The organism is Streptomyces mashuensis (assembly GCF_014654785.1).
GTDB classification, from domain to species: Bacteria; Actinomycetota; Actinomycetes; order Streptomycetales; family Streptomycetaceae; genus Streptomyces; species Streptomyces mashuensis.
In genome coordinates this window covers 342803-398281 of the sequence record NZ_BNBD01000006.1, presented here as the reverse complement: position 1 = coordinate 398281, position 55479 = coordinate 342803, and the positions used below count along the sequence as shown (strand labels likewise).

General features: G+C 71.1%; 55 protein-coding genes (2 of these 55 only partly in view). 25 read left to right on the top strand and 30 right to left on the bottom strand.

What is annotated here, in order from left to right; genetic code table 11:
• Positions 1 to 67, bottom strand: the start of a protein-coding gene (locus IE305_RS18240; RefSeq protein ID WP_190130668.1) for a GntR family transcriptional regulator. 740 nt of this gene lie to the left of the window's left edge; only the first 67 of its 807 coding nucleotides appear in the window; its start codon is at positions 65 to 67; its stop codon lies off the left edge, out of view.
• 239 nt (positions 68 to 306) lie between these two features.
• Here IE305_RS18240 and IE305_RS18235 point away from each other — a divergent pair, with 239 nt between their 5' ends.
• The 7 genes from IE305_RS18235 (at position 307) to IE305_RS18205 (ending at position 7392) form a co-directional block, all read left to right on the top strand.
• On the top strand, positions 307 to 1578 hold the full coding sequence (locus tag IE305_RS18235; RefSeq protein WP_190130667.1) for an extracellular solute-binding protein: 1272 nt from the start codon (positions 307 to 309) through the stop codon (positions 1576 to 1578).
• 116 nt (positions 1579 to 1694) lie between these two features.
• Positions 1695 to 2675 carry a carbohydrate ABC transporter permease gene (locus IE305_RS18230; protein WP_190130666.1) on the top strand — a complete coding sequence of 327 codons (981 nt, stop codon included), beginning with the start codon at positions 1695 to 1697 and terminating at the stop codon, positions 2673 to 2675.
• Entirely contained in the window at positions 2672 to 3502 is an 831-nt protein-coding gene (locus IE305_RS18225) for a carbohydrate ABC transporter permease (protein WP_190130665.1), read from the top strand. The genes IE305_RS18230 and IE305_RS18225 overlap by 4 nt, the downstream gene beginning before the upstream one ends.
• Positions 3503 to 3512: 10 nt before the next feature.
• Positions 3513 to 5033, top strand: a complete 1521-nt coding sequence (locus IE305_RS18220) for a glycoside hydrolase family 3 protein (protein ID WP_190130664.1) — start codon at positions 3513 to 3515, stop codon at positions 5031 to 5033.
• A 112-nt stretch (positions 5034 to 5145) separates the two neighbouring features.
• Positions 5146 to 5703 (top strand): hypothetical protein, encoded by a 558-nt coding sequence (locus tag IE305_RS18215; RefSeq protein ID WP_190130663.1) that lies wholly within the window; start codon positions 5146 to 5148, stop codon positions 5701 to 5703.
• A gap of 383 nt (positions 5704 to 6086) precedes the next feature.
• Entirely contained in the window at positions 6087 to 6503 is a 417-nt protein-coding gene (locus IE305_RS18210) for an ATP-binding protein (RefSeq protein ID WP_190130662.1), read from the top strand.
• Between the two features lie 16 nt (positions 6504 to 6519).
• Complete coding sequence (locus IE305_RS18205) at positions 6520 to 7392, top strand: RNA polymerase sigma factor SigF (RefSeq protein WP_229891126.1); 873 nt, start codon at positions 6520 to 6522, stop codon at positions 7390 to 7392.
• Positions 7393 to 7428: 36 nt separating this feature from the next.
• Here the strand turns inward: IE305_RS18205 and IE305_RS18200 are convergent, their stop codons facing one another.
• The gene (locus IE305_RS18200; RefSeq protein WP_190130661.1) at positions 7429 to 7881 is read right to left on the bottom strand and encodes a hypothetical protein; all 453 of its coding nucleotides are present in this window, start codon (positions 7879 to 7881) and stop codon (positions 7429 to 7431) included.
• A gap of 128 nt (positions 7882 to 8009) precedes the next feature.
• On the opposite strand from IE305_RS18200, the gene IE305_RS18195 reads away from it, so the two are divergent.
• Positions 8010 to 8978, top strand: coding sequence for a diacylglycerol/lipid kinase family protein (locus IE305_RS18195; protein ID WP_190130660.1), 969 nt, complete (start codon positions 8010 to 8012; stop codon positions 8976 to 8978).
• 323 nt (positions 8979 to 9301) lie between these two features.
• Positions 9302 to 9559, top strand: coding sequence for a WhiB family transcriptional regulator (locus tag IE305_RS18190; RefSeq protein WP_004937597.1), 258 nt, complete (start codon positions 9302 to 9304; stop codon positions 9557 to 9559).
• Between the two features lie 164 nt (positions 9560 to 9723).
• Here IE305_RS18190 and IE305_RS18185 read toward each other — a convergent pair whose 3' ends face one another.
• Positions 9724 to 11193 carry a sensor histidine kinase gene (locus IE305_RS18185; protein ID WP_190130718.1) on the bottom strand — a complete coding sequence of 490 codons (1470 nt, stop codon included), beginning with the start codon at positions 11191 to 11193 and terminating at the stop codon, positions 9724 to 9726.
• Positions 11194 to 11555: 362 nt separating this feature from the next.
• Here IE305_RS18185 and nagB point away from each other — a divergent pair, with 362 nt between their 5' ends.
• Positions 11556 to 12341, top strand: a complete 786-nt coding sequence (gene nagB / locus IE305_RS18180) for a glucosamine-6-phosphate deaminase (protein WP_190130659.1) — start codon at positions 11556 to 11558, stop codon at positions 12339 to 12341.
• 59 nt (positions 12342 to 12400) lie between these two features.
• Here nagB and IE305_RS18175 read toward each other — a convergent pair whose 3' ends face one another.
• From IE305_RS18175 to IE305_RS18165, 3 genes are all read right to left on the bottom strand, one after another.
• Complete coding sequence (locus tag IE305_RS18175; RefSeq protein ID WP_229891124.1) at positions 12401 to 13234, bottom strand: hypothetical protein; 834 nt, start codon at positions 13232 to 13234, stop codon at positions 12401 to 12403.
• A gap of 4 nt (positions 13235 to 13238) precedes the next feature.
• Positions 13239 to 13745: a papain-like cysteine protease family protein gene (locus tag IE305_RS18170; RefSeq protein ID WP_229891122.1), complete on the bottom strand. Its 507-nt coding sequence runs from the start codon at positions 13743 to 13745 to the stop codon at positions 13239 to 13241.
• Between the two features lie 223 nt (positions 13746 to 13968).
• Positions 13969 to 15075, bottom strand: a complete 1107-nt coding sequence (locus tag IE305_RS18165; RefSeq protein ID WP_190130656.1) for a helix-turn-helix domain-containing protein — start codon at positions 15073 to 15075, stop codon at positions 13969 to 13971.
• A 153-nt stretch (positions 15076 to 15228) separates the two neighbouring features.
• Between IE305_RS18165 and IE305_RS18160 the strand changes: the two genes are divergently transcribed.
• The 3 genes from IE305_RS18160 to IE305_RS18150 are packed head-to-tail and all read left to right on the top strand — an operon-like array spanning position 15229 to position 15881.
• Positions 15229 to 15474: a hypothetical protein gene (locus tag IE305_RS18160; protein WP_190130655.1), complete on the top strand. Its 246-nt coding sequence runs from the start codon at positions 15229 to 15231 to the stop codon at positions 15472 to 15474.
• Positions 15471 to 15689, top strand: coding sequence for a hypothetical protein (locus IE305_RS18155; RefSeq protein ID WP_190130654.1), 219 nt, complete (start codon positions 15471 to 15473; stop codon positions 15687 to 15689). The genes IE305_RS18160 and IE305_RS18155 overlap by 4 nt, the downstream gene beginning before the upstream one ends.
• Positions 15690 to 15692: 3 nt before the next feature.
• Positions 15693 to 15881: a hypothetical protein gene (locus IE305_RS18150; protein ID WP_190130653.1), complete on the top strand. Its 189-nt coding sequence runs from the start codon at positions 15693 to 15695 to the stop codon at positions 15879 to 15881.
• Positions 15882 to 15931: 50 nt separating this feature from the next.
• Here the strand turns inward: IE305_RS18150 and IE305_RS18145 are convergent, their stop codons facing one another.
• The gene (locus IE305_RS18145; protein ID WP_190130652.1) at positions 15932 to 16426 is read right to left on the bottom strand and encodes a GNAT family N-acetyltransferase; all 495 of its coding nucleotides are present in this window, start codon (positions 16424 to 16426) and stop codon (positions 15932 to 15934) included.
• A 66-nt stretch (positions 16427 to 16492) separates the two neighbouring features.
• Between IE305_RS18145 and IE305_RS18140 the strand changes: the two genes are divergently transcribed.
• Positions 16493 to 18085, top strand: coding sequence for a Na+/H+ antiporter (locus IE305_RS18140; protein WP_190130651.1), 1593 nt, complete (start codon positions 16493 to 16495; stop codon positions 18083 to 18085).
• Between the two features lie 17 nt (positions 18086 to 18102).
• Here IE305_RS18140 and IE305_RS18135 read toward each other — a convergent pair whose 3' ends face one another.
• Positions 18103 to 19023: a 1-aminocyclopropane-1-carboxylate deaminase/D-cysteine desulfhydrase gene (locus IE305_RS18135; RefSeq protein WP_190130650.1), complete on the bottom strand. Its 921-nt coding sequence runs from the start codon at positions 19021 to 19023 to the stop codon at positions 18103 to 18105.
• A gap of 68 nt (positions 19024 to 19091) precedes the next feature.
• Here IE305_RS18135 and IE305_RS18130 point away from each other — a divergent pair, with 68 nt between their 5' ends.
• Complete coding sequence (locus IE305_RS18130; RefSeq protein ID WP_190130717.1) at positions 19092 to 20003, top strand: glutaminase; 912 nt, start codon at positions 19092 to 19094, stop codon at positions 20001 to 20003.
• 38 nt (positions 20004 to 20041) lie between these two features.
• Here IE305_RS18130 and IE305_RS18125 read toward each other — a convergent pair whose 3' ends face one another.
• Together IE305_RS18125 and IE305_RS18120 are read right to left on the bottom strand one after the other, a co-directional pair.
• Positions 20042 to 20980: a beta-ketoacyl-ACP synthase III gene (locus IE305_RS18125; RefSeq protein WP_190130649.1), complete on the bottom strand. Its 939-nt coding sequence runs from the start codon at positions 20978 to 20980 to the stop codon at positions 20042 to 20044.
• Positions 20981 to 21182: 202 nt separating this feature from the next.
• Complete coding sequence (locus tag IE305_RS18120) at positions 21183 to 22553, bottom strand: alkaline phosphatase (protein ID WP_190130648.1); 1371 nt, start codon at positions 22551 to 22553, stop codon at positions 21183 to 21185.
• A 237-nt stretch (positions 22554 to 22790) separates the two neighbouring features.
• Between IE305_RS18120 and IE305_RS18115 the strand changes: the two genes are divergently transcribed.
• Both IE305_RS18115 and IE305_RS18110 read left to right on the top strand, forming a co-directional pair.
• The gene (locus IE305_RS18115) at positions 22791 to 24254 is read left to right on the top strand and encodes an LCP family protein (RefSeq protein WP_190130647.1); all 1464 of its coding nucleotides are present in this window, start codon (positions 22791 to 22793) and stop codon (positions 24252 to 24254) included.
• A 104-nt stretch (positions 24255 to 24358) separates the two neighbouring features.
• Positions 24359 to 25762, top strand: coding sequence for a hypothetical protein (locus tag IE305_RS18110; protein WP_190130646.1), 1404 nt, complete (start codon positions 24359 to 24361; stop codon positions 25760 to 25762).
• A gap of 6 nt (positions 25763 to 25768) precedes the next feature.
• On the opposite strand, the gene IE305_RS18105 is transcribed toward IE305_RS18110, so the two are convergent.
• Entirely contained in the window at positions 25769 to 26113 is a 345-nt protein-coding gene (locus IE305_RS18105) for an ArsR/SmtB family transcription factor (RefSeq protein WP_229891150.1), read from the bottom strand.
• Positions 26114 to 26329: 216 nt separating this feature from the next.
• Here IE305_RS18105 and IE305_RS18100 point away from each other — a divergent pair, with 216 nt between their 5' ends.
• Positions 26330 to 26593 (top strand): GlsB/YeaQ/YmgE family stress response membrane protein, encoded by a 264-nt coding sequence (locus IE305_RS18100; protein ID WP_190130644.1) that lies wholly within the window; start codon positions 26330 to 26332, stop codon positions 26591 to 26593.
• A gap of 10 nt (positions 26594 to 26603) precedes the next feature.
• Here the strand turns inward: IE305_RS18100 and IE305_RS18095 are convergent, their stop codons facing one another.
• The 9 genes from IE305_RS18095 to IE305_RS18055 all read right to left on the bottom strand — a co-directional run bounded on the left by IE305_RS18095 (position 26604) and on the right by IE305_RS18055 (position 37275).
• On the bottom strand, positions 26604 to 27260 hold the full coding sequence (locus IE305_RS18095) for an HAD family acid phosphatase (protein ID WP_190130643.1): 657 nt from the start codon (positions 27258 to 27260) through the stop codon (positions 26604 to 26606).
• Between the two features lie 46 nt (positions 27261 to 27306).
• Complete coding sequence (locus tag IE305_RS18090) at positions 27307 to 27999, bottom strand: VC0807 family protein (RefSeq protein ID WP_190130642.1); 693 nt, start codon at positions 27997 to 27999, stop codon at positions 27307 to 27309.
• Positions 28000 to 28523: 524 nt separating this feature from the next.
• Entirely contained in the window at positions 28524 to 32720 is a 4197-nt protein-coding gene (locus IE305_RS18085; RefSeq protein ID WP_190130641.1) for a tetratricopeptide repeat protein, read from the bottom strand.
• Positions 32721 to 33125 (bottom strand): hypothetical protein, encoded by a 405-nt coding sequence (locus IE305_RS18080; RefSeq protein ID WP_086567940.1) that lies wholly within the window; start codon positions 33123 to 33125, stop codon positions 32721 to 32723.
• 272 nt (positions 33126 to 33397) lie between these two features.
• Entirely contained in the window at positions 33398 to 34432 is a 1035-nt protein-coding gene (locus IE305_RS18075) for a protein-L-isoaspartate O-methyltransferase family protein (protein WP_190130640.1), read from the bottom strand.
• 102 nt (positions 34433 to 34534) lie between these two features.
• Positions 34535 to 34948, bottom strand: a complete 414-nt coding sequence (locus IE305_RS18070; protein WP_228774541.1) for a lasso peptide biosynthesis B2 protein — start codon at positions 34946 to 34948, stop codon at positions 34535 to 34537.
• A 5-nt stretch (positions 34949 to 34953) separates the two neighbouring features.
• A complete protein-coding gene (locus IE305_RS18065; protein ID WP_190130639.1) occupies positions 34954 to 35241 on the bottom strand; it encodes a PqqD family peptide modification chaperone in 288 nt (95 codons plus the stop codon).
• The gene (locus IE305_RS18060; RefSeq protein ID WP_190130638.1) at positions 35225 to 37051 is read right to left on the bottom strand and encodes an albusnodin/ikarugamycin family macrolactam cyclase; all 1827 of its coding nucleotides are present in this window, start codon (positions 37049 to 37051) and stop codon (positions 35225 to 35227) included. The genes IE305_RS18065 and IE305_RS18060 overlap by 17 nt, the downstream gene beginning before the upstream one ends.
• 83 nt (positions 37052 to 37134) lie before the next feature.
• On the bottom strand, positions 37135 to 37275 hold the full coding sequence (locus tag IE305_RS18055; protein ID WP_107431004.1) for a lasso RiPP family leader peptide-containing protein: 141 nt from the start codon (positions 37273 to 37275) through the stop codon (positions 37135 to 37137).
• A gap of 164 nt (positions 37276 to 37439) precedes the next feature.
• On the opposite strand from IE305_RS18055, the gene IE305_RS18050 reads away from it, so the two are divergent.
• Positions 37440 to 38846: a tetratricopeptide repeat protein gene (locus IE305_RS18050; RefSeq protein ID WP_190130637.1), complete on the top strand. Its 1407-nt coding sequence runs from the start codon at positions 37440 to 37442 to the stop codon at positions 38844 to 38846.
• Here the strand turns inward: IE305_RS18050 and IE305_RS18045 are convergent.
• From IE305_RS18045 to IE305_RS18030, 4 genes are all read right to left on the bottom strand, one after another.
• Positions 38833 to 40542, bottom strand: coding sequence for a relaxase/mobilization nuclease domain-containing protein (locus IE305_RS18045; protein ID WP_190130636.1), 1710 nt, complete (start codon positions 40540 to 40542; stop codon positions 38833 to 38835). The genes IE305_RS18050 and IE305_RS18045 overlap by 14 nt on opposite strands.
• Positions 40532 to 41119, bottom strand: coding sequence for a hypothetical protein (locus tag IE305_RS18040; RefSeq protein WP_086567949.1), 588 nt, complete (start codon positions 41117 to 41119; stop codon positions 40532 to 40534). Before IE305_RS18040 ends, IE305_RS18045 begins: the two co-directional genes overlap by 11 nt.
• A gap of 314 nt (positions 41120 to 41433) precedes the next feature.
• On the bottom strand, positions 41434 to 42690 hold the full coding sequence (locus IE305_RS18035) for a DUF3631 domain-containing protein (protein ID WP_190130715.1): 1257 nt from the start codon (positions 42688 to 42690) through the stop codon (positions 41434 to 41436).
• Between the two features lie 583 nt (positions 42691 to 43273).
• Positions 43274 to 43471: a helix-turn-helix transcriptional regulator gene (locus IE305_RS18030; protein WP_190130635.1), complete on the bottom strand. Its 198-nt coding sequence runs from the start codon at positions 43469 to 43471 to the stop codon at positions 43274 to 43276.
• A 125-nt stretch (positions 43472 to 43596) separates the two neighbouring features.
• Between IE305_RS18030 and IE305_RS18025 the strand changes: the two genes are divergently transcribed.
• Entirely contained in the window at positions 43597 to 44100 is a 504-nt protein-coding gene (locus tag IE305_RS18025; RefSeq protein ID WP_190130634.1) for a helix-turn-helix transcriptional regulator, read from the top strand.
• A 21-nt stretch (positions 44101 to 44121) separates the two neighbouring features.
• A complete protein-coding gene (locus IE305_RS18020; protein ID WP_190130633.1) occupies positions 44122 to 45276 on the top strand; it encodes a tyrosine-type recombinase/integrase in 1155 nt (384 codons plus the stop codon).
• 7 nt (positions 45277 to 45283) lie between these two features.
• On the opposite strand, the gene sodN is transcribed toward IE305_RS18020, so the two are convergent.
• Positions 45284 to 45679 (bottom strand): superoxide dismutase, Ni, encoded by a 396-nt coding sequence (gene sodN, locus IE305_RS18015; RefSeq protein WP_190130632.1) that lies wholly within the window; start codon positions 45677 to 45679, stop codon positions 45284 to 45286.
• Between the two features lie 157 nt (positions 45680 to 45836).
• Here sodN and sodX point away from each other — a divergent pair, with 157 nt between their 5' ends.
• Positions 45837 to 46289 carry a nickel-type superoxide dismutase maturation protease gene (sodX, locus tag IE305_RS18010; RefSeq protein WP_190130631.1) on the top strand — a complete coding sequence of 151 codons (453 nt, stop codon included), beginning with the start codon at positions 45837 to 45839 and terminating at the stop codon, positions 46287 to 46289.
• Here the strand turns inward: sodX and IE305_RS18005 are convergent.
• From IE305_RS18005 to IE305_RS17990, 4 genes are all read right to left on the bottom strand, one after another.
• Entirely contained in the window at positions 46193 to 46822 is a 630-nt protein-coding gene (locus IE305_RS18005) for a CGNR zinc finger domain-containing protein (RefSeq protein ID WP_190130630.1), read from the bottom strand. The two genes, sodX and IE305_RS18005, sit on opposite strands and share 97 nt — an antisense overlap.
• Positions 46823 to 46979: 157 nt before the next feature.
• Complete coding sequence (locus IE305_RS18000; protein WP_308440250.1) at positions 46980 to 47741, bottom strand: amino acid ABC transporter ATP-binding protein; 762 nt, start codon at positions 47739 to 47741, stop codon at positions 46980 to 46982.
• The gene (locus IE305_RS17995) at positions 47738 to 48622 is read right to left on the bottom strand and encodes an amino acid ABC transporter permease (RefSeq protein WP_190130713.1); all 885 of its coding nucleotides are present in this window, start codon (positions 48620 to 48622) and stop codon (positions 47738 to 47740) included. Before IE305_RS17995 ends, IE305_RS18000 begins: the two co-directional genes overlap by 4 nt.
• 324 nt (positions 48623 to 48946) lie before the next feature.
• Complete coding sequence (locus IE305_RS17990) at positions 48947 to 49909, bottom strand: ABC transporter substrate-binding protein (RefSeq protein WP_190130629.1); 963 nt, start codon at positions 49907 to 49909, stop codon at positions 48947 to 48949.
• Positions 49910 to 50450: 541 nt separating this feature from the next.
• Here IE305_RS17990 and IE305_RS17985 point away from each other — a divergent pair.
• The gene (locus IE305_RS17985; protein WP_190130628.1) at positions 50451 to 51671 is read left to right on the top strand and encodes an NAD(P)-dependent malic enzyme; all 1221 of its coding nucleotides are present in this window, start codon (positions 50451 to 50453) and stop codon (positions 51669 to 51671) included.
• A gap of 81 nt (positions 51672 to 51752) precedes the next feature.
• Here IE305_RS17985 and IE305_RS17980 read toward each other — a convergent pair whose 3' ends face one another.
• Positions 51753 to 53117, bottom strand: a complete 1365-nt coding sequence (locus IE305_RS17980) for a TolB family protein (protein WP_190130627.1) — start codon at positions 53115 to 53117, stop codon at positions 51753 to 51755.
• Between the two features lie 208 nt (positions 53118 to 53325).
• Between IE305_RS17980 and IE305_RS17975 the strand changes: the two genes are divergently transcribed.
• Together IE305_RS17975 and IE305_RS17970 are read left to right on the top strand one after the other, a co-directional pair.
• A complete protein-coding gene (locus tag IE305_RS17975) occupies positions 53326 to 54288 on the top strand; it encodes a zinc-binding dehydrogenase (protein WP_190130626.1) in 963 nt (320 codons plus the stop codon).
• Between the two features lie 7 nt (positions 54289 to 54295).
• On the top strand, positions 54296 to 55479 hold the 5' portion of the coding sequence (locus IE305_RS17970; RefSeq protein ID WP_190130625.1) for a glycoside hydrolase family 5 protein. It continues 235 nt past the right edge of the window; 1184 of the gene's 1419 nt are visible here — the first part of the coding sequence; its start codon is at positions 54296 to 54298; its stop codon lies beyond the right edge, outside the window.

Below are 55479 nucleotides of genomic sequence, written 5' to 3'. Positions count from 1 at the left end.
GAACGCGGGCCGTCCGGGCACCGCTCGCGGCGCCCGCGCCCTCCGCCGTGCCCTCGTCGGCCGCCATGGCGTGCCTTCCCGACTCCGATCCTGCTGCCGTCACCCGGCACCTCCGTCCATCGCGGTCACATGGTGGCACGGGCTGAGCCCGAGGAGCCCGGAGACGCCCAGGTCGACCCCGAGGTGTCGGTCCGGTAACGGAGCCGACAGCGACTCTTATACACCCTTGACACCCCAAAAGGTCTAGGCCAAGCTGCGGGCACTGGTCTAAACCATTAAAGACCATTGGTCCTTGAGGAGAGTGCTGTGAAGCGAGGGCTCATAGCGGCGACGGGTGTCGCGGCCATGCTGGTGAGTGTTGCTGCCTGTGGGTCCAGCGGTGGCGACGGGGAGTCCGGGGCGGACGGCGGCAAGGCCAAGTCCCTCACCGTCTGGTTCATGGATGGCTCGAATCCGTCGGGCTGGACCGACTCCGTGAAGAAGGAGTTCGAACAGAAGACCGGCGCCAAGCTCGATGTCCAGATCCAGAAGTGGGACGGCATCCAGCAGAAGGTGACCACCGCCCTCTCGGAGTCGAACCCCCCGGACGTCCTGGAGATCGGCAACACCCAGACGCCCTCCTACGCCGAGACCGGCGGCCTGGCCGAGCTGGGCGACCTGAAGAAGGAGATCGGCGGCGACTGGACGGAGTCCCTCAACAAGCCGTCCGTCTTCGAGGGCAAGCAGTACGCCGCCCCCTGGTACGCGGCCAGCCGGGTGGTCATCTACAACAAGCGGATCTGGGCCGACGCCGGCATCACCGACGTGCCGAAGACCCGCGACGAGTTCTTCAAGGACCTCGAGGCCATCCAGAAGAAGGGCGACGCCGAGCCCCTCTACCTGCCCGGCCAGAACTGGTACTTCTTCGACGGCCTGACCATCGGCGCCGGCGCCGACCTGGTGAAGAAGGACGGCAAGAAGTGGGTCTCCAACCTCGCCGACCCCAAGGTCGGCCAGGCCATGGAGCTCTACAAGAAGTACCAGTCGTTCAGCAAGGCCCCCAAGGACAAGGACGAGGCCACGCCGCAGCAGGCGGACGTCTTCGCCAAGGGGAAGACCGGCGCCTTCATCGGCATGGGCTGGGAGGCCCAGACCGCGATCAAGGCGAACCCGCAGATCGAGAAGGAGATCGGCTACTTCACCATCCCCGGTGAGACCGCCGACAAGCCCGAGGGTGTCTTCCTCGGTGGCTCCAACCTCGCCATCGCCGAGAACAGCAAGAAGAAGGACCTCGCCAAGGAGTTCCTCAAGATCGCGCTGTCGGACCGGCACGAGGGTGCGCTGGCCAAGGAGGTCGGCTCGCTCCCGAACAAGACCTCCCTGCTGCCGCAGCTGAAGGGCCAGCCGGCCGCCGAGGCCGCGGCCCCCGCCGCCAAGGGCGGCGGCACCACGCCGCTCATCCCCGAATGGGCCAACGTCGAGAACGCCCCGAACCCGGTCAAGGCGTACATGACGGCCGTCCTCAACGGAAAGTCGCCCGAGGAGGCCGCCAAGCAGGTCGAGGGCGAGATGAACAAGAGGCTGGCCCAGAAGCAGTAGAGCAGTGACCCGGTCGTCCGCGTACGGGCCCGGACAGTGACAGGAGTCCGGCCCGTGCGCGGACGCGCGCACGTACCACCGTTGGACAGGGCAGGCAGGGAAGTAGGCGGACGACGATGTCAGCGCAGACCGAAGAGACGACGGCCGCCCGGCCGGCGTCCCCGAGCAGCAGGGGCGGCGCGGCACCGCCCGGCCGTCCGCGGGAGGGGAAGGCCCAGCCCCTGCCCTACCTCCTCGTCCTCCCCGCCGCCGCCCTCACCGTCCTCCTCCTCGGCTGGACGCTGCTGAAGAACGGCCTGCTGTCGTTCCAGAACCTCGGCAAGCGGCAGCTGATCCGGCATGTCACCGAGTGGACGGGCCTCGACAACTACACGAACACGCTGTCGAACAGCGAGTTCTGGCACGTCACCGGCCGGTCCATGGCGTTCACGGCCGTCAACGTCGCCCTGATCATGGTCGTCGGCTGCCTGACCGGCCTGCTGCTGGCCCGCCTCGGCAAGGGCATGCGGCTGCTGCTGTCCACCGCGCTGGTGCTGGCCTGGGCCATGCCCGTGGTCGCCGCCACCACCGTCTTCCAGTGGCTGTTCGACCAGCGCTTCGGCGTCGTCAACCACCTCCTCGACGCCCTCGGCTTCCACTCCATGGCCGGCTACAACTGGACCGGCGACCAGCTCTCCACGTTCTTCGTGATCACCGTGCTGCTCGTGTGGCAGTCGGTGCCGTTCGTCGCCGTCAACCTCTACGCGGCCACGACCACCATCCCCAAGGAGCTGTACGAGGCGGCGGCACTGGACGGGGCGGGCGCCTGGAAGCGGTTCACGTCCGTCACCCTCCCCTTCCTCAAGCCCTTCTTCCTCGCGACGACCTTCCTGGAGGTCATCTGGGTCTTCAAGTGCTTCACCCAGGTCTTCGCGATCAACGAGGGCGGCCCCGACCGGCTCACCGAGACCCTGCCCGTCTACGCCTTCGCCGAGGGCATCGGCAGCCAGCACTTCGGCATGGGCGCGGCCATCTCCATCCTGACCATCGTGATCCTGCTGGCCCTGACCGCGTACTACCTGCGGCTGGTGCTCAAGCAAGAGGAGGACGACCTGTGAGGCGCTCGCTGCTCGGCCGCGTCTGGCCGGGGGCGACGGCGGTCGCCCTCTCCCTCGCCTTCGCGTTCCCCGTCTACTGGATGTTCGCCACGGCCTTCAAGGCCAACAAGGACATCGTCGCCGACACCCCCGTCTGGTTCCCCACCAGCCCCACCCTGGACCACTTCCGCAAGGCGGTCGCCGCCGACGGCTTCTGGACGCTCGTCGGCAACTCCTTCCTCGTCACCCTGGTGGCCGTGGGCCTCTCGCTCGTCATCGCGCTGCTGGCCTCGTTCGCCGTCGCCCGTATGCGGTTCCGCGGCCGCCGCGGCTTCGTGCTCGTCATGATGATGGCCCAGATGGCGCCCTGGGAGGTCATGACCATCGCGTACTACATGATCGTGCGCGACGCGGAGATGCTGAACAGCCTCGTCCCGCTCATCGCCATCTACACCGTGATGGTGCTGCCCTTCACCGTCCTCACCCTCCGCGGGTACGTCGCCGCGGTGCCCAAGGAGCTGGAGGAGTCGGCGATGGTCGACGGGTGCACCCGCGCCCAGGCGTTCGTCCGGGTGATCTTCCCGCTGCTGGCGCCCGGCCTCATGGCGACCTCGCTCTTCGGCTTCATCACCGTGTGGAACGAATTCCCCATGGTGCTGGTACTGAACAAGGAGCCGGGGGCCCAGACGCTGCCCCTGTGGCTCACGAGCTTCCGGACCACCTTCGGCGACGACTGGGGCGCCACCATGGCCGCCTCGTCCCTGTTCGCCGTGCCCATCCTCATCCTCTTCCTCATCCTCCAGCGCAGGGCCGTCGGGGGGCTGACCTCCGGCGCAGTGAAGGGCTGACAGCAGCGACATGACCACGCTCACCCCCCGGGACACCCCGGGCACCAGGGACACCCTCACCCGCGACGCCCTCACCGTCCTCCAGCCCGGCTTCACCGGGACCACCGCGCCCGACTGGCTGCGGCGCCGGCTCGGCGAAGGGCTCGCCTCGGTCGGCCTGTTCGGCCGCAACATCGCCTCGCCCGAGCAGCTCGCCGCGCTCACCGCGCAGCTGCGCGCCGAGCGCGAGGACGTGCTCGTCGCCGTCGACGAGGAGGGCGGCGACGTCACCCGCCTGGAAGTGCGCACCGGCTCCTCCTTCCCCGGCAACCTCGCCCTCGGCACCGTCGACGACACCGCCCTGACCCGGGCCGTCGCCCACGAACTGGGCCGCCGGCTCGCGGAGTGCGGCGTCAACCTCAACTGGGCGCCGTCCGCCGACGTCAACTCCGACCCCGGCAACCCCGTCATCGGCGTACGGTCCTTCGGCGCCGACCCGCGACTCGTGGCCCGGCACACCGCCGCGTACATCGAGGGCCTCCAGGCCGCCGGGGTCGCCGCCTGCACCAAGCACTTCCCCGGGCACGGCGACACGGCCGTCGACTCCCACCACGCCCTGCCCCGCATCACCGCGGACCTGGCCACGCTGCGCGAGCGCGAACTCGTGCCGTTCCGGGTGGCCGTGGCCGCCGGCACCAAGGCCGTGATGAGCGCCCACATCCTGCTGCCGGCGCTCGACCCCGACCTGCCGGCCACGCTCAGCCCCGCCGCCCTGCACGGGCTGCTGCGCGCACCCGTCGCCGAGGGCGGCCTCGGCTTCGACGGCCTGATCGTCACCGACGGCATGGAGATGCAGGCGATCGCCGGCACGTACGGCATCGAGCGCGGCAGCGTCCTGGCCGTCGCGGCCGGCGCGGACGCCATCTGCGTGGGCGGCGGCCTGGCGGACGAGGACACCGTGCTGCGGCTGCGCGACGCCCTGGTGGCGGCGGTCCGGTCCGGCGCACTGCCCGAGGAACGGCTCGCGGACGCCGCGCGCCGCGTCCGGGCCCTCGGCGCGTGGACCCGCGCCACGGCCACCGGCCGCGACGGCGGCACGCCCACCCCCGACGTCGGCCTGGAGGCCGCGCGCCGGGCGCTGCGGGTCACCACGACCGGGACGTACGAGCCGCTGGCCGCGCCCGCGCACGTCGCGGCGTTCACGCCGGCCGCCAACATCGCCGTCGGCGACGAGACGCCCTGGGGCGTGGGCGCGGAACTGGCCCGCCTCGTGCCGGGCACGACCACCCTGACGTACGGCCCGGAGGACGCGCGCGCCGAGCAGGTGCTGGCGGACGCGGGGGAGCGGCGCATCGTGGCGGTGGTGCGGGACGAGCACCGGCACGGCTGGATGGCCTCGGCCCTCGACGCCCTGCTGGCGGCCCGCCCGGACACGGTGGTCGTCGAGATGGGCCTGCCCCAGGCCGCGCCGCGCGGCGCGGTGCACGTGGCCACGCACGGCGCGGCCCGCGTCTGCGGGCGTGCGGCGGCGGAGGCGCTGGTGGCGCGGTAGCCACCCGCCGTACGGGGGAGCCGGGGGCCGTACGTGATCATCCTGCGGGCGGACGGGAAAGCCGCCCGCGGGGCGACGCGGCGCCCGGCCCCCGGCCCGGACGATGGCTGTCATGCCGAGATCCGCAGCACTCCCGAACGTCCCCCGCTGGGCCCGCCTCGCCGCGACGGGCGCCGCCCTGAGCAACGTCCCCTCCGCCCTGTGGCGCGTGGCCGTCGCCGCGGGCGTGCCCGTGGGCCTGGCCCGGTCCGAGTACGCCACGATGCACGTCCCGGGCTGGGGCACCCTCTTCCTCATCCTCCTGAGCCTGGTCTCCGAGCTGTTCGCACTGCTCGCCCTGGGCCTCGTCCGCCCCTGGGGGGAAACGTGGCCGCGCCGCCTGCCGTTCCTCGGCGGCCGCCGCGTCCCGGTCGCCCTCGCGACGACCCTGGCCACGGCCGGCACGGTGGCGACGACGGTGTACGGCGTGCTGTTCGTGTACACGGCCTTCCACGCGGAGATGGACGCCACGTGGTGGGGCACGCTGCTCATCGACGTCACGTACGCCCCCCTCATCCTTTGGGGGCCCTTGCTGGGCGTGGCCACGTACCACTACCACCGTCGGCGGACGGCGGGATCTCCCCGTCCGGGCTCCAACTCGCGGGCGCGACGGATACAGTCTGTTTCCTGACCCTTCAGAGAATGAGGGGCGTGCGTCTCCTGTGCGAGCCTTCAGGCCGACATGCAAGTGACGGTCTCGCTACTGTGCGTCAACGCCGACCGTCGGGTGACGCGCACAGGAGCCTTGCGGCCCTCGCGCAGAGTGACGAGAATCCGGGTGGGGCGCCCAACCGGCCGATTTCTCTTTCGAATTGAGACCGCAGACCCCTACCCACTGTCTGTACTCATAGCCTTACCATGAGTGACAGTCGCGGGGCTGCGGCGCAGAACCGCAGATCGCGATAGCGTCTCAGCCGGACCATGTGCCGTACGCCGGCGCGTCCGTCGGCCCCCGGGCCGCGGCACCCGGCGTGCGGGACAGCTCAAGAAGCTTGCGCCACCTTGGAGGTGAGGGTGTCCCCAATCGCTGCCGAGCCTGGGACGACCCAGGACTTCGTGGAAGTCCGGCTGCCCGCTGCGGGTGCCTACCTGTCGGTGCTGCGGACGGCGACAGCCGGTCTCGCGGCCCGTCTGGACTTCACCCTGGACGAGATCGAGGACCTGCGCATCGCCGTCGACGAGGCGTGCGCGATCCTGCTGCAACAGGCCGTCCCCGGCTCCGTGCTCAGCTGTGTGTTCCGCCTGGTGGGCGACGCCCTGCGGGTGACCGTCTCGGCCCCCACCACGGACGGCCGGGCCCCCGAGCGGGACACCTTCGCCTGGACGGTGCTCTCCGCCCTCGCCGGCGAGGTCGACTCCACCGTCGCGGACGACCGTACGGTCAGCATCAGCCTGCACAAGAAGCGCGGCGCCGGCCCCGGACAGCCGTGACGAAAGAGGGGGCTCCGTGAGTACTGCGTCATCGCGGGGAGTGCGTACCCCGGCCATCCCGCAGCAGCCTGCCCGGCCGCACCCGGAGGGCCGCGACATGGATCAGCAAGAGCGCCGGCACCAGCACCCCGATCCCCAGGACCGCAGCGGTGCCCGGGCCCTGTTCGTGGAGCTGCGGCGGCTGCCCGACGGCTCGCCGGAGAAGGCCGAGCTGCGCAACCACCTCGTGCGGATGCACCTGCCCCTGGTGGAGCACCTCGCGCGCCGGTTCCGCAACCGCGGGGAACCGCTGGACGACCTGACCCAGGTGGCCACCATCGGCCTGATCAAGTCGGTCGACCGGTTCGACCCCGAGCGCGGCGTGGAGTTCTCCACGTACGCGACGCCCACGGTGGTCGGCGAGATCAAGCGGCACTTCCGGGACAAGGGCTGGGCGGTCCGCGTGCCGCGGCGGCTCCAGGAGCTGCGGCTGTCGCTGACCACGGCCACCGCCGAGCTGTCCCAGCGGCACGGCCGCGCCCCCACCGTGCACGAGCTGGCCGAGCAGCTGGGGATCTCGGAGGAGGAGGTGCTGGAGGGCCTGGAGTCCGCCAACGCCTACAGCACGCTCTCGCTGGACGTGCCCGACACGGACGACGAGTCGCCGGCCGTGGCCGACACCCTGGGCGCGGAGGACGAGGCGCTGGAGGGCGTGGAGTACCGGGAGTCCCTCAAGCCGCTGCTGGAGGACCTGCCGCCGCGCGAGAAGAAGATCCTGCTGCTGCGGTTCTTCGGCAACATGACCCAGTCGCAGATCGCCCAGGAGGTCGGGATCTCCCAGATGCACGTCTCGCGGCTGCTCGCACGGACCCTCGCCCAGCTCCGGGACCGGCTGCTGATCGAGGAGTGACGGCGCCCCGGAGGGCACCCCTCACGGCGCCGGGTCTCAGCCCTCGCGCGGGCCGGCGCCCAGGGCGCCGGTCGCCGTGGGGTTCACCAGCAGGACGAGGGTGGCCACGGCGGCCAGCGCGAGCGCCACGGCCCCGGCCACCATCAGCCCGCCGCCGTTGAACAGCGTCCAGGCCACCGGCAGCGCCATGATCTGCGTGATCACCGCGGGCCCGCGGCTCCAGCGGCGCAGCAGCCACAGGCCGCGCGCGGCCAGCAGCGGCAGCAGGGCCAGCACGAGCACGGTCAGCCCGCCCGTCTCGGCCTGCCGCGGGCTGTCGGGCGTACCGAGCAGCCCCATGACCAGCAGGAGGACGCCGGCGGCGGCCAGGACGAGGCCCTCCAGTCCGGTCAGCACCGCGGCCGCGGTCAGCCCGGCCGGGCGCGGTCGGGCCGGGCCCGGGGCGGCGGCCGTACGGGGGTTCTGCGGCGTCGGATGCTTGCTGCTCACCCCAGCAGGGTATCCGTAGCCAGGCGCCGGGCGGGGCCGCCGCCCGGTGGCCGGACCCGTACGGCGGCGGGTGCCGTACGGGAGCCCTGGGACGCCTCGTGTACCGACAGGTAGGTAGGCTGGCGCGCATGCGTGCGCTTCTCGTGGTCAACCCTTCGGCCACCACCACCAGTGCCCGTACCCGCGACGTCCTGGCGCACGCCCTGGCCAGCGACCTGAAGCTCGACGTCGCGACGACGGAGTACCGGGGCCATGCGCGCGACCTCGCCCGCCGGGCCGCGGAGAGCGGGAACATCGAGCTGGTGGTCGCCCTCGGCGGCGACGGCACGGTCAACGAGGTGGTGAACGGCCTGCTGCACGGCGGGCCGGACCCGGAGGGCCTGCCGCGCCTGGCGGTCGTGCCGGGCGGTTCCACCAACGTCTTCGCGCGCGCCCTGGGCCTGCCCAACGACGTGGTCGAGGCCACCGGCGCCCTGCTGGACGCGGTGCGCGACGGCTCGGAGCGCACGGTCGGCCTGGGCCTGGCCTCCGGCACGCCGGGGACGCCGGACGAGGGGGTGCCCGAGCGCTGGTTCACCTTCTGCGCGGGCTTCGGCTTCGACGCGGGCGTCGTGGGCCGGGTGGAGCAGCAGCGGGAGCGCGGCAAGCGTTCGACGCACTCCCTGTACGTGCGACAGGTGATGCGCCAGTTCTTCGGCGAGACGCACCGCCGGCACGGGACGATCACGGTCGAACGGCCCGGCGAGCCGCCACTCGAGAATCTCGTCATGTCGATAATCTGCAACACCGCGCCGTGGACCTACCTGGGCAACCGGCCGGTCTACGCCGCCCCCCGCGCGTCCTTCGACACCGCCCTTGACGTGCTGGGATTCACCAAGCTGTCGACGCTGACGGCGACCCGCTACGCGACCCAGCTGCTGACGTCCACGCCGGAGCGTGGGCCAAAGGGCAGACACGCTGTGTCACTGCACGACCAGACCTCCTTCACCTTGCATTCGCAGGTGCCGCTGCCCTTCCAGATGGACGGCGACCACCTCGGCGTGCGCAGTAGCGTGACGTTCACAGGCGTACGCCGTGCACTGCGTGTGATTGTGTGAGTGCGAGGGCCTAAAGTCCTTCCAGTCGAACGTTTAGGCTGGGTTCCACCCCCTGGAATGACGGCTGTGACCTAGCCGACACCGAGGAATCAAAAAAAACTTTCCGGAAGGGGTTGTATCCGTCGCCGAGGTTTGCGAGTCTCTTCATGGCGATCGGGACAGCCGCTCAGCTCGGCATCCCGGAGAGCCCGAATCCCCTCTCCTCAGACTTCTGGACCGCACCGGTTTCGGCTGGGCGACGTCCGGTCCCCTACGAGGGGATTCGTGAAAGCGTTCACATTCACAAGCCACGTAGCCGTAACACACGAGGAGATGGAGCAGCCATGGACTGGCGTCACAACGCCGTTTGCCGCGAGGAAGACCCCGAGCTGTTCTTCCCCATCGGCAACACCGGTCCTGCGCTGCTGCAGATCGAGGAAGCCAAGGCCGTCTGCCGCCGCTGCCCCGTGATGGAGCAGTGCCTGCAGTGGGCGCTCGAGTCCGGCCAGGACTCCGGCGTCTGGGGTGGCCTCAGCGAGGACGAGCGCCGCGCGATGAAGCGTCGTGCCGCTCGCAACCGGGCGCGCAACGCGACCGCCTGACGCCGCCCCCGGCCCCCGAGCCGCAGCGCGCAGTACCTCCCCGTGCTCGCAGCACACCAAAGCTTTGAGCCCCGGCCCGCTCGTAGGAGCAGGCCGGGGCTCAGTGCTGTGCGCAGCCGGGCGTACGGGGCGTAGGCCGGGCCCGGCGTTTGAGTGACGGGCCGTCAGTTCTTCTCCGGCCCCACCGGGATGTCGAGGACGACCCGCGTGCCCTGCCCGGAAGCGGGCAGCATGTCGAACTTTCCGCCCAACTCCCCCTCCACCAGGGTGCGTACGATCTGCAGGCCCAGGTTGCCGGCGCGCTGCGGGTCGAAGCCCTCCGGCAGGCCGCGGCCGTCGTCCTGGACGGAGATCAGCAGCCGGGCGTCCCGGCGCCCGCCGCCCCGCACCGCCGTCACCTCGACCAGGCCGCCCTGGCCGGGGCGGAAGCCGTGCTCCAGGGCGTTCTGCACCAGCTCGGTGAGGACCATCGACAGGGGCGTGGCGACCTCGGCGTCCAGGATCCCGAACCGGCCGGTCCGGCGGGTGGTCACGCCGCCCGGGGAGATCTCCGCGACCATGGCCAGCACCCGGTCGGCGATCTCGTCGAACTCCACCCGCTCGTCGAGGTTCTGCGAGAGCGTCTCGTGCACGATGGCGATCGAGCCGACCCGGCGCACCGCCTCCTCCAGCGCCTCGCGGCCCTCGGCGGAGCCGATCCGGCGGGCCTGGAGGCGGAGCAGGGCGGCCACGGTCTGGAGGTTGTTCTTCACCCGGTGGTGGATCTCCCGGATGGTGGCGTCCTTGGTGATCAACTCGCGCTCGCGCCGGCGCAGTTCGGTGACGTCCCGGAGCAGCACCAGCGAGCCGATGTGGCTGCCCTTGGGCTTGAGCGGGATGGCGCGCAGCTGGATCACGCCGCCGTTGGCCTCGACCTCGAACTCGCGCGGCGCCCAGCCGCTGGCGAGCTTGGCCAGGCCCTCGTCCACGGGCGCGCGGGAAGGGGCGAGCCGGGCGGTGGTCTCGCCCAGGTGGTGGCCGACCAGGTCGGCGGCGAGGCCGAGCCGGTGGTAGGCGGAGAGCGCGTTGGGGCTGGCGTACTGGACGATGCCGTCGGCGTCGAGCCGGATGAGCCCGTCGCCGGCGCGCGGCGAGGCGTCCATGTCGACCTGCTGCCCGGGGAAGGGGAAGCTGCCGGCGGCGATCATCTGGGCCAGGTCGGAGGCGCTCTGCAGGTAGGTGAGCTCCAGCCGGCTGGGGGTGCGGACAGTGAGCAGATTGGTGTTGCGGGCGATCACGCCCAGCACCCGGCCCTCGCGGCGGACGGGGATGGACTCGACCCGGACCGGGACCTCCTCGCGCCATTCGGGGTCGCCCTCGCGCACGATCCGGCCCTCGTCCAGCGCGGCGTCCAGCATCGGCCGGCGGCCGCGCGGCACGAGGTGGCCGACCATGTCGTCCTGGTAGGAGGTGGGCCCGGTGTTGGGCCGCATCTGGGCCACCGACACGTACCGGGTGCCGTCGCTGGTGGGGATCCACAGGACGAGGTCGGCGAAGGAGAGGTCGGAGAGCAGCTGCCACTCCGAGACCAGCAGGTGCAACCACTCCAGGTCGGAGTCTTCCAGGTCGGTGTGCTGGCGTACGAGGTCGTTCATGGAGGGCACGCCTGCGAGCCTACCGGCGGTCGGCCGCGCGTGGTTTTCCACCCGTACGGTGCACGGGCGTGGACAGCCACGAATGGTCTAGTCCACAATGGAAAGGTACGGCAAAGCCGCAGCGCCGTACGCGGACTTCCGCCCTCCCCGCACAGGGGGCGGAGCGGGCCGGCCGCCACACTGCCCTGACCGTGGCGGGCCGGCCGAGCGGCTCGGGCTGCGGTGCCCACCGGGTTGAGGGTCCCGGGGCGCCGCGGCCCGCAGTCATTCCGCCCGCGACCCGGTGCTAAATTGGTCTATACCACCCAGGAAAAGACCCTCATCGGATCTCACTCGGATCTCACCGGAACGGCAGGCCCAGCGTGGAAGTTGTCATCGTCAAGGACGCCCAGGCAGGCGGCGAGCTCATCGCGGAGGCCATGGCCGCCCTGCTGCGCCGCAAGCCCGACGCCCTGCTCGGCGTGGCCACCGGCTCCACGCCGCTCCCCGTCTACGAGGCCCTGTCCGCCAAGGTCCGCGCCGGCGCCGTGGACGCCTCCCGGGCCCGGATCTGCCAGCTGGACGAGTACGTCGGCCTGCCCGCCGACCACCCCGAGTCGTACCGCTCCACGGTGCTCCGCCAGGTCGTCGAGCCGCTCGGGCTGACCGAGGACGCCTTCATGGGCCCCGACGGCAACGCCGCGGACGTCCAGGCGGCGTGCGAGGCGTACGACCGCGCGCTGCGCGAAGCCGGCGGCGTCGATCTCCAGCTGCTCGGCATCGGCACCGACGGCCACATCGGCTTCAACGAGCCCTGCTCCTCGCTGGCCTCCCGCACCCGCATCAAGACGCTCACCCAGCAGACCCGGGTGGACAACGCGCGCTTCTTCGACAACGACATCGAGCAGGTGCCGCACCACGTCATCACCCAGGGCATCGGCACCATCCTGGAGGCCCGCCACCTGGTCCTCCTCGCCACCGGCGAGGGCAAGGCCGACGCCGTCGCCGCCTCGGTCGAGGGCCCGGTCGCGGCCCTGGTCCCGGCCTCGGCGCTCCAGCTCCACCCGCACGCCACGGTCGTCGTCGACGAGGCCGCGGCGTCGAAGCTGAAGCTGGCGGACTACTTCCGCCACACCTACGCCAACAAGCCGGTGTGGCAGGGGCTCTGAGGCCCGGAGGAACGGGCGGGACCCGGCCCCGGGAGGAGAGGCCGGGCCCCGCCGCTGCGCTACTCCGCGCGCCTGCGGCGCCGGAGGACGAGCGCGCCGCCGGTGAGGGCGAGCGCCGCGCCCGAGCCGCCGGCCACGAGCGGGACGGTGGAACCTCCGCCCGCGCCGGCGGCCGGGGCGGCCGCGTGGTAGCCGCTGGAGAACCCCTTGGTGTCGTAGTCGGAGCCCGGCAGCTTGTCGCCGTACCGGCCCTTGACCAGGTTCTGGTAGTCGGCGAGCGACAGCGAGTCCTTGTCGCCGAGCCCGGCCTTCGCCGCGGCGTTGAGGGCCTGGACCGTGTCGAGCTTCAGCTGGTACCAGGCGTGCAGCTGCGGCTCGTAGAACACGGGCGTCGCCAGTGTGCCCTTGGCGGGCGTGGTGGCGCCGGTGTCGCCCTCCCGGACGGCGGCCAGGTGCCATCCGCCGCCCTTGGTGATGCCGAGCGCGACGGTGGCCGTCCGCCCGTTGTTGCCGGTGCCGACCTGGGCGGCCAGGTGGGCGAGGCGGAGCGCCTCGGCGAGGACCGGTTTGGCCTTGCCCGCGATGAAGTCGGGGGTGAGCTCGTACACCGCCACGGGGTCCTTGAGCGTGATGGCCGGCAGGCCCTCGCACGGATCGGCCTTGTCGGGGATCGCCTGCGGCGTACGGGCGCCACCGCTCGGCACGGGGACGCTCAGGAACCGGCAGACCGCCTGGTGGGTGGCGTCCGCCTTCACCAGGTCGAGCGCCGCCTGGTAGTCGGGGATGTCGAGGGGTCCTCGGGCGGCGGCGTGCGCCGGCGCGGCCATGGCGACCCCCAGCAGGGCCGCAGCGGCCAGGCCGAGGCCCCGGCTTCTCCACGTGGTGCCGTTCATGACCTCACCCCTGGATCCGGTAGCGGCTGTGCGTCCACTTGAACGAGCCGTTGCTGACGTAGTCGTTGTAGTTCCACCACGTGTACGTCTGTGTGTCGGGCCAGGGGTCGCCCACACCGATGGTGTTGTTCCTCTCGTCGAACCCGTAGATGACGTTCATGTGGCCGCCGCCGGAATTCCACCCGATCCGTACGCCCATGGGCCGGCTGGCGTTCACCTCGGTGGAGATGTCATTGAACGACAGCGCACTGCTGACGCCCGTTCCGGTGTTGCTGAACCCCATCTTCTGCCAGGCGCCCGCCATGTCGCCCAGCGTGGCAGGCTGATTGGCGCAGCTCACGCCGGTCGCGGAGTGCGCGAGATCGCAGAACTGCGTCTGCGTGTAGCTGTACCCCCACCAGGCCGCGATGGTGTTCCCGGAGGCGTCCCAGCACCACTGGGTCTTCTCCTGCTTCTGCATGGTGATGTCGTCGTACGCCGCCGCCTGCGCCGTTCCGGTCGCGGCCGCCATCAGTCCACAGACCGAAAGTGCCAGTGCGGGCAGGGAAGTTGCCATTTTGTGTCTGCGCATTTCCCGTCCTTTCCACAGGGTCGTGGCCAGGACAGCGCGGTGCGTCAACGATGGCCAGGGCTCGCGCAGGAACTTCACCCGGAGAGGTGGGCTGTCGTCCTATAAGCGCTTCGGTGGGGGCGGTGGAAAGTGCCGGGGAAACGCCGGAAAGGGGCGTCTCGATTCAGGACCCTTGCACCTCTGCCATGAGGAGCCGCAGGGTGAGCGAGTGCTTCTCCGGCGGGAGCGCGTCGAGCGCGGCGCGGGCGTAATCGGTTCCGCCCTGCTTGTCGCCGGACCGCGACAGCATGAGGCCGCGGTGCATCTCAAGGTGTGTCGCGAAACGAGGGAGCGACGCGGGGAGATTTCGGTGGGCCGCCTCCTGCGCTTCCACAGCTGTCGTCTCGTCTCCGAGACGGGCGGCCAGAAGGGAGACGAAGACGTTCATGCGCCACCATGGGACGGCGTAGTCGGAGGTCTGTTCATACGACGCCGCCTTGTCGAACACGCGGCGCCCTCGGTCCGTGAGGCTTCGCGCCGTTGCGACATCGCCTCGGAGCGCGGCTGCATGGGCTTTGCCCATGATGGCGTTCAGGAGCCCCAGCGACGGCTTGTCGCTGATCGCCATGGCCTGGTCCGCCAGCACGTCGGCCACGCCCAGAGACGCCCCCTCGTAGCCCAGCGCAATCGCGGCCCGCCCCCGGACCCACACGCGGACCTGCTCGTCACCGGCCTCGTCGGCGGCCCTCGCCGCCATGCGGTACCAGCTCACGGCCTTGGAGCCGTCCGAACCCGGGAACGTCTTGGCGTACAGGGTCATGAGGCGTGAGGCCACCGACCACAAACGTGGGCTGTCGAGTTGCTGCTGCACGACAACGAGCTCCCCGGCCACGCGCCGCTGAATATCGGCGGCGCCCATCGACATGTAGTCGGTCCCGTAAGAGGCCAGTTTGGCTTCCCACTCATCGACGGACGGCCCGCCGGACAGACGGGCACCGAACCCCGATGCGAGCAGGTCGGAGGCCACCACAGGCGCTATCGCGACGGCTGCGACATCACTGATGAACGTACGACGCTTCACTTCACCCTCAAGGACAGCCAGAGGTACATCGAGGACCGCGGAAAGGCACCGGAGGTAGAAGTTTCCGGGCGTCACCTTCGCACGCTCCCAGCGACTGACGTACTCCCGGTTCAGGCCGGTTCTGAAAGCCGAGTTGATCTCGTGGGCCAGTCGCCCCTGCGACCAACCACGCGCCTCGCGCAGCTCCCTGATCAGTACGCCGATAGCCATGGGCCCATCTTGCCCCCAACTCTGCCCCCGCGGCGGAGAGTCACGTGTTCGATGCGTCCTTGCCCCTACCCGTGCCACTAGGGCGCCAGGCGCAGCGGCGGGAACATCGCCGCACCACATGATTTCGGCCTAGCTAGAGGGCGGTTCAGGCGTATGGCACGGACGACGGAGACGAGGGAGGACCCGGCGGCGCGGTGGGTCGGCTACCGGGCGGGTGTACTGGTGATGGACGAAAGCGTGAACCGGGTGGGCGTGTCGACGGCGTTCGACGGAATGACGTACACCCTCGTCGGGGTCGACGGCAGCGCCACGTGGCAGGCGGACGTCCGGAGCGTCCGGCTGGCCACCGACACCGAGCGCCAGGCGCTCAGGCTCGCCCCCCGGAGCGCGGCCCGGTGACCCTCGACAGCATCTCGCTGCCCCTGGCAGGCGGCCAGTGGATGGCCACGTCCGCACCACCCGAGCCGCCGCCCTGCCGTGGCTGCGTCGCGCTGAGCGCCGAGCTCAAGACGGTGCGGGCGTCGAACGACACGCTGGCGGGGATGGTGGTCCGCGCCCGCCTCTTGCGGCACTTCGCCAACTGGCACGGGTACGAGAACCGCGAAAGGAAGTGACCCGTGATCCACGGCGAACACCTGGCGAAGGACCTGCGGCGCGATCACGGGTTCGTCCACGTCGGGCGGACCAAGGACGGTCAGGCCGTGATCATGCGCAAGGGGACCCGGTGGACGGTCGTCCCCCTGCGGTTGCTCACTCAGGAAGCCGTGGACACGATCAAGGCTCAGGCCGGGATCAGCCTCGTCTGACCCGGCCCCGGCCCGCGCCCCCCGCCAGGGACGGCCTGGGCCGTCTTGTATCAGTGGGCGGCGGCCTCGTCCGCCATGGCGGCAAGCTTCTTGAGGGCGTCCCCCGTCATCCGCTGCACCGTCCACTCGTCCATGGCCGTCGCCCCCAGAGACTTGTAGAACGCGATCGAGGGGGCGTTCCAGTCCAGCACCGACCATTCGAAGCGCTCGTAGCCGCGCTCCACGCAGATCCGCGCCAGCGCCGCCAGGAGGTCGCGGCCGTGGCCGGCGCCGCGGGCGTGGGGGCGGACGTAGAGGTCTTCCAGGTATACGCCGTGCGTGCCCGTCCACGTCGAGAAGTTGCGGAACCACAGGGCGAAGCCCACCGGCTCGCCCTCGTCGTTGTCCGCCATGAGCGCGAAGACCGCCGGGGACTCTCCGAAGAGGGCCTCGTGCAGGTGTTCCTCGGTGGCCCGTACCTCGTCCAGGGAGCGTTCGTACTCCGCCAGTTCGCGGACCATCGCGTGGATGGCGGGGACATCGGCCGGCGTCGCGGGTCGGATCATGCGGGCATGGTAGCCCGGGCGCGGCGTACTCCCACGGGGGCGGGGCTTCGCCCATCATGGCTCCCGATGAACGTCATGCCGCTGCTGATGCTCGTCGCGGGCAGCGCCGCCGTCGCCGGGGCCGCCCGCCGTACGCCCGTGCCGGCGCCCCTGCTGCTCGTCGCCGCCGGGGTGGCCGTTTCCGCCGTGCCCGGTGTGCCGCGGTACGCCCTCGACCCCGGCATCGTGCTGCCCCTGCTGCTGCCGCCCCTGCTGCACACAGCCGCCCTCGACAGCTCCTACCTCGGCCTCCGCGCCAACCTGCGGCCGGTCGCGCTGCTGTCGATCGGGTACGTCCTGTTCGCCACCCTCGCCGTCGGGTACGCCGCCCACCTGCTGCTGCCGGGCCTGCCGCGGTCCGCCGCGCTCGTCCTCGGCGCCGTCGTCGCGCCGCCCGACGCCGTGGCCGCCACCGCCATCGCCCGCCGCCTGGGCCTCCCGCAGCGGATCACGACCATCCTCCAGGGCGAGTCCCTGGTGAACGACGCCACTGCCATCACCGCCTACCGCGTGGCCGTCGCGGCGGCCGTCGGCGAGGGCCTCGACTGGGCCGAGGGCGCCGAGGAGTTTCTGCTGGCCGCCGCAGGCGGCGTCGGCGTCGGCCTCGTCCTCATGGTGCCCCTCCACTGGCTCCGCACCCACCTGCGCGAGCCCCTGCTCCAGAACACCCTCTCCCTGCTCATCCCCTTCACCGCGTACGCCGCCGCCGAGAGCGTGCACGCCTCCGGCGTGCTGGCCGTCGTGGTCGTCGCCCTCTACCTCGGCCACCGCTTCTGGCAGGTCGACTTCGCCACCCGGCTCCAGGAACGCGCCGTGTGGCGCATGGCCGCCTTCCTCCTGGAGTCCTCCGTCTTCGCCCTCATCGGGCTCCAGGCCACCGTCGTCCTGCGCGGCGTGGCCCCCTACGGCGCCGGGCGGGCCACCGCCTACGCCGTCGCGGTGTTCCTCGCCGTCGTCGTCGCCCGCTTCGTATGGGTGTACCCCTCCGCCTACCTGCCGTTCGTCCTCTCCGCGCGCGTCCGGGCCCGCGAGACCCCGCCCACCTGGAAGGAGGCGATGGTCGTCGGCTGGGCCGGCATGCGCGGCGTGGTCTCGCTGGCCATCGCCTTCTCCCTGCCCGTCGTCGTGCACGACGGCGGGCCCTTCCCCGGCCGCGCCCTGATCCTCTTCCTCACCTTCACCACCGTCATCGGCACCCTGGCCGTCCAGGGCCTCACCCTGCCCCTGCTCATCCGCGTCCTGCGCCTCCCCACGGGGCACCCGCACGCCGTCACCCTCGCCGAGGCCCAGGCGCAGAGCGCGGCGTCCGCCGCCGCCGAGCAGCGCCTGGAGGAGCTGCTCGCCGACGAGCACAACGCCCTGCCCGCCCCGCTCGCCGACCGGCTGCGCGCCGTCCTCGACCGCCGCCGCAACGCCGTGTGGGAGCGGCTGGGGGCGGTCGGGGAGCGGACGGGGGAGTCGGTCGACGACACGTACCGCCGGCTGGACCGCGAGGTCATCGCCGCCGAACGGGAGGTCTTCGTGCGGCTCCGCGACGAGCAGCGCATCGACGACGAGCTGCTGCGGACGCTGATGCGGCGGCTGGATCTGGAGGAGGCGACGGCTTACCGCGAGGAGTAGACCCCCACGCCCGAGCCCTACGGCGTTCCCGTGATCACGGCCGCCACCGTCGTGCCCGGCGCGAACGCGCCCTCGCGCGCCAGCGTCGTCAGCCCGTGCAGCATCTTCGCGACGTACAGCCGTTCCAGCGCGATGCCGTGCCGTTCCTCGAAGCCGGCCGCGAACGCCTCCAGCTCCGGTGACGTCCGGGCGTAGCCGCCCGCGTGGAAGCGGTCGTCCAGGGCCCAGTGGCCGCGTGGCCCGCCGAACGCCTCCTGCTGGAGCCGTTCGACCTCCGCGCCCAGGAACCCGCCCTTCAGCACGGGGAAGCCGATCGCCCGCTGCCCGTCGTCGAGCCCCGCCGCGAGGCCCGCGAGGGTGCCGCCGGTGCCGCAGGCGACGCCCACCACGCCGGCGGCGCCGCGCAGCTCGCGGCCCAGCTCCGCGCAGCCGCGCGCCGCCTCGGCGTTGCTGCCGCCCTCGGGGACGACGTAGGCGTCGCCGTCCGGGTCCAGCCGGGCCAGTACGTCGGGGTCGGTCTTGCGCCGGTACGTGGCCCGGTCGACGAAGACGAGGCGCATGCCGTCGGCGGCGCAGCGGGCCAGGGAGGGGTTGAGCGGCTTGCCGGCCAGTTCGTCGCCCCGGACGACGCCCACCGTGGGCAGCCCGAGGAGGCGGCCGGCGGCGGCCGTGGCCCGCAGGTGGTTGGAGTAGGCGCCGCCGAAGGTGAGCAGCGTGCGGTGCCCGGCGGCGAGGGCGGCCCGCAGGTTGGGTTCCAGCTTGCGCCACTTGTTGCCCGGGATGTCGGGGTGTATCAGGTCGTCCCGTTTCAGCAGCAGCCGCAGCCCGCGCCGTGCGAAGTCCTCGTCCGCCACCTCGGTCAGCGGGGACGGCAGCTGCGGCCGCAGCTGCCGCCGCAGGGCCACGCCGGGGGGATTGTCGCTGGTCACGCCACCCATTTTGTACGCTGACCGGGCCGGTCAACGACGACGAGAGCAGAGCGGGCGCAGTGGACGTAGCGGACGTGGTGGACTACCAGGCGGTACTGGAAGAAGTGGCGGCCGCCGTGCAGCCGCTGGTCGGCCGGGGCCAGGTGGCCGATTACATTCCCGCCCTCGCCGAGGTGGACATCGCCCGCTTCGGGATGGCCGTCGCGGACATCGACGGCGGCGTGTACGGCGTGGGGGACTGGCAGCGGCCGTTCTCCGTGCAGTCGATCTCCAAGGCGTTCGGCCTGGCGCTGGTGCTGGCGGAGGGCGGCGACAAGATCTGGGATCGGGTGGGCACCGAGCCGTCCGGCAACCCGTTCAACTCGCTGGTGCAGCTGGAGTACGAGAACGGGATTCCCCGCAATCCGTTCATCAACGCCGGTGCGCTGGTCGTCACCGACCGGCTGCAGACGCTCACCGGCGACGCGAGCACCACGATGCTGGAGTTCCTGCGTGCCGAGAGCGGCAACCCGGACGTCTCCTTCGACGCGGCGGTGGCCAAGTCGGAGTCCGAGCACGGCGACCGCAATGCCGCCCTCGCCCACTTCATGGCCAGCTACGGCAACCTCGACAACCCGGTGCCGACGGTGCTGGAGCACTACTTCTGGCAGTGCGCCATCGAGATGAGCTGCCGCGACCTGGCTCTCGCCGCGGGCTTCCTGGCCCGGCACGGGCTGCGCGCCGACGGCAGCCGGCTGCTGCCGCGGCGCGAGGCCAAGCAGATCAACGCGGTAATGCTGACGTGCGGTACGTACGACGCGGCGGGCGACTTCGCGTACCGGGTGGGCCTGCCCGGCAAGTCGGGCGTGGGCGGCGGCATCGTCGCCGTGATACCGGGCCGCTGCACGCTGTGCGTGTGGAGCCCGGGCCTGGACGCGCGCGGCAACTCGGTGGCGGGCGTGGCCGCGCTGGACCACTTCACGACCCTGACGGGCTGGTCGGTGTTCTGACGGGTGGGGCGGGGGCGGCCCCGGTCACGTACCCGCCCCTACGGGCAGCGGATGACCTGCCCCGCGTACGACAGGTTGCCCCCGAAACCGAACAGCAGGATGGGCGCGCCCGAGGCCACCCGGCCGGAGGCCACCAGCTTCGACAGCGCCAGCGGGATGCTCGCCGCGGACGTGTTGCCCGACTCGGTCACGTCGTCCGCGACGATCGCGTTCACCGCGCCCAGCCGCCGCGCGACCGGCTCGATGATCCGCAGGTTGGCCTGGTGGAGCACCACCGCCGCCAGCTCCTCCGGCGCCACGCCCGCCCGCTCGCACACCCGCCGGGCGATCGGCGGCAGCTGCGTCGTGGCCCAGCGGTAGACCGTCTGGCCCTCCTGCGCGAACCGCGACGGCTCGCCCTCGATGCGGACCGCGTGCCCCATCTCGGGCACCGAGCCCCACAGCACGGGGCCGATGCCCGGCTCGTCCGAGGCGGTGACGACGGCGGCGCCCGCCCCGTCGCCGACGAGGACGCACGTCGTCCGGTCGGTCCAGTCCGCCACCGAGCTGAACTTCTCCACGCCGATCACCAGCGCGTGGCGGGCCGCGCCGGCCCGGATCGCGTGGTCGGCGGTGGCGAGGGCGTGGGTGAAGCCGGCGCACACCACGTTGACGTCCATGACGGCGGGCGAGCCGAGCCCCAGCTCGGCGGCGACCCGCGCGGCGGTGTTGGGGCTGCGGTCCACGGCGGTGCAGGTGGCCACCACCACGAGATCGATCTCGCCGGCGGCCAGGCCGCTGTCGGCCAGGGCCTTCGCCGCGGCCCGGGCGGCCATCGAGGCGACGGTCTCCTCCGGCCCGGCGATGCGGCGGGTACGGATGCCCACCCGGCTGCGGATCCACTCGTCGCTGGTGTCGACCATGGTCGCCAGCTCGTCGTTGGTGAGGACCCGGGAGGGCTGGTAGTGGCCGAGGGCCAGGACGCGGGACCCGGTCATCGGTGGTGCTACCTCCATGCGTGCGGTGCCGGTTCCTCAGTGTCGGCGGTGCACGGGCGGCAGGAGGTGCGGGTGGCGACAGTCTTCGGCCACGAATCCTGGCGCGACCTGACGATCAGCAGGTGGTACGGGGCCGGGGCCCGGCCGTCCCCCCTCTGGACGACCGGGCCCCGGGCCGGCCCAGGCCACGAACGGCCCAGCGTCAGCGCAGACCGAGCGCCGTACGGATCGTGGTGAACAGCTCCGTCTGGTCGGTGACGCCGAGCACCCGGTGCGCCAGGGGGCCCTGCGCGGCGATGCGCACCTCGGTGCCGGTGTGCTCCTGCGACTGGCCCGGCGTGTTGGTCGAGTAGTTGACCTTCAGCTGCTGCCCCTCGTTGGTGATCAGGGTCGAGGACAGGCCGGGCGGGTTGGCCTCCAGCGGCACGATCTGGCTGCTGTGGCCGTGGTCGGCGGTGGTGACGACCAGCGTGTCGGGGTGCTGGGCCGCGTACTGGCGGGCCACCTTCACGGCACGGTCGAACGCGGCGGTCTCGCCGATCTGGCCGCACGGGTCGGCGGCGTGGTCGCGCTTGTCGATGGAAGCGCCCTCGACCTGGAGGAAGAAACCGTTCTTCTTGGCCTTCGGGGTGTCCAGCAGGTCGAGCGCCCGGCGCGTCGACTCCTCCAGCGACGGCGTGCCGGCCTTCCGCTCGGGGTTGCTCGTCACGCAGCGCTGCGCCGCGGTGCCGCCGACGGCGGCGGCCTTGCCGGTCCACTCCACCGGCACGTTGCCGTCGGCGAACAGGCCGAGCACCGGCTTGCCGCTCTTGGCCGTGCGCAGGCCCTGCTGGTCGGTGACGACCTGGTAGCCGAGCTTGCGGGCCTGCTCGGTGACCGTCATGCCGCGGTACGGACCCTCGGTGATCTTCTGGTCGAAGCGCTGCCTGCCGCCGCCCATCAGGACGTCGACCTTGTGGTTGACGCTCTGCTCGGCGATCGAGCCGGGGCCGCCCTTGGCGATGGTGTCGTTCGGGCACGCCTTCATGTCGGCCGGGCCCTGGCAGCTGCGGTCGGTGGCGTGCGAGGCGAGCACGGCGGGGGTGGCGTCGGTCAGCTCGGCGGTGGTGATGCTGCCGGTGGCCAGGCCGTTCTTCTGGGCCAGCTCCAGGATGGTGGTCATCGGCCTGTCGGTGCCGGGCGTCTTCGATATGCGGCCGTTGACCGTCTTGTGGCCGGTGGCCCAGCCGGTGCCGCTGGCGGCGGAGTCGGTGACGTAGTCGGGCTTGCCGTTCTTGTCGACCGAGTACGTGGTGTACGCGCCGGTCATGGGGAACTTGTCCATGTTCAGCCGGCCGGCCGCGCCCACGGTGTAGTCCCGGGCCAGGGTGATCTCGGAGTCACCCATGCCGTCACCGATGAGCAGGATGACGTTCTTGGCCTTCTTGGGGGCGTGGCCCGCGGCGAGCGCCGCGACGTCCCGGCCGCCGTCGTCCTCCGACGCGGCGGCAGCGGCGGCGGGCACCGCCACCCCGGCGGCGAGGAGGGCGGCGGCGCCCCAGGCGAGGCGGCGTCGGTACGGACGAGAACCCATGGTCGATCCTTCCTGGCGGGGCCGGGACGAGGTGCCCGGACGGGGGAAGCTCACCAGGGGCGGGTGTACGGGAGGGGACGCCCAGGTGACTCCTGGGTCACCCGGGGTGGAACCGCCGTGGTGACGGCCCCTCAAGAAACAGTTGCCAATTTGCGCAAGTGGCCAACCAAACGGGGTAGCCGTCCGTCTAACCCGACGACGGGCGCGCGAGCGGGGGAGTGCAATGAGGGCACGCGGATGACGGGCGGCGGGCACGGAAGGCCCCGGCGGCGGACGCGCACGGCCGGGCTGGTCCTGCTGGCGCTCCTGGTGCTGCTGGTGGGCGGCGTGGGCTGGCTGTGGCTCAGACTCGACGGCAACATCAGCACGTTCGACGCCGACGGGCTGTCCAAGAACCGCCCCGGCGCCGGCGCCGCGGGCAGCAACGTCCTCGTCATCGGCTCCGACTCGCGGGCCGGCGACAACCGCCGGCTGGGCGGCGGCGAGGGCGACGTGGGCCGCTCCGACACCGCCTTCCTGCTGCACGTCCACGGGGACGGCCGGCACGCCGTCGCCGTGTCCATCCCGCGCGACACGCTCGTCGACATCCCGCCGTGCCGGCTGCCGGACGGCAGCTGGACCGCCGAGCGCCCGCACGCCATGTTCAACTCCGCCTTCACGGTGGGCGAGTCGCCGAAGGGCAACCCCGCGTGCACGCAGAACACCGTCGAACGGCTCACCGGGCTGCGCGTGGACCACACCGTCGTCGTCGACTTCGCCGGCTTCTCGGCCATGACCGAGGCGGTGGGCGGGGTCGAGGTGTGCTCGCCCACCGACGTCTACGAGGGCGACCTCAACCCCAACCGGGACGGGCGCGGCCAACTCCTCTTCCGCAAGGGGCTGCAGAAGGTCTCCGGGCAGCGGGCGCTGGACTACGTACGGGTGCGGCACGGCATCGGGGACGGCTCCGACATCGGGCGCATCCAGCGGCAGCAGGCGTTCCTGTCCGCCATGGTGAAGAAGGTCCGCGACCGGGGTCTCGGCCCCACCACGCTGCTGCCGCTGGCCGACGCGGCCACCAAGTCGCTGACGGTCGACCCGGGGCTGGGCTCGGCGGACCGGATGCTGTCGTTCGCCATGTCGCTGCGCGACATCGACCTGCACGAGCTGAAGTTCGTGACGCTGCCCTGGCGCTACGACGGCAACCGCGTGGCCGTCGTCCAGCCGGACGCCGACAACCTGTGGGCGATGCTGCGGGCGGACCGCACGGTGGACGGCAAGGAGGCGGGGAAGGGCGCGGGGAAGGGCGCCGGTGCGCCGTCGGCCGCCGCGGCTGCCGCGCGGGGTGCCCAGGTCGCCCTGGTCAACGGCACCGACGTCGACGGGCTCGCCGCCCGCGCCGCGGCGATGCTGAAGGGCCACGGCGTCACGGTCACCGGCACCTCCACGGCCTCCGCGCAGGACGAGCAGATCACGGTGGTGGACTTCGGGCCCGGCGAGGCCGCCCACGCGCGGGCCGTCGCCGAGCTCTTCCCCGGCGCGTACGTCCGGGGGACGGCCGACCGCGGGGTCACGGTCACGCTGGGCCGGGACTACGCGGCGACGGCGACGGCGTCTCCTTCCACGCCGGCTTCCTCCTCTCCCGGGACGCTGTCCTCCGGGGTCGGCAACGGCACCCGCTCGGCCGACGACGATCCGTGCGCCAACCTCTCCTACGGCTGAGGGGCAGGAAACGCACGGGAACCTTGATGCCTGTTTGATCCGTTTTTGTGGTAGGTGCTGAGAGAAGGGCGCACCCCGCCGCGCACGACCCGAGGAGCGACGTCATGCCCGCCACCCCTGTTCCCCGGCCGCCGGCCGCGCCGGGAAGGAACCGGCTCGCCGCCCTGCCGGCCGCCCTCGCCCTGCTGCTCACCGCGGCCGCCCTGTTCCTCGGCGCCGGGCCGGCGGCCGCCGCCGGCACCACCGCCTCCACCGGCCTGGACACGGTGGCGGCGGCCCTGCGCAAGCAGCCGGTCTACGTCGACCCGTCCGTGGCCGGGCAGCTGCCGGCCGCCGACGCCGACGCGCTGGCCCGGCGCATCAAGGACGCCGACCGGCCCCTCTTCGTCGCCGTCCTCCCCGACACGCCGGACTTCCCGCGGGCCACGCTCCTGCGCGACCTGCGCACCAAGGTCGGCATCGCCGGTGTGTACGCCGTCCACCTCGGCGACACCGGCTTCAACGCCGCGTCCGACCGCTCGGTGATGTCGCCCAACGCGGTGTCCAACCTCGTGGGGGCCGTCAAGCGGACGGGCGGCGGCACCAAGGCCGAGCTGAACAGCTTCGTCGACGAGGCCGCGCGGACCGCCCGGGGCCACGCCCCCGGCTCGTGGGGCGGCGGCAACCAGGGCGTCGGGGCCACCGGGCTGATCGTGGGTGGCGCGGTCGTCGTCGCGGGCGGTGCCGGCGCGTATGCGCTGTACCGGAGGAACAAGCGGCGCCGCGAGGAGCGCGAGCGGGCCGAGCTGGACGCCCTGCGCGTGGTCGTGGACGAGGACATCACCGCCTTCGGCGAGGAGCTCGACCGGCTGGACTTCTCCCCGTCCGAGGCGGGCGCCACCGACGAGATGCGCACCGACTACGCCCGCGGGCTGGACGCCTACGAGGACGCCAAGGCGAAGATGGCCGCCGCCAAGCGCCCCGAGGACGTCCGGGCCGTGACCGAGGCCCTGGACGAGGGCCGGTTCGCGCTGGCCACCCTGGCCGCGCGGCGCACGGGCGCGCCGCTGCCGCAGCGCCGCCCGCCGTGCTTCTTCGACCCCCGGCACGGGCCGTCGGTGCAGGACGTGGCGTGGGCGCCGCCCGGCGGCACGATGCGTACGGTCCCGGCGTGCGCGGCGGACGCGGCGCGGCTGGCGGAGGGCCAGGAGCCGCTGGTGCGGCAGGTCGACACGGCCGGCGGCCGGCAGCCGTACTGGAACGCGGGCCCGGCCTACGCGCCCTGGGCCGGCGGCTACTTCGGCGGCGGGCTGCTGCCGGGCCTGCTGGTCGGCACGGCGCTCGGCGGCCTGCTCAGCGGGCCGGCGTACGCGGCGCCCGGCGCCTTCGAGGGCGGCGGCGGCCCGGAGGGCGGCGAGTACACCGGCTCCGACTTCAACCCCGACGACTTCGGGGGCGGCGGCTGGGGCGACGGCGGCGGCTTCGGCGGCGACGGCGGCGGAGGCGGGTTCGGCGGGGGCGACTGGTAGGGGCTGCTACCTGGCGGCGGCCGAGCCGACCCGCAGCGGAAGGTCCCGGCGTTCGTTGAGCTGACCCACCATCAGCCGCACGACGGCCACCACCTGCGGGTCGTCCACCAGGTACACCACCCGGCGGCCCTCCCGCCGGGACCGCACCAGCCCGGCGAGCTTGAGCTTGGCCAGGTGCTGGCTGACCGCGGGCAGCGCCCCGCCCACCCGCTGGGCCAGGCCGCTGACGTCGCTCTCGCCCTGCGACAGCGCCCACACCAGGTGCAGCCGGGCGGGCGAGGCGAGCAGGCCGAACGCGGCGGCCGCCTCGGCCAGCACGTCGGACGAGGGGTCGGGCGAGGGGCCGGGCACGGGGTCGTACGGGCCGTCGCCGGACCGGCCGAGGGGCTCTCCGGCCCGTCCGAAGCTGCCGACGCCTGCCGCCACTGTCGCTCTCCCGTCCCCGTCGGGCGCCCGTGCGCCCGGGAGGCCCCAGTCTAGGGACCGCCGCCGGGACCCACGGCCGGACATGTACGTCCCCCGCCCTGGGCAGGTCTATCGACAGGAATCGGTCGCAAGGGGGAGGGCATGGAAATCTCAGGAATTATCAGCGCGATCGTGATCGGGGCGGTGATCGGCCTGCTGGGCCGGCTCGTGGTGCCGGGCCGCCAGCACGTCGGGGTGCTGGCGACCGTCCTCGTCGGCATCGTCGCGGCCTTCGTCGGCGCCCTGATCGGGCAGGCGCTGGGCCTCTACGACACCAAGGGCGTGGCCTGGCTGGTGTGGGTCATCCAGATCGGCCTGGCCGCGCTGGGCATCGTGGCCCTGGAACGCATGAAGGCCCGCGACTGACCGGTGCGCGTCAGGACAGCTTGCCGTCGTAGTCCGGCAGCTTGAACGTCCGCTCCGCGTGCCCGCCGGCCAGGTCGGTGGCGTGGTTCCCGATGTTGGCGACGATCGTGTGGCCGCGTGCCTCGATCTCCGCCCGCTTGGCGGCCTTGTACGTGCCCACCTCCTGGAAGAGGTCGGGCAGGTGACGCACGTACAGGCCGTCGACCGGGTAGCCGACGGTCCGCAGGTTCCACTCGGTGGGGGCGTCCAGGAGCCCGGGGCGGGCGGTGACGAAGAAGACGGCGACGCCGCGCTCGTGCGCGGCGCGGGCCAGGTCCAGGACGGGCCGGATGGCCGGGGTGGGCACGGCCGCCCAGTGGAAGTCGGTCTCCAGGGAGCTGTTGTCGATGTCGAGCACGATGGCCGGCTTGCGCCCGCCGGCCGGGGCGGCGCGCTCGGCGATCCAGGGGCCGGCCTCGTCGGTGACGGCGCGTACGTCCCGCAGCCAGGTGTCGTAGTCGACGCCCTTGAGCCCGGCGGGCCCGTGGGTGCGGGCGGCGGCCGGGGCGGCGGGGGCGGCCTCCGGGGCCTGCGCGTGGGCGGGCACGGCCCCGAGGAGGGCGAGGGCGACGGCGGCGGCGAGGGCGCCACCGGCCCGGCGCACCGTGATCGAGTCGGTCGAGGTCATGAGCGGCATGATCATGACCAGTCGTGGCGCGCGGGCAACGGCCGCCTTACGGCCGGGTGACCTCCTCGGCAACCATCTTCTCCATCGGGACGACCGCCAGCGCGCCACCCATGAACATCGCGACGAAGATCGCGGCGACCAGGATCACCGTGCCGAGCCACACCATGACGCCCACCGGCAGCAGGTAGACGCCCACGACCCGCAGCACCGCCTCGCCCAGCAGCGCCGTCCCCCACACCGCCGAGAACCGGCGCTCCGCACCGCGGAAGGCCGCGGACGTCGCGGACAGCCGCGCCCACGCGGCCTCCTTGACCGCGTCGCCCTTGGTGATCCAGGGCTTGAGGCCCTCCGTCATCAGCGGCCGGCCGGCCATCAGCGCCACCAGCACGCCCAGGCCCACCACGCCGCTGCCGGCGCTGTCCTTGGCGAGCATCATCCGGGCGTCGCCGGTGACCAGGCTCAGCAGCAGCCCGACGACCGTGGTGCCCAGGACGAGCGCGGCCAGCCCGTTGAGCCGGCGCTCGGTCACCGCCGACCACACCGTACGGCCGAGCGGCAGCACGCCGCTCCACGCCAGCGCCGCCATGTCGCTCATGCCGAAGCCGCTGTGCAGCGCGTAGTAGGCGCCCATCGGCAGCACCGCGTCCAGCAGCAGCGGCCGCAGGCTGCGGCGCAGCGCCTGCCGGTCCCGGGCCTTGTCCTCGGTGCCGGCGGGCGCCTGGGGCGTCAGGGTCTGCATGGTGGGTTCCTCCGTCGTCCTGCTGCGTCGTCCTCGTGCTGCCGCTCCCTGCGGTGGTTACAGATTCGCTGGTCACAGGGGTGCGGCGGCAGTGTGGAGCGTCCATGGACGGGCATGACTTTTGTCAGGTGGCGGAGGTGACACGGCACATCGGGGCCGCCGCCGGGGGCCGGCGCGGACACGGGAACGCCCGCCCCCCGGCCGTGCCGGAGGGCGGGCGCAGACGCCGCGGAGGACGGAAGGTCAGGCCTTCTTCGTCTCCTAGTAACGGGCTGGGTCGGCGACCTGCGGCGATGGTCGCCGTAGGTCGCTGACCTGGCCTTTTGTTGATTGCTGGCGATGGGGTGCGACGGTCCTGATCGGGTGTCTTGCGGACTGTGTGCGGACTCCTGGGACAAGGCGCTGGCTACCGGGGGACCTTGTGGGCTCGCCCGGCAGAGCGCTGTCGGGGGGGGGGGGTGCTCCGCGGATATTCCAGAGCTCGATGCGGCCCACTTTCTGTGTGCGGCCGCTCCAAGCGGCAGCTACTTCAAAGGCCGATCACGTCCGCAGCAGTGCTTGAACTTGCGTCCGGTGCGCATCATGCACGGACAGGGGCGGTTCCTGCTGGGCCGCACCACGGTGAGCGGCACAGTGCCGCCGACCGCTTTTCCCAATGCCATGGCACGCACCAGGTAGGAGGGATCGTCGGCAGCCATCCCTTGTAGATTCCTGCCGACTACGACGATCAACGATCCCTCGACCGCTTTCCGATACCAGCGGGGGAGGAAATCGAGCGGCATGCGGTGAAGGAGTTGGCCGTCTGGGCCTGTGATCGAGAGGTTGTTGTCCTCGAGCCGAGCCTGAACACCACAACTGGCGTCAGGAACGTCACGCAGGTCCAGCGATTGACTTTCGTCCGCCTGGAGCAGGGTCTGCAGGTTGATGAATCCTGCCTTGATGTATCTGTCGAGTACGAGGTCTTCGAGCGGCCCGTCGCCGTACGAGCCCCACCCGCCGTAGCAGTCGGCGATGATCCCTGCTCTGTCTCCGCCGAACAGGATGCATTCCACTTCGAAGGCGACTTTCGGTTCCTTCGGTGCCGCACCCTTCAGCTGGATCACCTTGGAGGCTACGCAGTGGGGATGTGCCAGCCGCACCATCAGGCGGTCCATGCTCCGGTGGTTTAGCAGGAGCAGCTCGGCCTCCCCTGTCTCGTCGATTAAGAGATCGCATGCTGCACATGTCTGCCGGGAGTTCCCGAGATGGGCAGCGAGCCGTTCGATGTCGATTCCAGCCAATTCTTGTCGTACGGAATCCGAAACATTGATCTTCCTCCCATCAGCGATGGTGGCGGAATGGCTGGCCTCGCGGCTGGCTTTGACAACAGATCCGTCGCTAACAGCGCGGAGCCGCGTGCGTATGGCCTCCAGGACGCGATTATCGACTCGCTGATCAGTGCCCAACAGCTCGTCGAGCGTGGGCTCTCCGGCGTCGTCCGCTGCAGCGTCCAAATACACCTTTCTGAGCAGCAGGAGCGCCTCACCAGCGTCTGACCAGTTGCCGAGCCCCTGGTGGAGAGCGAAGGCTTCGCGTGCATGTGTGCGGGAGCGCTCAGTGTCACCGAGCGCTCCGTAGGAGCGAGCCAGGTTGAGTAAACAGGGCCCGCGTAGGGTGCTGTCATTGAGCTGTTCGATAAGGGTTGCGGCCTTACGGAACTCAGTGACCGCCTTCTCGTGATCAACGCAGCGCGCATGGTGCACGCCGGCGTTGAGATGCAGGGCGGCCTCAAGCGATCGCATCCCCAACTGCTCGGTTAGGGGCAGGAGCTTGGTGATGTCGGCAACCGCCTGCTCCTTCTCCTCGCCGTGAAGTCGGCACACTGCGGCCATGCTGCGGGCTGTGAGGAGGACATGGAGATCCTTCTGCTCCATAGCAAGCTCGGCGGCCTTGTCGTACTGATCGAGTGCTTCGGTCCACTCGTCGTTCCGGGCATGCACATTGGCCAGAGCCATCCTGCAATGCAGAATGGCTGGCTTCTCGCCAGCCCGCTCACACTGGTCGAGCGCCTTGATGATCGTGGTCATGGCTTCTCTATGGAGGCCCCGGCGCGAGTAGAGGACGGCGAGGGCACGGGACGCCTGAGCTCTGGTCGCGGGGGCCGCGTCGTTCGACACCACGGAGATCACCGACTCCAGAACCTGGGCGCCCTCTTGCCATCGGCCAGCGACGAGGAGTGCTTCCCCTAGCGCAGCCTTGACCTGGGCCAAGGCGTATTTCTCGTCGGTGCCCTCCAAGAGGCGAACCGCTTCCGTCAGATATGTGACGGCCTCACCGATCCGGCCCAGATGCCACAGGTACTCAGCGTTCTTCTGAAGGGTCTGAGCGAGAACGATGGGGTTCCCCAGGTGGTTTGCCATCTCCCGGGCATCGGCGAAGTAAGTTTCCGCTTCATCGAGATGCCCGATGCCTCCGTGGTAGGAGGCCAGGTAAGCCAGTGCCCGTGCTGCGTGCTTGTAGTCTCCGATCCCTGCGGCGAGATTTGCACATTCTCCGAGGAATTCGGCCGCCTGGTGAATATCGGCTTGCTCTGCGGCGTGGGTCCCAAGTCGGAACAGAGCCCGAACCTGTCCCTGGACGTCGCCTGTGTCCTGGTAGATAGCCAGCGCGGCCTCAAGCGGCTGAACGGGGGCTGAATCCGGCCGCTCCTCCAGGGGAGTCTCGGCGAGCTCCATCAGAGCCTTTGCCTCCCACTCCCGGCTCCCGACGGCTCGCGCCCGTTCGATGTCCAGCGAAGCTTCCTGGGCAGCTTCAGCTATTCGGCCCGTTCTGCGTAGCAGTGCGGCGAGCGCTCCACGGTTCCGGAAGTCCGTATGGCTGTCAGTACGGGACAAATTCCTGCTGCTGTGGAGGTACCGCTCCGCCCGGCGGAGCTGACCAATGGCCAAGTGGGCCTGGCCCAGTCTCCCCAGCGCCAGGGCGAGAACCTGGCTGTCCTTGATTGCCCGCCAGAACGGCAGCCCGCAGCGCAGGTACGGAATAGCATCACGGGCTCGCCCGAGGTTGATGAGTAGCGATCCCAGAGCGAGCTGCGCCATATGCATCTGGTACGGGTTGTCGGCCTCGTACGCAGTCTCGGCGCTGCGCTGAAATAGGTCGGCGGCGTGTTGTGTGTCCCCGAGATGACTGGCGAACAGGCCCAAGTTGTGCAGTGCCAATGCCGTCCACTCAGGATTATCGGACTGGGTACCGGCTTCAAGTACGCACTGATAGACACGATCCAGGTCGTTCCAGTGGCTGCCATGCCACAGTGAGGCGGTCAGGTCCGACGCGAGAAGGACGAGCGGTCCCCACATCTGGTGTTGCCGGGCCATCTCTGCCAGGGCAACGGCTCCTGGACGATCCGCGTTCAGTAGGCGCAGGGCATCCGAATTGCCCTGCGCCGGCACCTTGGCTTCTTTGTCTATGAAGCCAATTGACTCCGTCGCGGACCGCGCTCGAATGGCCAGCGCGAGGCAGGTCTGCCGGATTACGGTTTCCCTCCACTCTGCTGTGGCCGAGGCCGATTTGAGCCGGGCGAAACGGTGAAGAATCTCGTGGAATACAAACCGGTTCTCGTCGATCTGCTCGATGAGACTGAGTTCGAACAGCGAGTCCAGCAGTTCGGCCATGGCATCGACCTGGGCATCATCGAGCTCGGCCTCGGCCTCGGGCGCGGTGGCAGCGGCGACGATGTCCGGGGTAACGGACATGTGCGGCAGGATCCCGAGAGTGGTGAAGAGCTCTGCCTGCTCAGGGCCGAGTGCGGCAAAGCTTCGCTCGAGCACGGGCTCCAGCGCGGTCTGGCCAGCCCGCAGAGCTCGCACCCCCCGGTCAGGACTGGTGATGTCATCGAGGAACCGATCGACACTGACCCTAGGGCGGCGTGCGAGGTGAGCAGCTGCTACATGCAGTGCGAGGGGATGTCCTGCACATGCTGCGGCCAGGGAGGCTGCCTGCTCGTCGCTCAGCCGTGTGGGCCCGGCAACAGCCTTGACTAGTTCTTCGCTATGCCGGTCGGGCAATGGGCCCAGCTCGATGAAGTGAACCAGCCCGGTTAGCCCGCTGAGCTTTGCACGGCTGGTGCACACCAGCGCGAAGGGGCCGTCCATCTGGAGAACCTCGAGGAGCGATTCCTCCGAGACGATGTCATCGATGAGTAGCAGAACCTTGCTGCGGGACAGCGTCGCGCGCAGCACAGCAAGTTGTTGTGCACGGCCTTCGGGCAGTGGGCCCCCGTCGGGGCACAGCGTATGCAGCAGCGCCAACACCAGATCTGCAGGGGTCCCCTCGCTGGCTGATAGGGCGAGGTCGAGGTGGAACTGTCCGTCTGGGTAGGCGTCTGCGACGAGCCGAGACAGGCGCAGCGCGGCGGCGCTCTTCCCGATGCCCGGCGGTCCGGTCACTACTACTGCCGATGTGCCGCCACTATTCCGTTCCTCGAGTAGTCGACGACCCTCGGCGATTTCGGCCTCGCGTCCATACAGGGACCGCAATTCTCTGGGAAGACATGGAACTGTCTGACTGCCAGGCTCAGGACCGGCCGCCTCCAACTGCTCAGTGGCCTTTAACAGCAACGCCTTGGTTTTGGCGTCGACCATTTCAAAGTGGATGCCGCCGTAGTTGTCTCCGCCGATGAAGGCCCCGGGCCCATGATTGTGTTGTTCGCGGTGTGCTTCCTGTTCGGAGTCGGAATCCCCCACTTAGTCACCGCCGCCGTTGAAGGTAACGCCGCCGTGGTTGTCCCCGCCGATGAAGGTTCCGGATCCGTGGTTGTGTTGGGATCCGATGTTGATCGACCTCGTGCTAGTCGGCGCTGAAGAAGCCAGGGCCTCGATGTCTGCTCGGGCGTCGGGACAGGCGGCGAGGAATGCGGTCAGGAAGCCGGTCCACCGCGCAGTGATGTCTGCCTGATTGCCCGTGTGCTGTGCTAGCGCAGCGGCGTCCTCGTCCAATGTTCGCAGTGCGTTGGACTGCTGCTGCACGGTGCCGCGCCGGAAAATCGCAGAGAGCCGGGTGCGAAGTGCGTCGGCCCGCCCTTGGGCCAGGTAGGCGACGATGTTGCCGGCGGCGCCGGTCGCGACGGCTATGGCTGCTTCGTCGAGCATGCGGACGGCCTCCCGGGGTAAACGTGGTGCATCATTTTTGCCAGATCGATGGTCCCCTCTGGTTGGGGTCTACGTGCTGGTGTTCGGCCAATCTCTGGGCCTAGTAGCGGGGTTGGCTCAAATTCGACTGTCCGCATCGGGCTGGATGGCCGTTGCGGTGTCAGTGGCCTACTCGTCATGGGGGCGGCGGTGTCGGCCCGCGCCTTCTCATCTGCGGTGAGGAGGCGCGACCGCAGTTCTCTCTGACTGCCGAGGGTGTTCTGGGCTGGCTGCTATCGGCTGAGGCGGAGGTCCCAGCCGGGGACGTCGGTGTCCATGTCGGGCACGAGGGTGGGGGTGTAGGCGTCGAGGCCGGGACGTCCGGCGTTTTCCCAGGCGGCGAGCCAGCCCCGCAGCACGGTGAGGGAGCCGGAGTCGGCGGAGTCGGCGAGGATCGTGCCGTCCTCCTGGATCACGGCGACCGAGTGGCGGGTGGAGTGCCCGAGGCCGGGGACGTCTTCGGTCAGCTCGGTCATGGTCAGCCGTGTCCCCGTGGCGGCCAGCCACAGCCGCAGGCTGGACCAGTCGATGGCCTCGCCCTGGTACTGCTCGGTGTGGCCGGGGTCGAGGAGCCGGTCGAGGGTGGCGTGAGCGGCGGAGTTCTTCCAGTCGTCCTCGTCGCGCCAGGCGACAGAGATCCACGAGGTGGCCGGGACGCGGTTCTCCCAGTCCACCCACCGGGGCGGAACGGCGAAGGTGCTGCGGGGCGAGCTGGCGGTCTCGATGTAGGCGCCGGGAAAGACGCGCTCGACGTACGGGCGGCCGTCGGTGATGCGGATCGTTGCGCCGACCACGAGGTTCGGTACGGGGGCGATCGGGAGGGTGGCGACGATCAGGCCGCCGTCGTTGACCTGTTCCACCCACGCCTTCGGCAGCCGGGGCGGCGTGCACCAGGCCCCGAGCCGGTGGAACGGCGCCTTCTCGGGGAAGCCATCGGTGCCGTTGACCGCGTGGCAGCGGATGTTGCCGATGCCGCGGGCGTCGTGGATGTGGTTCGCCCAGCGGACGAGGAACGGGTCGATGTCGAGGGAGACGACTGATCCGGTCCGTCCGACCAGTTCGGCGAGCAGGCCGCCGGTCAGCCCGGAGCCGGTGCCGATCTCCAGGACGCGCATGCCTGGTTCGACGTCGAGGAAGGACAGGTCTCGTCGGACGAAGGTCGGGTTGGTGCGGTGGATGGTGGCGCCCCTCGCCTCGTTGTGGGTGTAGTGCCGCTCGGGGACTCTCGCGGCAGCCTGGGCGACGGCGGGGGCCTCGGTGGTGGTCATGGGGGTTGGCTCCTTGGGGGTGGGGACAGGACGCGTTCCTCAACGGGCGCTTGCATTTGGGGGACACGTGAATCGCCACGTTGACGCGGAGGGTTGACGGGTTCAGATCGTCAGGGCCACGTAGTGGTGCCATCCGGCCTCGGTGTACTCGCCGACCGGGCCGTCATCGGGGAGGGAGGCCCAGGCGTGGTACTCGGTGGGCGGTGGTGAGAAGCGCACCCCCAGGCACCAGTGGAGGCGGCGGCCGAGGAGGGCGGCGGCGAGCATGGCACCGAGACTGGTTTCCATGCAGGCAGCCCGGACGGGCCACAGGCGGCCGGTGTGCCGCACGGCGGCGACCAGGTCCTCGGCCCGTTCCCGGTCGAGGGGGCGGCGGCCGGCGCGTCGGGCCCACCGGGCGGCCCGGACAGTGTGCCGGAACGGCAGGGCCAGCAGGGCCAAGGCCAAGGCGAGCCCCATGGCGGCGGCGAGGCGGTCACGGAACCGTCCGGTGCGGGCGGTGGAGAACGACTCCATGGTGGTCACCGCCGCCACCCCCGTCGGCGGCGGGCCGCAGCCGTCCCCGCGATGCCCTGCGCGGCGAGCTCGTCGGACACCGCACGGACGTCGGCGGCGGCCTGGTGCCGGGGTAGTGCGTAGGCGGCGGCGTACTGCCCTGCGGCCTGGTCCTCATCGCCGCCGGCCAGCAGGAAGAGCACCGCCGCGGACGCGGTGGGCGTCAGGTAGGTCCAGCGGCCGGTGCGTTCGCTGAGGATCGCTCCGCCTTCGTTGGTCAGCACCGGGTGGGTTCCGTCACGCAGCTGCCACATGCCGCGTCTCCTCCCACCAGGTCACGGGCTGTTCGAGCTGCCGCAGCCACACCTCGGCGGCCACGGCCAGGTGCAGGGCGCCCTTCGCCAGCGGGAGCCGGGCCGCCGCCCGCGTGAGCATTGCCGCCACCGGTTCCTCGGTGATCAGCCCCATGGCGCCGAGCCTGGAGGAGGGGCCCAGCAGGCGGCGGAGGACCGTGGCGTGCTCGACGAGCCCGGCGTAGGAGACACCGCTGAAGCCGCCCTTGGTCCGCCGGTCCAGCACGAAGCCGGGCACGATGCCGCTGCCGGTGAATGCTTCGGTGAGCAGGGCCTTGAAGTGGCCGGGTGCCCCACGTTGCTCGGCCGGCACGGCGAGGCAGGCCCTGCGGACCTCGTTGTCGAGATACGGGGCCGCTATCTCGATGCCGTACTCGGACAGGGCCAGCTCCCGCCAGCCGTTGACGTCGGTCCCGACGCGGGCGAGGTCCTGCTCTTCCGACCAGGCCGCCAGGCTCACGGGCGCGTCGGTGAGCTGGTCGGCCGCGCTGGTGAGGGCGGCGGCGAGCTGGTGGCGGGCGTCGGTGGTCATCCAGTCGGCCGTGGCCAGCAGCGGCGAGAAGGCCGCCGGTCGCCAGTCCTGCGGCATCCACGGCCTCGGCCCGGTCTGGAGCTCGGCGGCTGTGCCCCGCCATTCGTCGGGGAGCGTGCTGCGGGCGGCTGCCCGGTGCTGGGCGAGGACAGCCCACACGGAGGTGTTCCGTAGCCGCGCGTGCCCCTGGGCGTGCTGCCAGGCCCGGCGGTGCTGGCGGCGCCGCAGCAGATCGGCGATGTAGACCGGCGGCGCGGACAACAGCCCGTCTCCGGCCGAGCCGGTGAAGTGCACCCCCGGCGCCTGGTGGTCCACGACAGTGCCGAGGACGGCCCGCTTGATGGTGGCGGTGACCGTGTAGGCATTCGGGGCGTCCGTCACCGGCAGGCCGGTGATGTCGTCCACGGCCGCGTAGTAGACCGTCTCCTTCTCGCCGGGGACCGAGTAGTGGCCGATGCCCGGGACAGCGGCGGCCGTGCGGGCCGCGTAGGAGAGGTCGTCGTCCTTCAGGCGGGCGTCGGCGAACGTCACGGCCGTCACTGCTTGGCGGCGGGCGGCCAGGCAGGCGAGCGTGGTGGAGTCCAGGCCCGCCAGATCACAGCTGACCGGGCGGCCGTCGAAGCGGGCTTCGACGGCCTCGGCGAGCGCCGCCCGCACCACCGGGGCCGCCTCCCGCAGGTCCGCCGGCTCGGCCTCGGCGGGCTCGTAGCGCACGAGGCGGGCCCCGTCTGGAGTGATCTCCAGCAGGTACCCGAAGGGGACACGGCGCACGCTGCGGAACAGGCTGTTCTCCGCGAGGACGTCGGGCTGGCCGAGGGCCAGGTGGGCGGCAAGCGCGACGGGATCGACCGGCGCCCCGTCCAGCCGGGCCAAGGCCGTGGCCGCTGTCGACCACCACGTCCCAACCGTCTCATGCCGGTAGAAGACCGGGTGCTGCCCGGACAGATCGCCGATCACCGCGAACACGGGGCCGCTGCGGGCGGCCACCAGGTACGAGCCCGGCCACCGCGTCAGCTCCCGCCACCGCCGATGCCGCACCAGCTCCAGGGCGCCTTCCAGCTGGTTCCCACTCGCCCCGCAGACCCCGACGACGGCCAGGGCGACTGCACCGTCTCCGGCCGTACGGACCTGGGCATGGGGCCACTCGACCGTCCAGACCTCGCCCAGCCCCGGCACCCGCCTCCCCGCCCGGGGCCGCCACACCGCCGGGCCGCCCTCCCAACCCGCACTCCACCGCATCACACACCCCTTCTCGAAGTTCGGCTGCGCAAAGGGCAAAGCCGGGTGCGGCGTGGGGGCCACACCCGGCTTCGCGGACCGGGTCAGCTGCCGCTGCCTGTGCCCGTCTTGTACTGGGTGTCGTCATCGGTGTCGAAGTTCTTGGTGCCGAGTGTCACCTTGGCGACGGAACCGGCGTCCAGAACCACCGGTGCGACGTAGGCCGGGGCCTTGGTCGTCTCCATGGTGTCCACCTCCTCTTCCTCTGCATCACCGTCCCGTGCACTCCCCTCGTGGGCGCACGCCAACGGGCCTTGCCACCCCCGTACCTGGATGGCCCCTCAAGGGCCGCCCCTCGCGGGTGCAACATCAGTGAACGGCTAGTCACCGTCCGTCGGGAGGGGGCAGGATGTGGGCCAGCGTGGGCCCTGCGTGGGCCCGTGTGGGCCCGGCCCGGGGCAGGAGGGGCACGGTGAGGACACTGACGCTCAGTGACAAGGAGCTGGCCGCACGCATCCGCCTGGCGTGCGAGGAACGCGGCTGGGGGCCGTCTCAGCTGGCCCGCCGACTGGGCATTCTCGAAGGACGCGGGCCCAAAGGGCTCGACCGCAAGTCCGCCTGGCGTTGGATGGAAGCCCAGCGGCGGCCGGAGTACTGGCTGCCGTACATCGATCGTCTTCTCGAACTGGGGTTAGACCAGGTCGGAGTGGCGGAATCAGATCACCCCGGCCCACAACCCGCAGATACCGTGGGATCACTCATCCAGTTGGGGGTGCGAGACGTGCAACGCCGGAGTTTCCTGGCCGCGACCAGCGGATACGCTCTCAGCGCGCTCGCGCTGCCCGACCTCGATGCCATCACCCGGCGCGTCCGGTCGGCCCCGGCCGGAGCCGTACGGGTCGGCAAGGGCGAAGTCGCCGCCGTCAAGCAGATGGTCCAGGCCCTCGGCGACGCCGCCGCCGAGCTCGGTGGCGGACACGCCCGTCACCTGGCCGTCCGGTACCTCACCGACGACGTCGCCCCCTGGCTGAACGGGAAGTACACCGAGGCCATCGGCCGCGAGCTGTTCGCCGCCACCTCCCAGCTCGTCCACCTCGCCGGCTGGATGGCCCAGGACGAAGGCAACGACCCCGAGCACCAGGGCCGGGCCCAGCAGTACTACGCGCACGCCTACCGCCTCGCCGCCGAAGCTCGCGACCCCGAGCTGGCCGCCACCGCCTTGCGCGGCTTGGCCGTTCAGACCATGGACCTCGGCCCCAAGCACCGTGCGGTCGCCCTGCGGCTGTCCGAGAAGTGCGTCGAGTACACCAAGGACATCACCGACCCCCGCGTGGTTGCCTACTACGAGATCACGCTCGCCGACGCCGCCGCCCTGGACGGCGACCGTCGGCTGGCCACCCGCTCCCTCACCACGTCCCAGACCGCCATCGAACGCGCGACGGGCGGGCCCGGCGAGTCGTGGGCCTCGCACTTCAGCCACGGCCGGTGGGCCTACACGGCCGGAATGATCCACGCCAAGATGGGCGACCTCGACGGTGCCGAGGAACACCTCCGCCAGGCCCTGGAGATCCACGGCCTCGACCGCCGCCGATCCCGCGCCAGCGTCCTCGGCCACCTCGGCGAGATCCACCTCCGCCAAGGCGACCTCGACGGCGCCCTCGCCACCTGGACCGAATTCCTCGACTGTGCGGAAGGTGTCCGCTCCGTGAAGGTCCTCGACGCCGCCCAGAACATGCAGGTCCGACTGGACCGGTACAAGGGCGTCGCCGAGGCCGAACAGCTACGACAGCGGGCCGCACACCTCACCGGCGGGTGACCGCTCGCCCGCCACCGTCGGGCCTTGTGTCCACCGTTGCGGTCGTGGATCGCGGCGGCACGGGGAACACGGGCGGTATGCCGCCGACAGCGCTTCGCCTGCGCGCCGCTTGTGCACGCCTGCTCGGCTGAGCGGTGATGCGCCAGATGAGGACCTCGGCAGGGTGCTCGGCACTGTCGAGTTCTCGTTGGGTGCCGACCTCGGCCAGGAGGCGCTGGGGGCTGTGGCCGGCAGTCTCGGCACGGGCGAGGGTTGTGGTCAGGGCACTCCAGGAAGGGTCGGCGAGGACGCGATCGGCGTGGCCGGGGAGCGCCGCGCGCAGGTCCTGCTCGAAGCAGCTGGCGGTTGTGGAGTGTGGGGCGCGGCGTGCGAGGTCCGCAAGGACGGGCGCGGCGGCTTGCTGATAGCCCGCTTGCAGGTGGCGGAAGGCTTCCTCGGCTGCTGCGGCCTGCTGCTCGTGGCCGTGTTGCTGATGCCACTGGGCGCCGGCGCGGGCCAGGCGCAAGGCAGCGAAGACCAGGGCGATGGCGAGTCCGCCGGGCTCGTGGGAGGCGTAGACGAGTTCTTTGGCGGCCTCTCGTAGGGCGTTGGCGGTCTGGTGGTCGGCACGAATCGTCGATCTGCGGGCGCGGTTGAACGCGATTGCTGCCGCCTGGAGTTCCGCTCGGTGGGGGCCGGAGGCGGCGCTGGCCATGTTGTACAGGACGTCGCCGAAGGCGGCCAAGTAGCCCTGGGCGGTGGTCTCGTCGCAGGATTCGAGGGCAGCGCGAGCTGTGTGCAGTGCGGTGGCGGTGTGACGCCATGGTTCGGCGGGGTCCGCTACATGCTGCGGGTGGTCGGTGGCTTCCTGCGCGGGGAAGCGTTCCCGGAGGCGGTTGATGGACAGGTCGGGGGCGAGTTTGGACCCGCCGTACCAGACAGGCTCGCCGGCCGCGTTGGTGTCGCCGGGAGCGGCCAGACTGTAGCCGATCACGTCGCCGGTCTCGGGGCCGAGGCGGGTCTTGACCTCGATGCCCAGGGACTGCAGCACGGTGAAGTAGTCACCTTCGGTATGTACGGCGGCGGCGACGGCGTATGCCTGCTCGCGCAGCCAATGCCGCGCCGTGACGGTCCGGCCTTGGCGCTCGGCCTTGGCGCGCTCGGCGCCGGTGGGCGTGGGCGGAGCGGTGAGGTCGCCGGACTTCAGGCGGCGCAGCCCGAACTCGGCTTCGATCTTGCGGCATTCCTGCTGGGCCCGCCAGCCGTCACGGTGGATGCGGGGGCGGCGGCCGTCGGCGCGGACGGTGGTGGCCATGATGTGAATGTGGTCGTCCGCGTGCCGCACCGCGATCCACCGGCACGCCTTCTCGTCTCCCTCGGGCGCGATTCCCGTGGCGGACACGACGCGACGGGCGACCTCGGCCCACTCGGCGTCGGTCAGGTAGCGGTCGCCGGGCGCGGTGCGTACCGGGCAGTGCCACACGTGCTGCTGGGGCTTCTTGCCGCCCAGTTCGCGGGTGCGCAGGTCGACGTGATGGTCCAGGCGCTTGGCGAGTTGGGTGTAGCCGGCCTCGGGGTCGCGTCCGGGATCGGGGGCGCCGGCCATGTCCCAGGCGGCGACGATGTGGGGGTCGGTGTGCTCGTCGCGCCGCCCGGGGCCGAAGAGGTAGACGATCAGGCCACGGGTGTCGGAGCCGGTGGAGACGTCAGGCACCATGCGCGACACGCTCCGCCACGAACTGGTCCATCAGCTGGTAGCTGTGCTGGACCGCCTGCTCGACATGGTCCAGGACGACGTGAGCGTGCTCGGGGACCGTGCCTCGGTGGATGGCTCCGACGATCTGGTTGAGGTTGCGGCCGACGCGGTTCAGCGCGACGGTGTGGGTCTCGATGGCCTCGATCACGGGACGGATGGGATCGTCTTCAGGGCTGCCGACGAGAGCCTTGCCGAGGGCAACGGCAAGGGCTGCGTCACCGACGAATCCGGCGAACTTCTGGCCACGCCGCTCAGCCTCCTTGGCGATGATGCGGACCGCGGTCGGAGTGAAGCGGATGTTCTTGACCTGGTCGCGCTTCTCGATGGTGCGCTTGCGGTTCATCAGCGCGGGCAGCACTGGGGCGTCGGACTCGCGCCAGGACGGCTGCTCAACGGGCAACTGTTCAACGGGCGGTGGGGCAGCGGCGGGCGGCGCGGAGTGTGAGGCGGCGGAGTCGGCAACGGACGCGGTGCTGGGATCGGGTATTCCCTCCCCAGGCTCGGGCGCCCCCTGGCGCCCGGCCGTCTCCTCCGCCACCCCTGGGGCCGGGGCAAGTGCGGACGAAGCCTCGTTAGAGGCTCGTCCGCTCCAGCTTGCTGCTGATCGTCGGGCCAGGCCGAACAGCCCCCTGCGGCGGTGGGAGGGGGCGGTGTCGGTGCTGTTGTCGTGCATGGTGCTCCGGGTGTGGGCAGGGCTTTGTCGCGTCCGTCGCATCCGTCGCGTGGCTGGTCAGGGCAGGTACGGACTTGGCCGCGGGTACGGAGTGATCCGTCTTGGCAAGGGAGTCCGTCCCCGCGCTGACCTGCGCGGGGACGGATGCGACGGAGTGAGACGGACCTGCGGAAGGTGGATCAGCGGGCGCGCTTGGGGCCGGCGGTGCCGCCGGGCGGGACGATGGGCAGCGATCCCGTGGGGGCGGCAGGCAGCTTGCCTTCCGCCGGGCGTGCGGGTGCGAACCCGTTCCCAGAGGCGCGGGCCGGTTGGGCGGGGTCGGGGCAGTAACGCGCCCAGGCGTCGAGGAACTGATTGCGGGCGTACGCCTTGGCCTGCTTGCCGTTCTCGAAGCGGTGGTTGGCTGGGCTGATGCCGAAATCGCGCAGCAGGTTGGCCAGGTGGTAGGCGTTCAGCCCCTTGGTCCCGTGCTCAGCCCAGGGCGCCTCGCCATCCTGGATCAGGACGGCGAGCAGGTCCTGGGTGCGCAGAGCCTCCCTGTTGCCTTCCTGCTCGAAGACGCGGCGGATGTCCCGCAGCAGCCGCGTCTTCAAGCTCGTCTGCTCATCCTGAACGACCTCGTGCCGAGTCATTGCCAAGCAGGCCGTACGGGCCTGCGCGGGCCAGTGGCCGCCGGCCAGGTCGGCGACGATGACCAGCGGCTCCCAGGTGTCCGCAGCCCGGTCCTCGACCGGCATCTTCGGCACGTAGGCCGCAGCGGGGCTCCGCAGTGGGGCCAGCCAGGCGGTCAGCCGGTCGCGCACCGCGTGCAGTTCCGGCACGGAGTACCGCGATCGGAACTGGGTGATCCGCTCGCCGGGCTTGCGCTTCTGCATGCGGATGACGACCGCCCGATCCATGATCGTGTCTGGCAGGTCACCGATCCCGGCCAGCGCGGCCATGGCGAAGGTGGGGAACGCCGTCGGCTTGTGTTCCGGGCCGGAGATGCGCCAGGCGGGCCGATTGCGCTGGTGACCGGCGTTCAGCAGGCCGCGCAGGTCCTCCTTCTCGCCTGCCTTGGGGCCGAAGATGGTGTCGGCCTCGTCCACCAGCAGCGTCGGCGGGTTCTTGCCGATGACGCGGAAGACCACCGCCGGAGAGGTATTCACCGTCATCATCGGCTGGTGCACGGTTTCGTGCAGCACGTCCAGGACGCGGGACTTGCCGCACCCCTTGGTCGGCCCCACCACCGCCAGTCGGGGCGCGTGCTGGAGGGCGGGCTGGATGTGGGTGGCCGCCACCCACAGCGTGACCGCGGTCAGTGCCTCCTCGCTTGGCAGCACGACATACCGGCCGATCGCCGCCCGCAGCTCATCCAGCAGCTCAACTCCGTCACAGGCCGCCTCGGCACTGGCGCCGTCCCGGTCCCCGGTCCCCGACCCGTCACCCGGGACCACGGTCCCCTGCTGCGCGGTCTCCTCCGCGAGACCGATGGTCCCCAGCGGTCGGTGGGGACCACGGTCCCCTGGTGCGGTAACCGTGTCCTGGCGGTCGGTCCCCACATCCGGGACCAGGGGACCGGGACCGGACTCCCGGTCCTCGCTCACCTGCGGCCCGGTCCGCAAGCCGCTGGCCTGCGTCTTCTCCACGACTGCGGATGTTTGGTCCGCAGCGGGGCCCTCGGTCCGTGGCTCGTCGGCGGACCGGTCTGCGCCCTCTGACGGCTGTGGACCGGTCCCGTCGTGCGGCCGGTCCCCGGTCCCCGGGGCAGCGGACCGCGTGTCCCCCTGGTCCACACGGTGCCGGGGGATGCCTTGACCGGGGACCGCGACCGTGGGCCACACGACTCCGGAAGGTGTGTTCGAGGTGGTGGGGGACGCAGAGTCCTCCATAGACGTTCCTCTCTGATAGGGGGCAGGACGGGCAAGGTCCCGCCCCCTATGTGCTCGTTCGTTCAGGTAAGGGCGATGGGCTGGGGAATCCTCGGCCCTCGGCGTTGGCTCGCCGGGGGCCGCTGTCGTGTCCGGCGCCGCCGGTTTGTCACGAGGCCAGGCCCCACTCGTCCTGGCCTTCGGCCAGCGCACGCTCGTAGCGCAGCAGCTCGACCTCGGGGTACAGCACCCGCTTGCCGATCTTGATGCCGCGTGGCCCCTTCCCGATCTGCCGCCAGTAGCGGACCGTGCTCTCGGACGTGCGGTATCGCTCGGCAATCTCGGCAGTGGTCAGGTATTGCGCCATGCATTTTCCCATTCGACTAGGAGGCGATCCGATCCGTATAAGGATTACCTGGCGATCCGCGATTCTTCAAACCGGGAAGGTCATGTTTCAATTGGGATAGCGACGGTGAGTGACGGGAGAGCGCGATGGCAGATGGCAAGGCAGGCGGCGCGGAGGTGCCGCTGCTCTACAGCGAGGGGAACGTCGCCGCGCGCGTGGCGCTGGAGCGCGAGGTGCGGGGATGGAGCACGACCGAGCTGGCGGAGCGGGTGACCAAGGCCGGCGTGAGGATGAACCAGACCGCGGTCTGGCGTATCGAGAACGGCGAGCCGCGCCGCCGCATCAACCTCGACGAGGCCCTCGCCTTCGCCAGAGTCTTCGAGCTGCCTCTCGAAGAGCTCATGTCCCCGCCGCTCGAAGGCATCGACATGGACGGGCGGCGCCTCGTCCAGGAAGCCGTCGAGGCGTTCTACGAGTCCCGCGACGCTCAGGACCGTCTCCATCAAGCCGTCGTCGCGACGGCCGAGCACATCCAGGCCCACCCCGGCAGCTCACGCGCCATCCACGAGCAGTGCCTTCGCCTCATGGGTGAAGAGCGCGACGCCCGTGCCCTCACCGAGTACATCGAGAGCGGCGGCTACCACCGATAGCCAACCCAAGGGAGAACCGACTTGGCCAACATCCAGAAGCGACCCAACGGCAAATGGCGGGCCCGCTACCGCGACCTCGACGGCAAGGAGCACGCCCGCCACTTCGACCGCAAGGTCGACGCCCAGCGCTGGCTCGACGAGGTCACGACCAGCATGGTCACCGGGCTGTACGTCGACCCGCGCGCTGGAAAGATCTCGTTCGAGAAGTACGCGACGAAGTGGGAGGGCGAGCAGATCGCCGGTGAGGCGGGCACCCGCATCACCGACAACGCCCTACGGGTGCACCTGATACCCGCGCTCGGCTCCTACGCGATGGCGTCCTTGCGGCGTACCCACATCCAGGCCCTGTTCAAGAAGCTCTCCGAGCAGCTGGGGCCGGGGAGCGTACGCAACGTCTACGACGTCCTCGTCCGCGTCATGACGGCCGCTGTCGAGGACAAGGTCATCCCCGTGACCCCGTGCAAGCGGATCACGCTTCCGTCCGTGCCGGACGAGGAGGTCATGCCTCCCACTGTCGCGCAGGTCGAGGCGATGGCACGCGTCATGCCGTCGTACATCCGTGCGGCCATCGTCGTCCTGGCCGGGTCAGGGCTCCGCATAGGCGAGCTGCTCGGCCTCAAGGTCTCGGACGTCGACTTCAAGAACGGCACGATCCGTGTCGAGCGGCAGCGTCTCCAGTCCGGGCTCATCGGTCCGCCGAAGACCGGCAAGTCCCGGCGCACCGTCCCGGTCGGCGAGGTCGTCACCGACGCTCTCCTCGTGCACCTCGCCGCACGGCCCTCCAAGGAGTGGCTGTTCACGATGGAGGAGGGTGAGCCACTCCATTACCGTCGCTGGAAGACCGAGTGGAACTGCGCCCGCCGGGCCCTGCAGAAGGCGGAGAACGAGGCGGCCGAGCGCGAAGGGCGCAAGCCCGTCGAGCTGCCGCACATGGTGACCCACGACCTGCGGCACTTCTACGCCTCCGCACTCATCGCCGGCGGGGCGAGCGTCAAGCAGGTGCAGCTGGTGCTCGGCCACGCATCCGCCGTCATCACGCTGCGGATCTACGCGCACCTGTGGCCGGGCGAAGAAGACCGCACCCGGTCCGTCATGGACGCCGTGCTCGGCGGTTTGCGGACCGGGTGCGGACTGGCGGACCGGGCGATCGAAGAAATCGCAGGTCAACCGGCATAAGCCAAGATCAGGCCTTCTTCGTCTCCCAGAAGATGCGGTCGATCTCGGCGATGAGCTCCAGCGCCTTCTCGCCCGTCTTCGGGTCCGTGGACGCCTTGGCGGCGCTCAGGGCCTTCAGGGTGTCGTTGATGAGCTGGTGCAGCTGCGGGTACTTCTCGAAGTGCGGGGCCTTGAAGTAGTCGCTCCACAGCACCGAGACGTGGTGCTTGGCGAGCTCCGCGCGCTGCTCCTTGATGACCGTCGCGCGGGCACGGAAGTGCGGGTCCTCGTTGGCCTGGTACTTCTCCTGGACGGCCTTGACCGACTCCGCCTCGATGCGGGCCTGGGCCGGGTCGTAGACCCCGCAGGGCAGGTCGCAGTGGGCGCTGACCCGTACCTTGGGGGCGAACAGGCGGGAGAGCATGTAGCTGTCCTTCCTCGTGATCGTCTTCTCAGGTGCGAGATTACTCGGTACGGGAAGGCTTTTCTCGGGTGCCCCGGGGGCCCGCGTCGAAAGACCGGTGTCAGGCTGGGACCGGGCGCGAGCCCGGGAGGTGGCGGAGAGACACGGAGGTGCCGAGGTGCAGGAGCAAGTCGACGAACGCGGGCACGAGCTCGAGCGTGAGCGTCACGGACTGCTGCGGACCGGGCTCGCCGAGGTCTACAACCCCTCGATGGTGCCGACCCTGAACCCGGGCGACCGGCTCGTCGTGCGCTACGGGGCCGGTGTGCGCCCGGGTGACGTGGTGGTGCTGCGGCACCCCTTCCGGCAGGACCTGCTCATCGTCAAGCGGGCGGCGGAGCGCCGGGACGGCGGCTGGTGGGTGACGGGCGACAACCCCCTGGTCGAGAACGACAGCAGGGAGTTCGGCACGGTCCCGGACGACCTCGTGGTGGCCCGGGCCTGGCTGCGGCTGCGGCCCCCGCCGGGGGCCGGTCAGCGGTCGGTGGGGGCGCTGCTGTCGTGGGCGCTGTCGGCCGTGCGGCCGCTGCGCTCCTCCGGCCGGTCGCCCTGGCGCTTGCGGGCCCGGTAGGCGGCGACGTTGGCCCGGGTGGCGCAGCGGTCGGAGCAGTAGCGGCGCGACCGGTTGGTGGAGGTGTCGAGGTAGGCGTTGCGGCAGGGCGTGGCCTGGCAGATGCCGAGCCGGTCGATGCCGAGCTCGGTGAGGTGCACGGCGAGGCCCATGCAGGCCGTGGCGGTGTAGGCGGCGCCCGCGTTGGCGGCGTGGTCGGCGATGTGCATGTGCCACTTGGGCCGGCCGTCCTCGTCGCGGTACTCGTGCCCGGAGATCTGCGGGCTGACCGGGAACTCCATCAGCAGCGCGTTGAGCAGGTCGACGGCCCGTACCTCGTCGCCCTCGGCGGCGGCCTCGAAGACGGCGCGCAGCCGGCCGCGCACGGCGCGCAGCCGCGTGAGGTCGCCGTCGCTCAGCCGGCGGGCGGCCGACGAGCCGGGGCTGAAGAGGTCCCGTACGGCGTCGAGCGAGGTCAGCGCGTCGGTGCCGCGCGCCGGCTGCTCGCTGTTCACCAGCCGCACGGCGTAGTCCGAGTACGAGGACAGTTCCACGCGTGATCCCTCTGCCGGCGGCCCCTCCGGTCGGCCCGGGGCCCGTAATGGATATGGCAGTTCCGAGGGTATTACACCGAGCACGTGGACAACGAGTGCCGGACGGCCCCGGCGGCGGTACCGCCGCCGGGGCCGTCCGGCACTCGTGGGTGGACTCCTACAGCACCTTCGACAGGAACGCCTTCGTCCGGTCGTGCTGCGGGTTGGTGAGCACCTCGCGCGGGTGGCCCGACTCGACGACCACGCCCTGGTCCATGAAGACCACCGAGTCGCCGACCTCGCGGGCGAAGCCCATCTCATGCGTGACGACGATCATCGTCATGCCGTCCTCGGCGAGGCCCCGCATGACGTCGAGGACGTCGCCCACCAGCTCCGGGTCCAGCGCGGAGGTCGGCTCGTCGAACAGCATCAGCTTGGGCTCCATCGCCAGCGCGCGGGCGATGGCGACGCGCTGCTGCTGGCCGCCGGAGAGCTGCGAGGGGTAGTTGTCCGCCTTGTCCGCCAGGCCCACCCGGTCGAGCAGCTTCAGGGCCCGCTCCCGGGCCACCGCCTTGCTCTCGCCCTTGACCTGGACGGGGGCCTCCATGACGTTGCCCAGCGCGGTCATGTGCGGGAAGAGGTTGAAGCGCTGGAACACCATGCCGATGTCCCGGCGGTTGCGGGCCACCTCGCTGTCCTTGAGCTCGTACAGCTTGTTGCCCTGCTGGCGGTAGCCCACCAGCTCGCCGTCCACGTAGAGCCGGCCGGCGTTGATCTGCTCCAGGTGGTTGATGCAGCGCAGGAAGGTGGACTTGCCGGAGCCGGACGGGCCGATCAGGCAGAACACCTCGCGCGGGGCGACCTCCAGGTCGATGCCCTTGAGGATGTGCGCGGTGCCGTAGGACTTGTGGACGCCCTCGGCCTTCACCATCGCGGTCATGCGGTGACGCCTCCCTTGGCACGGTTGCTGAAGGTGGACAGGTTCGCCTTGACCTTCTGCCAAGGGGTCAGCGGCAGGGTGCGCAGCGAGCCGCGCGCGTAGTGGCGCTCCAGGTAGAACTGGCCGACGCTGAAGACGCTGGTGAGGATCAGGTACCAGGTGGCGGCCAGGAACAGCATCTCGACCGTGGCGCCGGTGGTCTGCCCGATGTCGGAGGTGGAGCGCAGCAGCTCCAGGTACTGGGCGGCGCTCGCCGCCAGCGACGAGGTCTTCAGCATGTTGATGAACTCGTTGCCGGTCGGCGGGACGATGACGCGCATCGCCTGCGGCAGCACGATGCGGCGCAGCGTCCTGCCCTGGCTCATGCCCAGCGCGTGGGCGGCCTCGGTCTGGCCCTCGTCGACCGACTGGATGCCGGCCCGGACGATCTCCGACATGTACGCGGCCTCGTTGAGCCCCAGGCCGAGCAGCGCGGCCACGAAGGGGGTCATGAAGTCGCTCATCTCGTCCCGGTAGATGGGGCCGAGGTTGATGTACGGGAAGATCAGCGCGAGGTTGAACCACAGCAGCAGCTGGACGAAGACCGGGGTGCCCCGGAAGAACCAGATGTAGACCCAGGCGACGGACGACGTCACGGGGTTCTTCGACAGCCGCATCACGGCCAGCACGATGCCCAGGACCAGGCCGAGCACCATGGCCAGCACCGAGATGAGGACCGTCTTGCCGAGGCCGGAGAGGACGGAGGAGTCGAAGATGTAGTCGGGGATGGCGCTGTAGTGGACGTTCGCGGTGGCGAAGGCGTTCACCAGCAGGCCGAGCAGGGCCAGGACGACGACGGCGGAGATCCAGCGACCGTAGTGACGGACGGGGATGGCCTTGATGGCCTCGGGCTGGGCCTTCGCGGCGGAGCCGGCGGGCGGATCGGCGGGCGGATCGGCGGGGTCGGCGGGCGGATCGTCCTTGGCGGTCTCGCCGGCCTTGTCAGCCGTCTCGGCCTTCTCGGCCTTTTCGAGCTTGGCGGCCTTGGGGGTCTCGCCGGCCTTTTCGGCCTTTTCGGCCTTCTCGACGTTCTCGGCCTTGTCAGGGGTTTCGGCCTTGTCGGCCTTCTCGGCCTTGTCCGGCTCGTCGGGTGAGGGGGTGGAAGAGGTCACCGGTCATGCCTTTCGGGGGAAGGGGCAGGAAGGGGTGGGGCAGCGGACCGAAGGTCAGGTGCCGCCGTTGACCTTCACTTCCTTGATGGCGCCGGCCTCCACGCCCCAGGTCTTCAGCACCTTCGCGTAGTCGCCGTTCTTGACGATCTCCTCCAGCGCCGCCTTGACGGCGTCCCTGAGCTGCGCGTTGTCCTTCGCCACGGCGATGCCGTACGGCGCGGCCTGCACCTGGTCGCCCACGGCCTCGAAGTCGTTGCCGCCGCCGGAGGTCTTCACCGCGTACGCCGCGACCGGGAAGTCGCTGGAGACGGCGTCGACGCCACCGGCCTTCAGCCGGGTCTGGGCCTCCACGTCCGTGTCGAACGCCTCGATGGAGATGGCGTCCTTCTCGTCCTGCTGGCACTTCTCGGACTGCTTCTTCGCCAGGTCGTCCGAGACCGTGCCGCGCTCCACGGCGATCTTCTTGCCGCAGAGGTCGTCCCAGCCGTTGATGCCCTTGGTGTCGCCCTTCTTGGTGTAGATGGACACGCCCGCGTTGAAGTAGTCGACGAAGTCGACGCCCTCACCGGCCTTCTTGCCGGTCTTGGAGTCGATGCCCTCCTGCCGGTCCTTGGTGTCGGTCATCGCGGACATCGCCAGGTCGTACCGCTTGGAGCGCAGACCGGTGATCAGGGTGTCGAAGGTGCCGTTGTTGAACTCGACGCGGACGCCGAGCTGCTTGGCGAGGGCCGCGGCGATGTCCGGGTCGATGCCGACCGTCTTGCCGTCCTTCTTGAACTCCACGGGGGCGTACGCGATGTCCGAGCCGATCCGGATGACCTTGGAGCTCTGGATCCGAGGGGGCAGCTTGGAGAAGAGCGGCGCCTGGGAGCCCTGGGCGGCGCCGTTGCCGGTGCCGGGCTTGTCCCGCTGGTCGCCGCATCCGGTCAGCAGCAGGGCGCCGGCGACCGCGATCGCGCCGACGGCGGCCGTGCGACTCCTGGCGCCCGCCGGGCGGGGGGTGGTGCTTGCGGTCATTGCTGGTTCCTCCTGCAGGTGAGGGGAGAGCCGACTGTTCACACTGGATTCACGCGGGGTCCAGCACGGGTGGAGCACACTTCGTCGTGCGCCGCGACCTCGTGCGGTCTGCGCATCTTGCCATCCGGACCAGCCCATTCGGGGGGCTGACGATGTCAAAATCGGATAACGGGTGATCCCCGCTCGGTACGAGGAGGTTCCTCCACCTTTTTACTGCGCTGTCCGTTCTGCGACGCTGCTCGCCACGAGATCGATCTCACCTGCCGCGTGTCTCACCATGTGGGCATCCGTCCCTCGCGACACACCCGTGCCGGAACACAACCAGCCGGTAACTCACTCGTCGCGCACACGGTCTTCCGGTACAAAGACCAGTCACACCCCTCACCCGGGGGCCCAGGGCGTGCACGCGACGGCGCCCCCCGCGCCCGTTCCTGCCCCGCGGCGGCCGACCGCCCGCCGGGCCGGCGGCGCGGTGCCCGACCCGCTCCGCGAACCCAGGGGCGGTTACCCTCGACTGAAACTGACAAAGGGGTCAAGAAAAGTGGCAGCGGAGATTGTGAATCCTCGGAGCGAGAGCGCGGGCGTGCCGGAGGGCGCCGGCGGGGGCGAGTTCGGCCACCCGGCCTTCGCCCTGCACCGGGGCGGAAAGATGGAGATCCGGGCGACGGTGCCCGTGCGGGACCGCGACGACCTGTCCCTGGCGTACACGCCGGGCGTCGCCAAGGTCTGCAGCGCCATCGCGGAACACCCCGAGCTGGTTCACGACTACACCTGGAAGTCGAAGGTCGTCGCCGTGGTCACGGACGGCAGCGCCGTGCTGGGCCTGGGCGACATCGGCCCGGAGGCGTCCCTGCCCGTGATGGAGGGCAAGGCCATCCTCTTCAAGCAGTTCGGCGGCGTCGACGCCGTGCCCGTGGCCCTCGACTGCCGCGACACCGACGAGATCGTGGAGACCGTCGCCCGGCTCGCCCCCTCGTTCGGCGGCATCAACCTGGAGGACATCTCCGCGCCGCGCTGCTTCGAGGTGGAGCGCAAGCTCCAGGAGCGCGTGGACATCCCCGTCTTCCACGACGACCAGCACGGCACCGCCGTCGTCACCCTGGCGGCACTGCGCAACGCCGCGCGGCTGACCGGCCGGTCCCTGGGCGAGCTGCGCGGCGTCATCTCGGGCGCGGGCGCGGCCGGCGTGGCCATCGCCCGCATCCTGGTGGAGGCGGGCATCGGCGACGTGGCCGTCTGCGACCGCAAGGGCATCGTCTCGCGCGACCGCGAGGACCTGACCGACGTCAAGCGCGAGCTGGCCGGCTTCACCAACAAGGTCGGTCTGTCCGGCCCGTTGGAGACCGCGCTGGACGGCGCCGACGTCTTCATCGGTGTCTCCGGCGGCACGATCGCCGAGGCCGCGGTGGCCAAGATGGCCAAGGACGCCATCGTGTTCGCCATGGCCAACCCGAACCCGGAGATCCACCCGGACGTCGCGCACAAGTACGCCGCCGTGGTCGCCACCGGCCGCAGCGACTACCCCAACCAGATCAACAACGTGCTGGCGTTCCCCGGCATCTTCGCCGGCGCCCTCCAGGTGCGTGCCTCGCGCATCACCGAGGGCATGAAGCTGGCGGCCGCCGAGGCCCTCGCCGCCGTGGTCGCCGACGAGCTCAGCGCGGACTGCGTCATCCCCTCGCCGTTCGACGAGCGCGTCGCCCCGGCCGTGACCGCGGCCGTCGCGGCGGCGGCGCGCGCGGAGGGCGTGGCGCGCGTCTGACGCCGCCGCAGCACCCGTACGCAAAGACGGGGCCGGACCGCGATGCGCGGGCCGGCCCCGTCGCCGTATGCCCCCGGTCTCTCAGCGCAGAAGGCGGAGGAAGACGTCCTGCACCTTGTTGGTGTCGCCGGGCACGAGGTTGCCGGCCTCGCTGTCGAAGAGGACCCTGGAGCCGGTGCGGTCGACCGCGACGACGCTGGAGCGGCCGTTCGCCTTGATCCCGCCCTTGCCGACGCTGACCCGCTCGATCGTGTTCGTGCGCAGGTCGCGGACGAAGACGTCCTCGATCCCGCGGTTGCCACCGGGCGCCAGGTTCGAGGCGGACGAGGAGAAGAACACCTTGTTGCCGTCGGTGCTCATGGCCATCCCGCCCCACGCGGAGCCGTTCTGGGGCTTCCCGTCCGGCGTCTCGCTCACCCTCCGCACGGTGTCGCGGTCGAGGTCACGGACGAAGACGTCGTCGCTGTTGTCGTTCTCCCCGGGCACCACCCTGGCGCCCGTCTTGAAGACCACGTAGCGCCCGTCGCCGCTGATCGCCGGCGTTTCGTACACGTAGAGGAACCTGCCCTGGTACGTCTTGCCGGCCAGCCAGGTGCGGTGCGTCCGCAGGTCGTGGGCGTACAGGCCGCGCGCCCGCGGCTTGCCGTGGATGCCGCCGTGGTTGCTGTCGGCCGTCAGCCCCTGGTAGCTCTTGAAGACGACCCGGCTGCCGTCGGCACTGATGACCGGGGAGTGACCGCCGTAGCCGCTCTGGCCGCCCTTCTCGTTCACACTCACCCGGGTCGTGCGGCCCGTCAGGCGGTCCCGGACGAAGACGTCCCAGGTGTTGTTGGTGTCGCCGGGCACCAGGTCGTCCCGCTCCGACGTGAAGGCCACGTACCGGCCGTCGGCGGTGACCGACGGCGTGTCGGAGACCTTCGCCGGGCCCTTGGCGCCGGGGAGCAGACGCTCGGTGCGGCCGGTGAACAGGTCGCGGACGTAGATGTCCCGGTGGTGGTCCGGGGCCCGGCCGGGCACGATGTTGCCGGCCTCCGAGTCGAAGACCACGTACCGCCCGTTGCCGCTGATGCTCGCGCCGTACGAGTCGCCGTCGGCCGCCGTGCCGTCCGGGGCCGCGCTGATCAGCCTGGTGTCGCTGGACAGCAGGTCCCGGACGTAGACCAGCCGGTGGCCGCCCTTGACGCCCGGCACCAGGCCGGACGCCGTGGAGACGAACACCGCGTAGCGGCCGCCGCCGTTCAGGCCCGCTCCGGCGCTCGGCGCGTCGGCCTGCCGCTGGTCGGCGCCCACGCTCACCCGCTCGATGAACTTCGGCGGCGGCGACTGCACGGCCCCGGCCGCCGAGGGCAGGACCGCCGCCGCTGTCCCGCAGGCCACGGCGGCCGCGAGCGCGACGCGTATCCGGCTCCCGGTCCGTCTCCCGTTCCGTCTGCTCCGTCGTTCCATGATCCCCCCTGATGCCGTCCGGTCCCGCTGTTCCCGGGCCGCAGCCAACTCCGCGCCGCCACCCGGGGTCAACGAGGAGGGACCGCCTCCTGCCGCGGTTACGCCCGTTGCCGGACGCCGCGGTGGACGGCACCGCCGTGCCGTGCGCGGCGCGCGTCACACGTCCGCGTGGTTCCGCCGCACACCGGCACCCGGCTAGGTTCGGATCATGTTCGCTGCCTACGCCGCACGCATCGACCGCGACCAGCCGCTGAACGGCCTCGAGCTGGGGGAGCGCCCCGACCCCGAGGCCCGGCCCGGCTGGACCACCGTGACCGTCAAGGCCGCCTCCCTCAACCACCACGACCTGTGGTCGCTGCGCGGGGTGGGCCTGGGCGAGGAGGCCCTGCCGATGATCCTCGGCTGCGACGCCGCCGGCATTGACGAGGACGGCAACGAGGTCGTCGTCCACTCCGTGATCGGCCAGAGCGGCCACGGCGTCGGCCCGCGCGAGCCGCGGTCCATCCTCACCGAGCGCTACCAGGGCACCTTCGCCGAGCGCGTGACCGTACCGGCGTGGAACGTGCTGCCCAAGCCCAAGGAGCTCACGTTCGAGCAGGCCGCCTGCCTGCCCACCGCCTGGCTGACGGCGTACCGCATGCTGTTCACCAACGCCGGCGTCCGGCCCGGCCAGAGCATCCTGGTGCAGGGCGCCGGTGGCGGCGTGGCCACGGCGGCCATCGTGCTCGGCGCGGCCGCCGGCCTGCGCGTCTACGCCACCAGCCGCGACGAGGCCAAGCGCAAGCGCGCCGTCGAACTGGGCGCGGAGGCCGCGTTCGAGCCGGGCGCCCGGCTGCCGCAGCGCGTGGACGCGGTCATCGAGACCGTGGGCGCGGCCACCTGGTCCCACTCGGTGAAGTCCCTGAAGCCCGGCGGCACCCTCGTCATCTCCGGCGCCACCAGCGGCACCAACCCGCCGGCCGCCGAGCTGAACCGCATCTTCTTCCTGGAGCTGAAGGTCGTCGGCTCGACGATGGGCACCAAGGACGAGCTCGCCGACCTGCTGAGCTTCTGCGTCGCGACCGGTGTCCGGCCGGTCATCGACTCGGTGCTGCCGCTGGACCGGGCCCGCGAGGCGTTCGAGAAGATGGCCGGTGGCGACCTGTTCGGCAAGGTCGTGCTGACGGTATGAACGGCGGATGCCGAAGCCGAACAGACGCACGGCGGGGCTCGCGCTGGCCGCAGCCCTCACTCTGGCCGCTCTGACCACTCCGGCCACACCCGGAACGGCCGCGGCCGCGGCCGCCGACGGCATCCCGCCCCTCACCGACGAGCAGGGGCGGGTGCTCACCCTGCGGGGCTGGAACCTCGCCGACAAGGAACACCGCGGCGACCGCGCCCTGGAGAGCATCACCGAACGGTCCGTGCGCGACCTCGCCCGGCACGGCTTCCGCTTCGCCCGGCTGGCGGTGTTCTGGGACGACCTGGAACCGGACCCCGGCCGGTACAGCGAGCCGTACCTCCGCCGCATCGAACGGGTGCTGGACTGGGCGGCGCGGTACCGGGTCCGGGTCGTGATCGACGCCCACCAGGACGTCTACGGGCCGGCGTTCAACGGCCACCGCGGCATCCCCGCGTGGGCGACACGCACCGACGGCCTGCCGTACCGGCCGCACCCCGACGACTGGTTCGCCGAATACTTCGAACCCGCGGTGCAGGCCGCGTTCGAGCACCTCTACGAGGACGCGGACCTGCGGCGGGCCCAGACCCGCATGTGGGAAGTGCTCGCCGGGCGCTTCGCCCGGCACCCCGCCGTGTTCGGCTACGACCTCATCAACGAGCCGATGGGCCGGATGCGGCCCGGCGAGGACATGTTCACCGCGGCACGCCGCATCGAGGCCACACAGATCACCCCGATGTACCGGCGGCTCGCGGAAGCGATCCGGCGGGTCGACACCCGGCACTGGCTGTTCGTCGAACCCACCCCCGCGGCGGGCGAAGGCAAACCCACCGGCCTCGGCCGCGTGGACGACCCCAAGGTCGTCTACGCGCCGCACTTCTACAACGCGGCGATGGAGCTCGGTGGGGACTACGACCCGTCGTCCGGCTGGCTGGAGAACTACGAGGCGGCCGTGGTGCGGTATCCGCGCGAACAGCGGGTACCGGTGGTGGTCGGCGAGTGGGGCCCGATGAACAGCGCCCAGCCGAACATGCCGCGCTTCTACGAGGACGCCATCGCGTCCATCGGCCGCTACGCCTCCGGGTGGGCGGGATGGGAGTGGTGCTACGGGGGCGGCTACTGCGCGCTCACGGCCGACGGCCGCTTCGCCCCCAACAAGGAGCGCACGGCCCGCGCTTACGCTGTGGCGGTGGCGGGGGTGGT

Excerpts from the sequence above, each read along its gene's own strand:
- IE305_RS18060 (WP_190130638.1), bottom strand. The coding sequence starts at position 37,051 with ATGCGGTGGAGTGCGGGTTGGGAGGGCGGCCCGGCGGTGTGGCGGCCC.
- IE305_RS18230 (WP_190130666.1), top strand. The coding sequence starts at position 1,695 with ATGTCAGCGCAGACCGAAGAGACGACGGCCGCCCGGCCGGCGTCCCCG.
- IE305_RS18185 (WP_190130718.1), bottom strand. The coding sequence starts at position 11,193 with ATGAACGACCTCGTACGCCAGCACACCGACCTGGAAGACTCCGACCTG.
- IE305_RS18160 (WP_190130655.1), top strand. The coding sequence starts at position 15,229 with ATGGCACGGACGACGGAGACGAGGGAGGACCCGGCGGCGCGGTGGGTC.
- IE305_RS18100 (WP_190130644.1), top strand. The coding sequence starts at position 26,330 with ATGGAAATCTCAGGAATTATCAGCGCGATCGTGATCGGGGCGGTGATC.
- IE305_RS18190 (WP_004937597.1), top strand. The coding sequence starts at position 9,302 with ATGGACTGGCGTCACAACGCCGTTTGCCGCGAGGAAGACCCCGAGCTG.
- IE305_RS18075 (WP_190130640.1), bottom strand. The coding sequence starts at position 34,432 with ATGACCACCACCGAGGCCCCCGCCGTCGCCCAGGCTGCCGCGAGAGTC.
- sodN (WP_190130632.1), bottom strand. The coding sequence starts at position 45,679 with ATGCTCTCCCGCCTGTTCGCCCCCAAGGTACGGGTCAGCGCCCACTGC.
- IE305_RS18120 (WP_190130648.1), bottom strand. The coding sequence starts at position 22,553 with ATGGGTTCTCGTCCGTACCGACGCCGCCTCGCCTGGGGCGCCGCCGCC.
- IE305_RS18145 (WP_190130652.1), bottom strand. The coding sequence starts at position 16,426 with ATGATCCGACCCGCGACGCCGGCCGATGTCCCCGCCATCCACGCGATG.
- IE305_RS18125 (WP_190130649.1), bottom strand. The coding sequence starts at position 20,980 with ATGACCGGGTCCCGCGTCCTGGCCCTCGGCCACTACCAGCCCTCCCGG.
- IE305_RS18165 (WP_190130656.1), bottom strand. The coding sequence starts at position 15,075 with ATGGCTATCGGCGTACTGATCAGGGAGCTGCGCGAGGCGCGTGGTTGG.
- IE305_RS18220 (WP_190130664.1), top strand. The coding sequence starts at position 3,513 with ATGACCACGCTCACCCCCCGGGACACCCCGGGCACCAGGGACACCCTC.
- IE305_RS18135 (WP_190130650.1), bottom strand. The coding sequence starts at position 19,023 with ATGGGTGGCGTGACCAGCGACAATCCCCCCGGCGTGGCCCTGCGGCGG.
- IE305_RS18070 (WP_228774541.1), bottom strand. The coding sequence starts at position 34,948 with ATGGAGTCGTTCTCCACCGCCCGCACCGGACGGTTCCGTGACCGCCTC.
- IE305_RS18045 (WP_190130636.1), bottom strand. The coding sequence starts at position 40,542 with ATGGTGCCTGACGTCTCCACCGGCTCCGACACCCGTGGCCTGATCGTC.
- IE305_RS18080 (WP_086567940.1), bottom strand. The coding sequence starts at position 33,125 with ATGCTCGACGAAGCAGCCATAGCCGTCGCGACCGGCGCCGCCGGCAAC.
- IE305_RS17990 (WP_190130629.1), bottom strand. The coding sequence starts at position 49,909 with ATGACCGCAAGCACCACCCCCCGCCCGGCGGGCGCCAGGAGTCGCACG.
- IE305_RS18030 (WP_190130635.1), bottom strand. The coding sequence starts at position 43,471 with ATGGCGCAATACCTGACCACTGCCGAGATTGCCGAGCGATACCGCACG.
- IE305_RS18195 (WP_190130660.1), top strand. The coding sequence starts at position 8,010 with ATGCGTGCGCTTCTCGTGGTCAACCCTTCGGCCACCACCACCAGTGCC.
- IE305_RS18000 (WP_308440250.1), bottom strand. The coding sequence starts at position 47,741 with ATGACCGCGATGGTGAAGGCCGAGGGCGTCCACAAGTCCTACGGCACC.
- IE305_RS18115 (WP_190130647.1), top strand. The coding sequence starts at position 22,791 with ATGACGGGCGGCGGGCACGGAAGGCCCCGGCGGCGGACGCGCACGGCC.
- IE305_RS18055 (WP_107431004.1), bottom strand. The coding sequence starts at position 37,275 with ATGGAGACGACCAAGGCCCCGGCCTACGTCGCACCGGTGGTTCTGGAC.
- IE305_RS17975 (WP_190130626.1), top strand. The coding sequence starts at position 53,326 with ATGTTCGCTGCCTACGCCGCACGCATCGACCGCGACCAGCCGCTGAAC.
- IE305_RS18140 (WP_190130651.1), top strand. The coding sequence starts at position 16,493 with ATGAACGTCATGCCGCTGCTGATGCTCGTCGCGGGCAGCGCCGCCGTC.
- IE305_RS18170 (WP_229891122.1), bottom strand. The coding sequence starts at position 13,745 with ATGGCGGCCGCGACCGGAACGGCGCAGGCGGCGGCGTACGACGACATC.
- IE305_RS18215 (WP_190130663.1), top strand. The coding sequence starts at position 5,146 with ATGCCGAGATCCGCAGCACTCCCGAACGTCCCCCGCTGGGCCCGCCTC.
- IE305_RS18025 (WP_190130634.1), top strand. The coding sequence starts at position 43,597 with ATGGCAGATGGCAAGGCAGGCGGCGCGGAGGTGCCGCTGCTCTACAGC.
- IE305_RS18175 (WP_229891124.1), bottom strand. The coding sequence starts at position 13,234 with ATGAACGGCACCACGTGGAGAAGCCGGGGCCTCGGCCTGGCCGCTGCG.
- IE305_RS18095 (WP_190130643.1), bottom strand. The coding sequence starts at position 27,260 with ATGACCTCGACCGACTCGATCACGGTGCGCCGGGCCGGTGGCGCCCTC.
- IE305_RS18090 (WP_190130642.1), bottom strand. The coding sequence starts at position 27,999 with ATGCAGACCCTGACGCCCCAGGCGCCCGCCGGCACCGAGGACAAGGCC.
- IE305_RS18050 (WP_190130637.1), top strand. The coding sequence starts at position 37,440 with ATGTGGGCCAGCGTGGGCCCTGCGTGGGCCCGTGTGGGCCCGGCCCGG.
- IE305_RS18110 (WP_190130646.1), top strand. The coding sequence starts at position 24,359 with ATGCCCGCCACCCCTGTTCCCCGGCCGCCGGCCGCGCCGGGAAGGAAC.
- IE305_RS18065 (WP_190130639.1), bottom strand. The coding sequence starts at position 35,241 with ATGTGGCAGCTGCGTGACGGAACCCACCCGGTGCTGACCAACGAAGGC.
- IE305_RS17980 (WP_190130627.1), bottom strand. The coding sequence starts at position 53,117 with ATGGAACGACGGAGCAGACGGAACGGGAGACGGACCGGGAGCCGGATA.